This window comes from Streptomyces sp. NPDC024555, from assembly GCF_055559335.1.
Window position 1 is genome coordinate 1 of the sequence record NZ_JBVHKV010000034.1, and the last position, 57,671, is coordinate 57,671.

45 protein-coding genes and 1 pseudogene (1 of these 46 running past the window's edge) are annotated in these 57,671 nt (G+C 73.3%); 28 read left to right on the plus strand and 18 right to left on the minus strand.

Annotation, left to right across the window (positions count from 1 at the left end; genetic code table 11):
- Positions 1-113 precede the first annotated feature (113 nt).
- From ACZ4FH_RS35625 to ACZ4FH_RS35650, 6 genes and pseudogenes are all read right to left on the minus strand, one after another.
- Positions 114-1,046: a barstar family protein gene (locus tag ACZ4FH_RS35625; protein ID WP_467310112.1), complete on the minus strand. Its 933-nt coding sequence runs from the start codon at positions 1,044-1,046 to the stop codon at positions 114-116.
- 605 nt (positions 1,047-1,651) lie between these two features.
- A pseudogene (locus ACZ4FH_RS35630) lies at positions 1,652-3,958 on the minus strand (ATP-binding protein); the annotation flags it as partial.
- The gene (locus ACZ4FH_RS35635; RefSeq protein WP_467310114.1) at positions 3,955-4,668 is read right to left on the minus strand and encodes a Pvc16 family protein; all 714 of its coding nucleotides are present in this window, start codon (positions 4,666-4,668) and stop codon (positions 3,955-3,957) included. The gene ACZ4FH_RS35635 and the pseudogene ACZ4FH_RS35630, both read right to left, overlap by 4 nt.
- 79 nt (positions 4,669-4,747) lie before the next feature.
- The gene (locus tag ACZ4FH_RS35640; RefSeq protein ID WP_467310201.1) at positions 4,748-7,885 is read right to left on the minus strand and encodes a hypothetical protein; all 3,138 of its coding nucleotides are present in this window, start codon (positions 7,883-7,885) and stop codon (positions 4,748-4,750) included.
- A gap of 189 nt (positions 7,886-8,074) precedes the next feature.
- Positions 8,075-9,634 carry a hypothetical protein gene (locus tag ACZ4FH_RS35645; protein WP_467310116.1) on the minus strand — a complete coding sequence of 520 codons (1,560 nt, stop codon included), beginning with the start codon at positions 9,632-9,634 and terminating at the stop codon, positions 8,075-8,077.
- Positions 9,635-9,816: 182 nt separating this feature from the next.
- The gene (locus ACZ4FH_RS35650) at positions 9,817-10,476 is read right to left on the minus strand and encodes a helix-turn-helix transcriptional regulator (protein WP_467310118.1); all 660 of its coding nucleotides are present in this window, start codon (positions 10,474-10,476) and stop codon (positions 9,817-9,819) included.
- Positions 10,477-10,912: 436 nt separating this feature from the next.
- Here ACZ4FH_RS35650 and ACZ4FH_RS35655 point away from each other — a divergent pair, with 436 nt between their 5' ends.
- The 5 genes from ACZ4FH_RS35655 (at position 10,913) to ACZ4FH_RS35675 (ending at position 15,405) form a co-directional block, all read left to right on the plus strand.
- Positions 10,913-12,265, plus strand: coding sequence for a COG1470 family protein (locus tag ACZ4FH_RS35655; protein ID WP_467310202.1), 1,353 nt, complete (start codon positions 10,913-10,915; stop codon positions 12,263-12,265).
- 470 nt (positions 12,266-12,735) lie between these two features.
- Positions 12,736-14,262: a phage tail sheath family protein gene (locus ACZ4FH_RS35660; RefSeq protein ID WP_467310120.1), complete on the plus strand. Its 1,527-nt coding sequence runs from the start codon at positions 12,736-12,738 to the stop codon at positions 14,260-14,262.
- Between the two features lie 62 nt (positions 14,263-14,324).
- Positions 14,325-14,765: a phage tail protein gene (locus tag ACZ4FH_RS35665; protein WP_018101393.1), complete on the plus strand. Its 441-nt coding sequence runs from the start codon at positions 14,325-14,327 to the stop codon at positions 14,763-14,765.
- On the plus strand, positions 14,762-15,250 hold the full coding sequence (locus ACZ4FH_RS35670) for a hypothetical protein (RefSeq protein WP_467310123.1): 489 nt from the start codon (positions 14,762-14,764) through the stop codon (positions 15,248-15,250). The genes ACZ4FH_RS35665 and ACZ4FH_RS35670 overlap by 4 nt, the downstream gene beginning before the upstream one ends.
- Positions 15,247-15,405, plus strand: coding sequence for a DUF6760 family protein (locus ACZ4FH_RS35675; protein WP_383651168.1), 159 nt, complete (start codon positions 15,247-15,249; stop codon positions 15,403-15,405). The genes ACZ4FH_RS35670 and ACZ4FH_RS35675 overlap by 4 nt, the downstream gene beginning before the upstream one ends.
- 1,584 nt (positions 15,406-16,989) lie before the next feature.
- Here the strand turns inward: ACZ4FH_RS35675 and ACZ4FH_RS35680 are convergent.
- On the minus strand, positions 16,990-17,196 hold the full coding sequence (locus ACZ4FH_RS35680; protein WP_467310126.1) for a hypothetical protein: 207 nt from the start codon (positions 17,194-17,196) through the stop codon (positions 16,990-16,992).
- A gap of 505 nt (positions 17,197-17,701) precedes the next feature.
- On the opposite strand from ACZ4FH_RS35680, the gene ACZ4FH_RS35685 reads away from it, so the two are divergent.
- The 11 genes from ACZ4FH_RS35685 to ACZ4FH_RS35735 all read left to right on the plus strand — a co-directional run bounded on the left by ACZ4FH_RS35685 (position 17,702) and on the right by ACZ4FH_RS35735 (position 27,950).
- A complete protein-coding gene (locus tag ACZ4FH_RS35685) occupies positions 17,702-18,358 on the plus strand; it encodes a hypothetical protein (RefSeq protein ID WP_467310128.1) in 657 nt (218 codons plus the stop codon).
- A gap of 15 nt (positions 18,359-18,373) precedes the next feature.
- Positions 18,374-18,799 carry a phage tail protein gene (locus ACZ4FH_RS35690; RefSeq protein ID WP_467310129.1) on the plus strand — a complete coding sequence of 142 codons (426 nt, stop codon included), beginning with the start codon at positions 18,374-18,376 and terminating at the stop codon, positions 18,797-18,799.
- Positions 18,800-18,884: 85 nt separating this feature from the next.
- Complete coding sequence (locus tag ACZ4FH_RS35695) at positions 18,885-19,574, plus strand: CIS tube protein (protein ID WP_467310204.1); 690 nt, start codon at positions 18,885-18,887, stop codon at positions 19,572-19,574.
- Positions 19,571-21,340: a VgrG-related protein gene (locus ACZ4FH_RS35700; RefSeq protein WP_467310131.1), complete on the plus strand. Its 1,770-nt coding sequence runs from the start codon at positions 19,571-19,573 to the stop codon at positions 21,338-21,340. Before ACZ4FH_RS35695 ends, ACZ4FH_RS35700 begins: the two co-directional genes overlap by 4 nt.
- A 37-nt stretch (positions 21,341-21,377) precedes the next feature.
- Positions 21,378-21,695, plus strand: a complete 318-nt coding sequence (locus tag ACZ4FH_RS35705) for a PAAR domain-containing protein (RefSeq protein ID WP_467310133.1) — start codon at positions 21,378-21,380, stop codon at positions 21,693-21,695.
- 28 nt (positions 21,696-21,723) lie between these two features.
- Positions 21,724-22,131, plus strand: a complete 408-nt coding sequence (locus tag ACZ4FH_RS35710; RefSeq protein WP_018101386.1) for a GPW/gp25 family protein — start codon at positions 21,724-21,726, stop codon at positions 22,129-22,131.
- The gene (locus ACZ4FH_RS35715; RefSeq protein ID WP_467310136.1) at positions 22,131-24,086 is read left to right on the plus strand and encodes a putative baseplate assembly protein; all 1,956 of its coding nucleotides are present in this window, start codon (positions 22,131-22,133) and stop codon (positions 24,084-24,086) included. Before ACZ4FH_RS35710 ends, ACZ4FH_RS35715 begins: the two co-directional genes overlap by 1 nt.
- Positions 24,083-24,658 carry a phage tail protein gene (locus tag ACZ4FH_RS35720; protein ID WP_467310138.1) on the plus strand — a complete coding sequence of 192 codons (576 nt, stop codon included), beginning with the start codon at positions 24,083-24,085 and terminating at the stop codon, positions 24,656-24,658. Before ACZ4FH_RS35715 ends, ACZ4FH_RS35720 begins: the two co-directional genes overlap by 4 nt.
- Entirely contained in the window at positions 24,655-25,977 is a 1,323-nt protein-coding gene (locus ACZ4FH_RS35725) for an NADase-type glycan-binding domain-containing protein (protein WP_467310140.1), read from the plus strand. The genes ACZ4FH_RS35720 and ACZ4FH_RS35725 overlap by 4 nt, the downstream gene beginning before the upstream one ends.
- A gap of 156 nt (positions 25,978-26,133) precedes the next feature.
- Positions 26,134-27,324 carry an eCIS core domain-containing protein gene (locus ACZ4FH_RS35730; protein WP_467310142.1) on the plus strand — a complete coding sequence of 397 codons (1,191 nt, stop codon included), beginning with the start codon at positions 26,134-26,136 and terminating at the stop codon, positions 27,322-27,324.
- Between the two features lie 8 nt (positions 27,325-27,332).
- Positions 27,333-27,950 (plus strand): hypothetical protein, encoded by a 618-nt coding sequence (locus ACZ4FH_RS35735; protein WP_467310144.1) that lies wholly within the window; start codon positions 27,333-27,335, stop codon positions 27,948-27,950.
- A gap of 69 nt (positions 27,951-28,019) precedes the next feature.
- On the opposite strand, the gene ACZ4FH_RS35740 is transcribed toward ACZ4FH_RS35735, so the two are convergent.
- A complete protein-coding gene (locus ACZ4FH_RS35740; RefSeq protein ID WP_467310146.1) occupies positions 28,020-28,397 on the minus strand; it encodes a nuclear transport factor 2 family protein in 378 nt (125 codons plus the stop codon).
- 587 nt (positions 28,398-28,984) lie between these two features.
- Between ACZ4FH_RS35740 and ACZ4FH_RS35745 the strand changes: the two genes are divergently transcribed.
- The gene (locus tag ACZ4FH_RS35745) at positions 28,985-29,731 is read left to right on the plus strand and encodes an SAM-dependent methyltransferase (protein ID WP_467310148.1); all 747 of its coding nucleotides are present in this window, start codon (positions 28,985-28,987) and stop codon (positions 29,729-29,731) included.
- Between the two features lie 115 nt (positions 29,732-29,846).
- Here the strand turns inward: ACZ4FH_RS35745 and ACZ4FH_RS35750 are convergent, their stop codons facing one another.
- Both ACZ4FH_RS35750 and ACZ4FH_RS35755 read right to left on the minus strand, forming a co-directional pair.
- Complete coding sequence (locus ACZ4FH_RS35750) at positions 29,847-30,440, minus strand: hypothetical protein (protein ID WP_467310150.1); 594 nt, start codon at positions 30,438-30,440, stop codon at positions 29,847-29,849.
- 166 nt (positions 30,441-30,606) lie between these two features.
- Positions 30,607-30,957, minus strand: a complete 351-nt coding sequence (locus ACZ4FH_RS35755) for a hypothetical protein (RefSeq protein WP_467310152.1) — start codon at positions 30,955-30,957, stop codon at positions 30,607-30,609.
- A 301-nt stretch (positions 30,958-31,258) separates the two neighbouring features.
- On the opposite strand from ACZ4FH_RS35755, the gene ACZ4FH_RS35760 reads away from it, so the two are divergent.
- The 4 genes from ACZ4FH_RS35760 (at position 31,259) to ACZ4FH_RS35775 (ending at position 34,209) form a co-directional block, all read left to right on the plus strand.
- Complete coding sequence (locus ACZ4FH_RS35760) at positions 31,259-31,603, plus strand: inner-membrane translocator (protein ID WP_467310154.1); 345 nt, start codon at positions 31,259-31,261, stop codon at positions 31,601-31,603.
- Positions 31,604-31,865: 262 nt separating this feature from the next.
- Entirely contained in the window at positions 31,866-32,585 is a 720-nt protein-coding gene (locus ACZ4FH_RS35765) for an LmeA family phospholipid-binding protein (RefSeq protein ID WP_467310155.1), read from the plus strand.
- A gap of 365 nt (positions 32,586-32,950) precedes the next feature.
- The gene (locus ACZ4FH_RS35770; RefSeq protein WP_467310157.1) at positions 32,951-33,496 is read left to right on the plus strand and encodes a hypothetical protein; all 546 of its coding nucleotides are present in this window, start codon (positions 32,951-32,953) and stop codon (positions 33,494-33,496) included.
- On the plus strand, positions 33,493-34,209 hold the full coding sequence (locus tag ACZ4FH_RS35775; protein WP_467310159.1) for a hypothetical protein: 717 nt from the start codon (positions 33,493-33,495) through the stop codon (positions 34,207-34,209). The genes ACZ4FH_RS35770 and ACZ4FH_RS35775 overlap by 4 nt, the downstream gene beginning before the upstream one ends.
- Before the next feature lie 92 nt (positions 34,210-34,301).
- Here ACZ4FH_RS35775 and ACZ4FH_RS35780 read toward each other — a convergent pair whose 3' ends face one another.
- From ACZ4FH_RS35780 to ACZ4FH_RS35795, 4 genes are all read right to left on the minus strand, one after another.
- Positions 34,302-35,027 (minus strand): response regulator transcription factor, encoded by a 726-nt coding sequence (locus tag ACZ4FH_RS35780; protein ID WP_467310161.1) that lies wholly within the window; start codon positions 35,025-35,027, stop codon positions 34,302-34,304.
- Complete coding sequence (locus ACZ4FH_RS35785) at positions 35,024-36,214, minus strand: sensor histidine kinase (RefSeq protein ID WP_467310163.1); 1,191 nt, start codon at positions 36,212-36,214, stop codon at positions 35,024-35,026. Before ACZ4FH_RS35785 ends, ACZ4FH_RS35780 begins: the two co-directional genes overlap by 4 nt.
- 7 nt (positions 36,215-36,221) lie before the next feature.
- Entirely contained in the window at positions 36,222-36,884 is a 663-nt protein-coding gene (locus ACZ4FH_RS35790) for a DUF998 domain-containing protein (RefSeq protein ID WP_467310165.1), read from the minus strand.
- Positions 36,885-37,114: 230 nt separating this feature from the next.
- Positions 37,115-38,392, minus strand: coding sequence for a serine/threonine-protein kinase (locus ACZ4FH_RS35795; protein WP_467310167.1), 1,278 nt, complete (start codon positions 38,390-38,392; stop codon positions 37,115-37,117).
- Positions 38,393-38,747: 355 nt separating this feature from the next.
- Between ACZ4FH_RS35795 and ACZ4FH_RS35800 the strand changes: the two genes are divergently transcribed.
- The gene (locus ACZ4FH_RS35800; protein WP_385107215.1) at positions 38,748-38,876 is read left to right on the plus strand and encodes a hypothetical protein; all 129 of its coding nucleotides are present in this window, start codon (positions 38,748-38,750) and stop codon (positions 38,874-38,876) included.
- A 43-nt stretch (positions 38,877-38,919) separates the two neighbouring features.
- Here the strand turns inward: ACZ4FH_RS35800 and ACZ4FH_RS35805 are convergent, their stop codons facing one another.
- Positions 38,920-39,978 (minus strand): alpha/beta hydrolase, encoded by a 1,059-nt coding sequence (locus tag ACZ4FH_RS35805; protein WP_467310169.1) that lies wholly within the window; start codon positions 39,976-39,978, stop codon positions 38,920-38,922.
- Between the two features lie 177 nt (positions 39,979-40,155).
- On the opposite strand from ACZ4FH_RS35805, the gene ACZ4FH_RS35810 reads away from it, so the two are divergent.
- Positions 40,156-41,118: an ACP S-malonyltransferase gene (locus ACZ4FH_RS35810; RefSeq protein ID WP_467310171.1), complete on the plus strand. Its 963-nt coding sequence runs from the start codon at positions 40,156-40,158 to the stop codon at positions 41,116-41,118.
- 34 nt (positions 41,119-41,152) lie between these two features.
- Here the strand turns inward: ACZ4FH_RS35810 and ACZ4FH_RS35815 are convergent, their stop codons facing one another.
- Both ACZ4FH_RS35815 and ACZ4FH_RS35820 read right to left on the minus strand, forming a co-directional pair.
- Complete coding sequence (locus tag ACZ4FH_RS35815; protein ID WP_467310173.1) at positions 41,153-49,297, minus strand: type I polyketide synthase; 8,145 nt, start codon at positions 49,295-49,297, stop codon at positions 41,153-41,155.
- 45 nt (positions 49,298-49,342) lie between these two features.
- Entirely contained in the window at positions 49,343-50,428 is a 1,086-nt protein-coding gene (locus tag ACZ4FH_RS35820; protein ID WP_467310175.1) for an arylcarboxylate reductase, read from the minus strand.
- Between the two features lie 130 nt (positions 50,429-50,558).
- On the opposite strand from ACZ4FH_RS35820, the gene ACZ4FH_RS35825 reads away from it, so the two are divergent.
- The 4 genes from ACZ4FH_RS35825 (at position 50,559) to ACZ4FH_RS35840 (ending at position 55,930) form a co-directional block, all read left to right on the plus strand.
- Entirely contained in the window at positions 50,559-52,142 is a 1,584-nt protein-coding gene (locus ACZ4FH_RS35825) for an FAD-dependent monooxygenase (protein WP_467310177.1), read from the plus strand.
- A 94-nt stretch (positions 52,143-52,236) separates the two neighbouring features.
- The gene (locus tag ACZ4FH_RS35830; RefSeq protein ID WP_467310179.1) at positions 52,237-53,178 is read left to right on the plus strand and encodes a hypothetical protein; all 942 of its coding nucleotides are present in this window, start codon (positions 52,237-52,239) and stop codon (positions 53,176-53,178) included.
- A 200-nt stretch (positions 53,179-53,378) separates the two neighbouring features.
- A complete protein-coding gene (gene mhpA, locus ACZ4FH_RS35835; protein WP_467310181.1) occupies positions 53,379-54,947 on the plus strand; it encodes a bifunctional 3-(3-hydroxy-phenyl)propionate/3-hydroxycinnamic acid hydroxylase MhpA in 1,569 nt (522 codons plus the stop codon).
- Between the two features lie 164 nt (positions 54,948-55,111).
- The gene (locus ACZ4FH_RS35840) at positions 55,112-55,930 is read left to right on the plus strand and encodes a helix-turn-helix transcriptional regulator (RefSeq protein ID WP_467310183.1); all 819 of its coding nucleotides are present in this window, start codon (positions 55,112-55,114) and stop codon (positions 55,928-55,930) included.
- Between the two features lie 54 nt (positions 55,931-55,984).
- On the opposite strand, the gene ACZ4FH_RS35845 is transcribed toward ACZ4FH_RS35840, so the two are convergent.
- On the minus strand, positions 55,985-57,193 hold the full coding sequence (locus ACZ4FH_RS35845) for a macrolide family glycosyltransferase (protein ID WP_467310185.1): 1,209 nt from the start codon (positions 57,191-57,193) through the stop codon (positions 55,985-55,987).
- Between the two features lie 196 nt (positions 57,194-57,389).
- On the opposite strand from ACZ4FH_RS35845, the gene ACZ4FH_RS35850 reads away from it, so the two are divergent.
- On the plus strand, positions 57,390-57,671 hold the beginning of the coding sequence (locus ACZ4FH_RS35850; RefSeq protein WP_383641611.1) for a class I SAM-dependent methyltransferase. 369 nt of this gene lie beyond the right edge of the window; the window shows 282 of its 651 coding nt (coding positions 1-282); the start codon lies at positions 57,390-57,392; the stop codon falls past the right edge of the window.

The window sequence follows — 57,671 nt, forward strand, 5'->3', positions numbered from 1 at the left end:
GCGAACGTCCCAGAAGCCAGGAAAAGAACAACAGGCACAGAACATACTGCCCAGCAGACACAGCCAGTCGGACACCGGCCTGGGTCCCGGTGACCCCAGGGGCTGTCGGTTTTTTACTGGAGTACGACGGTGACGCCGCGTTCGCGGAGGATGTTCACGGTCTCCTCGAAGTAGGACTGGGTGCCGAGGTGGTGCAGGATGTGTCCGGCGAGGGCGTGGCGGGTGGTGTCGGCGTGGTGCCAGACGAGGGTGAACGGGGGGACGGCACGGGGTCCGCCGCTCAGGGAGTCGGCGATCGAGTCCAGGCATGTCCCGTAGTTGGTGCCGGGGCCGAGCAGGGCTTCGCCGAGTGCCAGGAGCAGGCCGTTGCTGTCGGTGGCGTGCTGTCCGTCCAGGTGGTACGTCCCGCCGGAGAGGCCCACCGGCCTGTTCGGGCCGGTGGTGGTGAGGCTCAGCCACTCGGAGCGGCCCGCGGTATCGAACTGTGCCCATTGGTTGGGCCGTGTGGGGACGCCGTCGTACCAGATCTCCCAGACGGGGCGGGCGGCCGGGGTGGGGCGGTCGTCGCCGGGGTCGGTGAGGGTGATGTCGATCAGGGTTCCTTCGAGGACGGACGGGCGTGCCTGGACGGTGTGCGGGTCGAGGCGGTAGCTGGTCATCGCTCGGCCGTGGCGGTCGAGGGGCAGGAGCGTGATCGGGGTGCCCTTCTGAGGGAGCGGGCGGCGCAGCAGGGCCAGGAGTGGTGCGGCGGGTTCGCAGCCGATCAGGTGCACGGGCTGGGTGGGGCGCTGCGGGTGCGGGGGGTGCAGGCCGTCGACGCGGTGGCAGCTGTCCGGTGGGCTGTTTCCGTGGAGCGAGGGGAACCACAGGTCGAACCTCGGGTTCGAGGGCAGGAGTTTCCTGCCCCGGTGGCCGTCCTGTCTTCCGACGCCGGTGCCTATGACGATGTCCACGCGCCGGGCGTCGTCTGGTGTGGGCCGCTGGGCCAGGACGATGGTGTCCTCCAGGTCCCAGAAGCGGGCCGGGCCGTCGGTTGTGGGGTTCACGGGCTCGATCGAGAGGAGTCCCTGTCCCAGTAGCCGTCGGGGTTCGGTGCTGTTCGTCACGGCTTGGGCCAGCAGGCTCTCGCGTGGGCAGCCGCGCAGCGTGAGGACTTCTCGTGGCAGTGGAGGCGTGTCCGTGAACAGGCCCTCGGTCTGTGCGCACCGCCCCCACAGCACGCCTTCCTCATCGCCCTCGGTGTCCTCCCCCGCCAGGAGGTACCGGACCGGGAAGTCGCGCTCCCACCTCGTGTGTTCCTCGGGCCGCACGCTTCTCCCCTTGCTGTTGGGTCGTCTTGGCGCGCCCACCCTAGGGCTCGCTGCCGCCGGAGCCCTCCGGATCCCGCGGGCGTGGCGTCCGTGTTTCCCGGGTGGCCGGTGCCTCGTGCCGGTGGCTTTGGAGATGTTCACCGGTGGTTGTGGCCGGTGCTGTCGCTTCGTGGCGAGGGCTGGGTGGGGCTGTGCGGGTGCGGGTGCGGGTGCGGGTCGGCGGGCGGGGGTCTTCAGGTGTTCGTGCTGTTCCCCCTTCCGGCCGCGGTCACGGGGGCGACGACGGCACGGGTGGGAGGGAGGGGTGGGTGGGTGGGGTGGGTGGTCTGCTGGTCGTGTTGTCTCGTCCGTTCCAGCCAGGGGCCGAACTCGCTCTCCAGGACGAGCCGTCCGAGTTTGCGGTACTCCGCGAGGACGGCTTGGACCAGTTGCCCGGTGTCCAGCGGGCGGCCGGACTCCGCTGCCTGGTAGGCGGCCGTGACCGCGCAGGCCCGGATCGAGCCGCCGGTCAGCTCGAACCGTTCCGCGCATGTGCGCAGGTCCAGGTCCGTGGTGCGCGGGATGTGCGGGCCCAGGCAGCGCTCCCACAGGGCCAGGCGCTGCGGGGCGTCGGGGACGGGGAAGTCGGCGACGACGTCGAGGCGGCGGGTGAATGCCTCGTCGAGGTTGGCCCGCAGGTTGGTGGTGAGTACGGCGATGCCGTCGAAGGACTCGACGCGCTGGAGCAGGTAGGCGGACTCGACGTTCGCGTGCCGGTCCTGGGCGTCCTTGACCTGCGAGCGTTTCCCGAACACGGCGTCCGCCTCGTCGAAGAGGAGTACCGCGTTGACCTCGGATGCCTCGACGAAGATCCGTTCCAGGTTCTTCTCGGTCTCGCCGACGTATTTGTCGACCACGGACGACAGGTCGACGACGTACAGTTCCATGCCCAGGTCCGCCGCGACGGCCTCGGCGGACATGGTCTTGCCGGTTCCGGATTCCCCGGCGAACAGTGCGACGATGCCCCGGCCCCGGCCGCCGCCCGGGCGCATCCGCCACTGTCCCAGGACCTGGTCGCGGTGGCGGGCGCGCAGAGCGAGGTCGGACAGCTGGCGGTGGGTCGCCGGGGGCAGCACGAGGTCGTCCCAGCCCACGGCGGGCTCGATACGCCGGGCGAGGCGGGCGAGCCCGGCACCGTTCTGCGCCCGGACGGCTGTCCGCAGATCGGCGGGCTCCACGGGGCGGCCTTCCAGGGCGGCCAGCCGGACGGCCACGCCGGCTGCCCGGCTGATCTGTCCGGAGTCCAGCCGGTAGGCCCGGGTGACGTCCGCGAGGCGGGTGTTTGTCTCTTCCGTCCCGGCGGCCAGCCCGGCGCCGGCGCCGGCACCGGTGGGTGGGGCAGGGGTATCGGTGGGTGGAGCAGCTGCACCGGTGGGTGGGGCAGCTGCACTGGCCGTAGTGAGCCCGGCAGCAGCACCGGTGGGCGTGGCAGCGGCACCGGCCAGCACAGTGGCGGCGCCGGCCGTAGTGAGCCCGATGGTGGCGCCGGCCCCGGCCAGCACGGTGGCAGCGCCTGCACCGGTGGCGCCGGTGAGCCCGGCAGTGGCCGTGGTGAGTGCGGTGCGCCACTGCCGGAGTGTGTCCGCCGGGTCCGGCGGCGGGACCGGGACCGTCACCGGGCTCGCGCCGGCCCACAACGGGTCCCAGTGCTTCCGCCCGTACACGAGCAGTGGCGGTCCGCCGTCCATGGCCGTACACAGTGCCCCGACGAGGGCGGCGCCCTTGGGCTGCTGGGGGTTCAGTGTCTCCAGCGGGCCCAGGACGAGCCCGGCGCCGTTCAGCCGTGCCTCGGTCGCCAGTATCCGTACGGTCCGCTCCGGTTCGGGGGCTGCCGCCAGTGCGGCCGCGTCCACCAGGAGCGGGCGCAGCCCGGACGCGGTGAGCGCGCCGGTGGCGACGCGGGCCGGGTCGCCGCCCCGGTCCAGCAGGTGGGTGAACCCGCTCCCGGTGCGGGCGGCGGCCGCGACCCGCCGGACCAGGGGGCAGCCGTCCGGTTCCGTGTCGGGGCGGGCCGCCCTGGCCAGGCCGTGCAGCCGGGCGTCCGGCTCGTCGTCGCCGAGCAGGTGCGCGGTGATCCGGTCCGGGACGCGCAGCAGCCGCGACAGCAACGGCCCTTCGGGCTCCAGTACCTCCACCAGGCCGCCCGCGACGAGCGGCGCGGACGGTGCGAACCGGAACCTGGCCGGGCCCGCGCCGGGCAGCCCGGACAGTTCGAGGGCCAGACCGATCGTGGCGCGGCGCCGGGTCAGGTCGTCGTTGAGATAGCCGTAGAGCCGCTCGAACCGTGCGTCGATGTCCGGTGCCATCGCGACGAGCAGGAGATCGACGTCCGGGCCGGCCAGCGCGAACCGCTCGGCCAGCCCCGCGATCCGCCCCCGCTCGGGTGGTGCGCCGGGACCGAGGTCCGGTACGGGCAGGAACGCGTCGCGTGTGTCCAGGACCCGTTCGACGGCGGCGGGCGTGAGGTACTGCCCGCGCAGCGGGTCGTCCGGTGCCGGATCGTTCTCGTGTCGCAGGGCTACGGCGTGCCGGACGCGCCGCTCGATATGACCGAGGCGTTCCCAGAGCTCGGTAACGGCCGTATCGGGCCGTTGTTGTGTGACGGTCACCGGGCGGCCCCGCGCCCGCGTCTGCGCCGGCCCGGTGGCAGCCGGCGTTCACGTTCGGCAGCGAAGCCCTCACCCGCCGGGTCCGTCGCGCCGTCCCCGTAACGCAGACGGCGGCCCGGCTCCGCCGCCTCGCCGTCGACGGCGGGAGACGTGCGGACGAGCAGCCCCTCCGTGACCGGGGGTCCGGCGGGCTCCACCTCACCCGACAGCGGCGCCCACACCCGTACATCGATCGCGGCCTTCAACTCACCACCGAGCGCGGACCACACATCGACCATGGACGGGCGGTCACCCGAACCCGCCGAAGCGGCCTCCAGCCCGACCGCGAGACCCAGCTCCGCAAGACTGCCCGTGAGCATACGGGCGGGCAGCACCCGCGTACGGATCAGACAACGCAACACCTCGGAGAGCAGGCGGTGTTCGTCCTGCGGACGGTTGGTCCACACCGTCACCAAATAAGTCAGCTCGAACCAGCGCGGGGGCGTGCGGCGGCCGGTGACCAGGCCCTCGGCGTCGTACTCCTCGGACGTGCCGCTGCTGCGGCGCGTCGCGTCCTCGCGGATGCCGTAGAGGAAGATGCTCACCGTGGGCGCGTTGCGGCGGGCGGACCAGTCCTTCGTCGGGGCGTCGAAGACGAGGTCGACACCGCTGTCCTCAAGGCCTGCGTCCACCAGCAGCAGCCGCAGTCCCTCGTCCACCTCATGGATCACCGCTGCCCCCTCCCGCCCGGCCCGACCCGATCACGGATCGTCGGCGCACCCGCCTCGCACGACGGCACCGGTTCGTGGGTCATCGGCGTCCCATCTCGTCCGGCGGAGCCAGGTTGCCCGTCACCACGAGGAAGTCCGTCTTCACCGGGGAGAAGCCGGGGCCGGAGGCGGTGATGGTGCGTGGTCCGGTCCGGTCCTTGACCAGGATCAGGAGCTGGGCGATGAAGGTGCCGTCGTGGCCGGGCCGGGTCGGGGCGGCGGCTGCGGTGATCCCGGGGTTCCAGGTGAGTTCCACGGGTGCGCCGGGTGGGAAGTCCTTGCCGCGTACGGAGGTGACGAAGCCGGGTTTGCCGATTTCGGGTACGGAGACGATCCGGGGCTGGAGGATGCGCAGCGGGGTGCGGGAGACGTTGTCGTTCCGGTTCGCGTCGGTGCCGGTGGTCGTCAGGGTGGCGGTGATACGGGTGGTGGCGGGGTGGTCGGGGGCGAGGACGATACGCAGGACCGTGGAGGCGCCCGGTGCGAGGTCGGGCAGGACACAGGCCTGGTTGGTGCAGCCTGCCGGGAGCGTGGACACGGGGATCCGGGCGGGGAGCCCGAGTTGTAGGCGCAGGCCGGTGGCCAGGGCGTTCTCGCCGTTGCGGACAGTGTAGGTGACCACGATCCGGCCGCCGACGTAGCCGGGGGCCGGCTGGGCGCGGACGACGACGCCGGGGCCGGCCTCGGGTGCGGGCGGCAGAGCCGGCGGCCGGCCGGCGGGGGGCTGGGCGGCGGGGGGTGGCAGCTTGGGCGGGGTGGGCGGGTGCGTCCCGGTCGGCGGGCCGGGCAGCTCGGGCGGGACACTGACCCGCAGGAAGGTGCGGGTCGCGTTGTCCGTGGGGTTGGGGTCCACGACCGCGCCGTTGACCGACCAGCCGATCTCCCAGGGACCGTTGACGACGCCCGTCAGCCGCACGGTGACCGGCACCGTGGCACCGGGCGCCAGCAGGCCCACGGCACAGACCGGCGAACCGGTGGTACAGGGGCCCGTGGGGGTGCTCATGCCGTCCAGGCGGACGCCCGGCGGGAGGTCGGCGATCAGGGTCGTGCCGGGGGAAGGGGCCGGGCCGTTGTTGGTGACGGTGACCGTGACGGACACCGTGGAGCCGGTCTCCACGGTCGGTGCGGTGGGCGGTGCGGTGACGGCCAGGTCCACCTTCTGCTGGAAGGCGGGCTCCTTCTGACGGCCGGGCAGTTGCGCGGTGAGCGGAGTCAGGGTCCCGGTAGCGAGGACCAGCTCGGACAGTTCCTCGGGAGAGTTCGGGGCCCGGCCCCGGCGGTGGCTGAGGACCAGCCGGGAAGCGTCCGGGGACCAGGCCACATCACGCGGCTGGTAGGGGCCGGTCGCCTCGACGTCCGGGATCTGCGCACCACAGGCGGCAGGGTCGTTACTGCGGCCGGTGGGCAGCACGACCCGGCAGTCCTCACCGTCCAGGGAAGTGACGACCACGCTGGCGCGCTGGTTGATCTGGTCCGCGCGGTCCTTGCGGTTGAACGCGACGGACCTGCCGTCCGGTGAGAACGCGGGGCTGTCGTCGATGACCTTGCACTCACCCGGGCACCCGCCCATACGGCTGAGGTCCTGCTGCTGTTCCAGCGCCTTCACCGGGGCGGTCCAGACGTGCTTGATACCGCCCAGACCCCGGATGACCTCGGCCCGGGTGAAAGCCAGCACGGTACCGTCCGGCGACCAGGCCGGCTGCGCGTCAACACCGGAGACCTCACCGGCCGGCGGCACGACCTCGCCGGTGATCCGCCCGGAAGCCACGTCCGCGACGAGGACCCGGCTCGACCAGACACCGTCCGCACCGGGCGTCGACCGGGTGAAAGCAATCCTCGTGCCGTCCGGGGAGAACGAGGGGTCGGTGTCACGGTCCCCCGCACCGCGCCCGTCCAGCTCCATCACCGCAGGGTGCGTCCCGTCCGTATCGGCGAGCCAGATCCGCTGGACCCGCCGCCCGTCGACCGTCTCGAACCGGGTCAGAGCGATACGACGCCCGTCGGGCGTGTAGGTCTGACGCTCCGTCCACGGGTCGTAGCCGTCGGCCGGGTGGAACAACGGATCCACGGCCGGGTCGTCACTGGTGTTCGTCAGAGCCCTCGGGTCCTCACGCAGCACGTCCAGGCGCAGATCGCGCGGGTCGGAACCGTCCTGCCGCATGTCCTGGAGCGTGACCAGGACCGGATCCTTCGTAGTCCTGCGGGTCACGACCGCGGTCCACGAGTCCCGGGAGCCGAGCACCGCCGGGGTCTCCACCTGACGGTCCTCGGTGAGCACCATGAGCGGCGCCGGATCACCGAGCGACACGATCCGGTAGACGTGGTCGTAGACGGAACACCCGCAGTCCGTGTTCGGGCTGAGGAAGAGCAGGCCCTCGCCGTCGGGCAGCCAGGCCGGTGACCGGGTGCCCCAGTCGTCACCGAGCCCGGTCAGTACGGGCCGGGCGGTCCCGGGCCCGTCGGTGACCCGCAGCCGGTGGCCGGTGTCCGTGTCGGAGGCCGGTTCGACGTGCACGGTGTAGGCGACGCGGGAGGCGTGCGCGGTGTCGCCCACCGGGTTCCACTCGGGCTCGTCCGCGTCGCCCTCCGCGCTGTTGCTCAGGCAGGTGACCGGGCCTCCGTCCACGTCACGTGCGTAGATCTGCGTGCCCCGTTCCGGGCCGCCGTCGCTCGCGTACGCGATCCGGGTGCCGTCCGGGGAGAGCGTCGGGGACGTCTCGTCGGCGGGGGTGTCCGTCAGCTGCTTCAACGTTTCGGGGTCCTCGACGTCCACCGACCACAGGTCCCGGTGGCCGCTGTTGCCCGGCGAGTCGAAGACCACGGTCCGTCCGTCGTCGGAGAGTTCGGGGTGCGCGGCGTCCATGCCCGTGGTCAGCCGCCGTACGGTGCCGTCCGCACTGCGCAGGTAGACCTGCGGGCGCGCCTCGTCCCGGAGGCTGGTGAACACCAGCGCCCCACCGCGCCCGTAGGCGTCCTGGTCGTAGTGGGCCGGGACACCGGCCCCGAACAGGTCCGCGGTCGCGGTCTCCGAGGTGACCCGGCCCAGGCTGCGGTGCCCGGTACCGGCGAAGGCGATCCGCCCGGTGTCGTCCGCCGCCCCCGGCGCGGCCGCGGCGGCCGGCTGGGCGCCGTGCGGGGCGGACACGGACCCCGCGACCAGCAAGGGCGTCAGCAGCACCACCGCACCGCACAGCCGGCGCAACCGGGCACCCCTCGCCGGGCCACCAGGACCGCCCACGGTCCACCTCACAGTCTGGATCTGGATCGATGGTTCTCCACATCGAGCATCGCGGGCAAGAGGGCGTGGGAACAGGGCCCGGAGTACCCCGGGGGCGGGCAACCACGGGTGCCCTTTGCGTGCGGCCGGTCATGTCGTGGGGTGGCGCTCCGCGAGGCGGTTTCGCTGGCTGACCCGGACTTCGTCCCGGACCCCTTCGAGCATGCGGCCGATGAACGTGAGGTCCGCCATGAGCTGGTCGTAGCCGGACTGGGCCTGGATGTCCCGGAACTCGACGCGCCGCGCGCCGGTGTCGGCGGCGGCCATGTGTTCCAGATTGACGGCCTGGTAGTGCAGCCGGTCCTCCGGGTCGGCGTCGACCTTCTCCCGGACGTTGTCCCCCGCCCGTGCGTGCAGGGGGAAATCGACCATCAGCCGCTGGAGCCTGCCGATCGCCCCCGGCAGGTCCACACCACCGTTCTCCGCGTCGCTCAGGACGGAATCGAGACAGCGGGTGACCTGGTCGAGATAGCTCGGGTCCTGCGTGGGCAGATCACCGGTCCACGGTGCCTGCGACACGTCCTTCTCCCGCGGCCCCTGGCCGAAGTGCTCGACCCAGGACACCCAGCCGGTCTCCCACTGCCGCATCGACTCGACGAAGAGCTCGACGCTGCCGCCGAACGTCGTCCCACTGTCCAGGGAGAGGTGACCGCCGCCGCCGGACGCGCTCTGTTCCACGCGCAGACCGCTCTGCTGGGCCAGATCGAAGATGTGCCTGCGGATGATGAACTCCACGTGCGACTGCTCCAGGTCCGCGACGGACGTCGGGGCGGTCAGCGTCTCCAGACACGAGTTGTCCATGCTGATCTTCCACCACCACTTCCCGCCCGACTCACTGACGTACGTGAACTTCGTGGCGAACTGCCCCTTGACCCTCTCGCCGTCGCCGCCGTCCCGGCTCACGGTGAACCCGGCGGGTGCCGGGGCAGCCATCACCCGGTCGGCCCACTCGTTGATCTTCCGCTCGGCGTACGTGATCGCCGCCTTGGCCCCGTTGTCCTTCGCGCCCTTCTTCTTGCGGTTCTCGACGTCCACGGCCAGGGCAGTCTTGCCCTCCGCCGTTCCGTCGAGCGTGCTGTCCGTGAACGTGAACTCGGTACCGGCCCTGCTCGTCGGCAGCGGAAGGCCCGAGTTCACCGTCTCGCCCACGACGGCCGAGGTCAGCTGCTCCTGCTCCATGATGTTCAGCTGCCGCAGGACGGCGGTCAGGGGCGTGTCCACCTCGTCTCCCGCCACCGCCGGGTTCTTCGACGCCTGCCACACGACCGGCCACGCGTCCTTGATGCCCATGTCCGCGGGCACCTTGCCCACATTCCTCTTCGTCAGCGCCGCGTAGGCCATCAGGATGTCCTTCGCCCTGGCCTGCACGTGCGTCAGGGCCTCGCGCCGCCAGGCGGCCGCGTCGTCACCCGCGACCGGCTCCATGAATCGCTGAACCGCCGCACCGCCCGAGCCCCCCGCACCCCCGTGCGCGCGGGACTCCTCCCCCGCGTACGGGTGGCCCGCCCGCCGCAGCAGGTGCAGGGCTGCCCCGTTGCCCAGGGTGCGCTGGATACCGAGGAGCCCGGCCCGCTCCACGGGGGCCGGGCCACGCGAAGACGCGGGCCGGGTCTCGACGGTCCGGTCGGCGCGCTGCTCACGCTGGGACAACGGTCTGCCTTTCCACGAACGGTCACCACCACGACACCCGTCCGGGACACACCCGGGCAAGAGACCCCGGGGCAGACCCCGGCACACCGGCCCCGGCCGCACGGCCGCGTCCGGGCACCGAGAAGGCAACGACCGCTGCCCTCCCGGTGCCCGGCCGTGCGTCACCGGTGCCCGGCCGTGCGTCAGATGAGCCCGTGCCGCATCGCGTACCCGACCGCATGGGCCCGGTTACGCAGGTTGAGCCGGGTCGCGACCTCGTGCAGCACGTTCTTGACGGTGCGTTCGGAGTACGAGGTCTTCTGCGCGATCTCCGCCGTGCCGTACCCCTCCGAGACCAGCCGGATCATCTCCGCCTCACGCGTCGTGAGGGTCGACAGCGAGAGGCCCCTCGGGTCCAGAACCGAACGGTGCAGGCTGCTGACGTGATCGATGAGCCTGCCGAGGAGATCACCGGGAAGGACCCCCTCACCCTTCGCGACGGCTGTGACGAGGTGGACCAGCCGGTCCTGGTCGGCCTCCCCGCGCCGCAGCACGGCGGCCACTCCGTACTCGATCAGGGTCTGGAGGGCACCCGCCTCGAAGTACCCGACGACGAGCCCGGTCCGGGTCGCGGTATTGCGCTGGAGACGGTGCAGGAGCTGGACGGCCGGCTCGTTCACCATGTCCACCACCACCAGGGAGACCTGGGCCCGGTCCGCCTCCTCCTCCGGGACCAGCTCGATCTCCGGGCGCCGGCGCAGCTGGTGCACCACCCCGGTCCTGAGGATCAGGTCCTCGGCATACACCGCCACCGAGACCCGGCCGGACCCCGGAGCAGGTATGCCGGACGCCGCAGCGGGCATGCCGGACGCCTGAACGGGTATGCCGGACGCCGGGGCGGGTATGCCGGACGCGGGCTGCTCGGGCGGGACGGGAGTACGCGGACCTGACATCCCCCTCGTCCCCACCGCCCCCGCCGCCCCCGTCGTCGTGTCTGTCGTGATCGTGGTCATGTGCTCGTCCTTCTGGGCCGCTTCCGCCGGATTCCGTCAATTGCCCCGTGCCGTACGCGTACGTCACACGTCCGCAAGGCGACCTGGCCCGCGGCACCAGCACCCGCACCGACAACCGGCCATGCCCGGCCCCGGAGAACCCCGGCCGGCCCACGCCACCGCCACGCCCCGGGGGCGGGTGTGCCCCCGGGGCACCCACAGTGCCCGCGCGTTGCCCTCGCGCCCCTGCTGCCGGAGGTGCGGCGCGGCCTAGCGTCGCAGGGTGACCACATCTGCCGAACTCGCAATGCCCACGGTGACGGTGACGCCCGGCACCGAAGCGACGACCACCCTGACCGTGCGCAACGACGGCGACATCGTCGAGGCGTACACCCTGGACGTGGTCGGCGACTGTGCGGCGTGGACGACGGTGGAACCGGCCCGGGTCTCCCTCTACCCCGGCACCTCCGAAGTCGTCACGGTCCGGTTCGCGCCGCCCCGGTCCCACGAGGTTCCGGCCGGTGAGAAGCCCCTGGGGATACGGGTGCTGCCCGCCGAGCACCCCGAGTCGGTGGCCGTTCCCGAGATGACGGTGGTGGTCGAGCCCTTCCGGGAGCTGCGGGCACGGCTGGAACCGGGGCGTCGCCGGGGCTGGCTGCGGGCCCGTTTCCGTACCGCCGTACAGAACCGTGGGAACGCTCCCATGGAAGCGCTGCTCACCGCCCGGCAGCCCGGTGAGGAGCTGCGCCTGGCGTTCACGCCGGAGCGCCGGACGCTGGAGCCGGGCGAGTCGGCGGAGGTGGCGCTGCGGGTCCGGGCCCGGAAGCTGATCTGGTTCGGCGCGCCGGCCACCTGGCCGTTCGAGGTCGAGGCCGTGGCCGGGGAGCCGGCGGCGGCCGGTACGCCGGCCGAGGACGCCCGGGACACCAAGGATGCCCGAGACGTCCGGGACGTCCGGCCGGAGCCTCTGCCGGGCGAGTTCGCCCAACTCCCGCTGCTGCCGAAGTGGTTGCTGATCCTGCTCGCGGCGGTGCTCGCGCTGCTGCTCGCCTGGTTCGCGCTGGTGCGCCCCGCCGTCCGCAGCACCGCCAAGGAGGCGGGTGCCAAGGCCGCCCAGGAGGAGAACCGGCAGCCCCGGCAGGGCGGCGCGGCGTCCGGCGGCACCGGCGGCGGCCAGGGGCAGCCCGAGGGGCAGGGGGCAACGGCCGGCGCCGACGGTTCCGGCGGCTCCACGGGCGGCTCCGGCTCGACCGGCGGCAGCGGCGGCAATGGTGGCGGTGGTGGCGGGAACGGCCGGCAGAGCTCGGAGACGATCGACGTCCAGACCGGCGCCGGGGGCGAGGAGACCGGCACCTATGTGGTCCCGGAAGGCAAGACTTTCGGTGTCACGGACATCGTCGTGGCCAATTTCCAGGGCGACGAAGGGCTGCTGACGATCTCTTTCGGCCAACGGAAGATCACCACCATTGCCCTGGAGACGTTCAGGAACCAGGACTATCACTGGGTCACCCCCATTCAGATACCGGAGAAGGCGGCGGTCACCGTTTCCGTGACCTGTTCCAAGCCTGGGACTCCGGCCACCGGCAAGCAGGCTTCCGGGTGTCACCAAGTACTCAATGTCAGTGGCGTGCTGAGCGATGTTTCGCGAGAGGAACGATAGCGCCGGACTCCTGGAGCTCTGTTCCGGTTGTGTGAACAGACGGGTTTCCCACCTGCGAGGATGCGCCATTGCGCGTTCATCCGGGTGTGTCCCTTCACACAGCCGGACACACCCGGAACGGCTGGACGCCCGCATTCGCGCAGCACGGGCGGAAGGCTGATTCGGGCGTTTCCCGGGTGATTCCCCGTCATTTCCCTGTGCGGAGAATGGACTGGACCACGGGGTCTCGCGCTCGGCGGAGCGGATCCGGTCTCATTCGGTTCCCGGGAACGACCGGGAAAATCCAGCCGATCTCGCCGACCGGCTCGATAATTTCTGGCTGAAACTAATCCCACGCGCCCGGTGTCCGGACGCACCGTCCCGGAAAGGCAGCCCCACTGCCCCCCGCCCGGGACTTTGAGGCCTACTGCCCGCGCGCGCCCCCTGGCAAGACTGGGCGGGCGAACGTCTGACCAGCCGAAGGAGCGAGCATGCCGTCGTACCTCACCCCAGGTGTATACGTGGAGGAGGTGCAGTCCGGAGCACGGCCCATCGAGGGCGTCGGCACCGCGGTCGCCGCCTTCGTCGGCTTCGCGGAGACCGGCCCCTTCCACCGGCCGACGCTGGTGACCAGCTGGGACCAGTACGTTTCGACGTTCGGCACCTTCACCCCGGACACGTATCTGACGCTCGCCGTCCACGGGTTCTTCAGCAACGGCGGCGGCGCCGCGTACATCGTCCGGATCGGCGGCCCCGCCGAGGACGCCCCGGGGGACGGCACGCCCGCGGCGGCCCCCTCCGTGGCCGTCGGCGGCTTCCTGGTCTCGGCCCGGCCGGGCGCCGGCGACGGGATCTCCATCGAGGTCGCCGACGCCGAGGGCGAGAACCCGCCGGAGGACCGCTTCCGCCTGCTGGTCCGTCAGGGCGGCAAGGTGGTGGAGACCTTCGACACCTCCGTACGCAAGAACGTCAAGGGCTACCTGGTCACCCAGGCCCGTCAGTCCAAGCTCATCGAGGTCACCGAGCAGCCCGGTACGGCGCAGTCCCGCCCCGAGAAGCAGAGCCTCACCCTCGCGCCCGCCGCCCCGGACACGAGCGCCACCGGCCGGAGCGGCCCCACCGAGTACGTGGGCGACGCCTCGGCCCGTACGGGCATCGCGGCCCTTGAGGCGATCGACGAGATCACCATGGTCGCCGTCCCCGACCTGATGAGCGCCCACCAGCGCGGCGACATCGACGACGAGGGGGTCAGGGCCGTCCAGCTCGCGCTCATCGCGCACTGCGAGCAGATGGGCGACCGGGTCGCCGTCCTGGACACCCCGCCCGGGATGAACGCCCAGCGCGTCCGCACCTGGCGCAACGACGAGGCCGGTTACGACTCGCGCTACGCGACCGTGTACTACCCCTGGCTGAAGGTCCTCGACCCGGCCACCGGCCGCCAGACCCTGATGCCGCCCAGCGGCCACGTCGCCGGGGTCTGGGCCCGCAGCGACGGCGAGCGCGGTGTGCACAAGGCCCCCGCCAACGAGGTCGTCCGGGGCGCGCTCGACCTGGAACTGCGCCTGAGCCGGGGCGAGCAGGACCTCCTCAACCCGATCGGCGTCAACTGCGTGCGCGCGTTCCCCGGCCGGGGCATCCGGATCTGGGGCGCCCGCACCCTCTCCTCCGACCCGGCCTGGCGCTACCTCAACGTCCGCCGGCTCTTCAACTACCTGGAGGAGTCCATCCTCCTGGGCACCCAGTGGGTCGTCTTCGAGCCGAACGACGACCGCCTCTGGTCGAGCATCCGGCGCAACGTCACCGCGTTCCTCTCCGAGGAATGGCGCCGGGGCGCGCTCTTCGGCCGTACGGCGGAGGAGGCGTTCTACGTCAAGTGCGACCGGGACAACAACCCGCAGGAGTCCATCGACCTGGGCCAGGTCGTCTGTGAGATCGGCGTCGCGCCGGTGAAGCCGGCGGAGTTCGTCGTCTTCCGGCTCTCGCAGTTCTCGGACAGCACGAGCCTCGTGGACGAGTGACGGCCGTCCCCCTACGCGGTGACCCAGCAGGCGACAACGAACGGAACAGGTGACACAGAGTCATGGCAGAGGGCGACGCTCTTTCCACTCACGTCTTCGGCGTGCAGCTCGGCGGCTATCTCGTGGAGTCGATCCAGGAGATCAGCGGTCTGACCGTCGAGGAGGAGGTGGTGGAGGTCCGGCAGGTGACCTCCACCGGCAAGCAGATCATCCGCAAGCAGCCCGGCGCCCGCCAGGCCGGCGAGGTGACGATCACGCGCGGGCTCGACAAGAGCAGCGAGTTCACCAAGTGGATCAAGGAGACGCTGAACAACGGCGCCGTCGACACCGCGCGGCAGAACCTCACCATCGAGATCAAGGACTCCAAGGGCGACACCGTCCGCCGCATCCAGCTGATGCAGGGCTGGGCCAGCCGCTGGGAGGGTCCCTCGCTGAAGGCCGGCGAGTCCAGCGCGGCGACCGAGACGGTCACCATCACCTTCGAGGAGATCGTCGTCGAATGAGGCGCAGGACCGTTTCCGGCGGCGGCCTCGACGAGGTCCTGGACAGTCTCGCCGCCGCCTCGCCCGCCCCGGCCGAGGCTCCGGCCGCCGCGCCGGCGCCGCCCCCGGCCGCCCGCAGACCGGACGAGTTCGACTTCGAGCTGCCGCGCGGTTACGTGGACGACGAGGGCCGGACGCACCGGACCGGGACGATGCGGCTCGCCACCGCCCGCGACGAGCTCCGCCCGCAGATCGACCTCCGGGTCAAGGAGAACCCCGCGTACCTGAGCGTGGTGCTCCTCAGCCAGGTCATCACCCGGCTCGGCACGATCACCGACGTGCACGTGGGGGTGGTCGAGCGGATGTACGCGACCGACGTGGCGTTCCTCCAGGACTTCTACCGCCGCATCAACAGCGAGGGGCACACCCACGCGGCGGTCACCTGCCCGCTGTGCCAGGGCTCGTTCGAGGTGGACCTGTCGGGTGAGCGCCTGGGGGAATCGTGACGTACGCGCCTTCCCGGCTGCGGGAGGAGATCGCGTACATCGCCTACCACTTCCACTGGCAGCGCGAGGAGATCCTCGACCTCACGCACGGTGAGCGGCAGGAATGGGTGAGGGAGATAGCGCGGATCAACACCCGCGTGAACGAGAACGGGTGAGGGCGTGGAGTTGAAGGGCTGGTTCCGGAGGCGTCCGGCGGCGGGCGTCCCCGACGCGGGCCGGGCTTCCGAGCCCGGTACCGGGGACGCCCCGGCACCGGGCCCCGCCTCCCCGCTTCCCGGCGCGGACTGGGACGGCGGCTGGCGCCGGGTCGCGCCCCAGGCGGTGACCGTCGCCCGGTCCTCGATCGGCGTCAGCGACGGTCTGCGTTTCCGGTCCGGCCTGGCGTCCTGGCAGAACGTGGCCTACAGCGACGGCGACCTCGGCCACGCCGTGCTCCCGTCCGCCCCGGTGGGGCGGATTCACGGCGTGACCCGGCCCCCGGGCACGCCGCGGGTGGCGCCCCCGGGGGCGCCGTTGGTACTGCGGGCGGTCGCACCCCCGCCACCGGACGGGGAGACGCCCGCGACGCCGGTGAGCGGCGGTACGGGTACGGAGCGGGGCCCGGCGTCCACCGGCCGCCCCGGTGCGGGTACGGCCCCGGGCCCGATGTCCGGCAGCCGCCCCCGTACGGCTACGGCCCCGGGACCGGCGTCCAGCGGCCGCCCCGGCACGGAGCCCCGGACCGGGCACAGGCGCGTCGTCCGTGCCGTGCCCGGGTCGGCGACCGGCGCCCCTGTCCCGGTCTCGCGTCAGCAGGAGAACCCCGCCCCGGTTCGCGCCCGGCGCACCGCGCCCCCGCTGGTCGTCGCCCGGCGCCCGGCGGCGGCCACCCCGCGCGACGTGGCCGCCGTCCCGTCGTCCGGGGTGCCCGCGCCCGTCGCGGCGGCGAAGGCGCCTCCGGTACGTGCGGGTCTGGGCGAGCCCCTGAGCGCGCTGCCGCCCGGCTCGGTCCCGTCCGCGCCGGAGTCGCCGGTGGTCCGGCGGCGGGTCGACGCGTCCGCCGAGCCTGCGGTACACCCTGGACCGGGCGGACCGCCCTCCGGCGCGGGGGCGGTGCTGCCGGTGGTCCAGCGGCGGGCGGACACGCCCTCGTCGGTCGTTCCCGTCGTACGTCCCCGGCTGGGCGAGGCCCCGGGTGAACTGCCGTCCGGGGCGGGCCTGTCGGCGCCGGGGGCGGAGGCAGCCCCGTCCGCTTTCTCCGTCCCGTCCGTTCCGTCCGCTTCCTCTGCCCCTTCCGCCCCTTCCGCTCCCGAGCTGCCGGTGGTGCAGCGGCAGGTGGACGCGTCCGCGTCCGTTGGGCCTGCGGTACGTCGTGGGCCGGGCGACGGGTCGAGGGCGGGAGTCCCTTCCTCGCCGGAGGCGAACGCCGGGGCACAGCGGCGGTCCGCCGCGCCTCCGGTACGTCCTGCCCTGGGTGAACCGCTGGGTGGACGGCACTCCGTGGGCAGCCCGGCACACCCGTCCGCCTCCGCCGGACCGACGGCCGGCCCCTCCGTACACCCCACCTCGGGCGGGGAGCCGTCCTCCACCACGCCACCGGGCGGGCCCGAACTGCCCGTCGTCCAGCGCCACGCGGACGCGCCCGCGTCCCCCGGTCCGGCGGCGGATTCCTCCGTACGCCCGACCTTGGGCGGGCAGCCGCCCGTAACGGTTCCCGCCGGGGAGGCGGGCGCCCCGGCCGGGCCCGCCCTGCCGGTGGTTCAGCGCGAGGCGGACGCGTCCGCCACCGCCGTGCCCGTGGTCCACCGCCCGGCGGACGCGCCCGCCGGGTCCTCCGTACACCCCACTCCGGGCGGGCAGCCGTCGATGGCGATACCGGAGAGGCCTGAACTGCCGGTCGTCCAGCGCCAGACGGACACGTCCGTCCCCGCCGTGCCCCCGGCATCCCCCGCACCGATGCCCGCCATGCGCCCCGCCCTGGGCAAGCCCCTTCGTGAAATGCCCGCAGGGGCGGCCCCGTTCGTCCCGCGCACCCGCGACGGGGCCGCCGACCCGGTGGCCCCCGCGCTGCCCGTGGTCCAACGGCAGATGCCCGACAGCTCCGCCACGCGCCCGGCACCGGAGCCCGATGCCACGATCCGTCCGGCAGCGGGCCCCGCGCACCCGGCCCCGGGCGCCCCGCCCACCGGGCCCGGCTCCCGGGCCCGCACCCGGGGCGGTCTCGGTGCGCCCCTGTCGGCCCTCCCGCCGACTGCGGGTGCCGCGGGCGCTGCCCCGCGCGGGACGCCTGGCGGGCTCGCCCTCCCGCGCGCCGGGGAACCCGGTCCGCCCACAATGCCGCTCAGGGCCGCACCCACCGCACCCACCGCACAACGTGCCGCCGTTCGGGTCCGCCCGGTCCCCGGCCGGGGCGTTTTCCGAAGTGCCCCGGTCCAGCGTGCCCGTGCGCTCCTCGTGGCGCGGACGCTCGCTGTGCGTACCGGCGCCGCCGAGGGGTTCACGGCGCCTGCGTCAGCAGGAGCGAACCGGCCCGTCGTACCGGCCGTCTGGCGGCGCGACACCCCGCGCCCGCACGAGACCGGGGAGGCGCGGCCCGTCGTCCAGCGCGTCGCCGCCGCCCCGGTCGCGCCGCCGCGCGCGCACGCCCCGCTCCCGGCCCGGTCCGTCGCGCCGTGGGAACCGCCCGTCCCGGCCGGCCTCGCGCCGGAATCCGCCCCCCGGGCCCCGGTGGTCCGCCCGCATCCGGCCGGCACCCCGCGCCCCGTCGGTTCCGTCGCGCCCGTGCAGCGCCTCGCGATGCCGGTCGTGGCGGAGGCCGAGCCGGAGGGGGGTGCCCCCTCCGCCGTACGGCCGACGGCCCCCCGGACCGCCCAGCCGGCGCCCGCGCGGGCCCACTCGCAGGCGGTGCAGCGCGCCGTCGCGCAAGCCGGTCTGAGCGGTGTCCCGGTGACCGTCGTGCAGCGGCAGCCCGCCCCGCGTCCGGCGCCCGAGCGGCCCGCCGAGCCCGCCCCGGACGTGGACGTGGAAGACCTCGCCCGGCGCCTCATCGACCCCGTCGCCCGGCTGCTCAGGGCCGACCTGCGGCGGGGCCGCGAACGTTCCGGACGTCCGTACGACGGCCGCCGCTGACAAGGAAGACCACGGATGACCGACAACATCTTCGCGACGAGCGTGTTCTTCAAGCTCACCATCGGCGGGAGCGATCTCGGCGCGTTCCACACCTGTTCGGGGCTGGGCGCCGAGGTGGAGATCGAGAGTTACGCGGAGGGCGGCAACAACGGGTACACCTGGCAGCTGCCGGGGCGGATCACCTGGACCAACATCACACTGACCCGCCCGGTCACCGCCGACACCCTCAAGATCGCGCGCTGGCTGAACGAGACGACGCAGCGCGTCGAGCGCAAGGACGGCGAGATCGTCGCCCTGCGCCCCGACCTCAGCCGGATCGTCAGCTGGCAGGTCCAGGGGATCGTGCCGGTCCGCTGGCAGGGGCCGTCCTTCGACCCGGCCAGCTCGCAGGCCGCGGTCGAGACGCTGGAGATCGCGCACGAGGGGCTGGTGCCCTCCTGATGCGTCGCCAAGAAACGATCCCGGAAGGAGGGACCCCGTGCCAGCCGCTGCCCGCACGAGCCGTGCCCGCGCCCAGCTGACCATCATGGAGCCGCCGTCGGACGTCGGGGCCAAGCCCGGCGGGACGCTCGCCCGGCTCACGCTCCAGTTCAACCCGGCGACGCTCTCGCTGCGCAAGTCCACCGAGTGGCGCCGCACCCCGTCCCGCACGGCGGGCGAGTCCGCGCTGCCCGAATTCGTGGGCAGCGGGCCGCGCTCGCTGTCCCTGGACGTGTTCCTGGACGCGACCGCCACGCACGACAACTCCGTGGAGCGGGCGGTCGAGCAGCTGATGACGGCCTGTGTGCCGACGCCGAGCAGTCTGGGCCGGAAGAAGCCGTCGAGCCCGTGGGTGCGGTTCGACTGGGGGACGTCCAGGACGACGTCGTTCGACGGGGTGCTCTCCAGCCTCTCCGTCTCGTACACGCTGTTCGACGTCGACGGGAAGCCGCTGCGCGCCACCTGCTCGCTGTCGATCGAGGAGGCGAGCGTCGACCCGGCCGGGCAGAACCCGACGTCCGGGTCGCGGGAGGCACGGCGTACGCACACGGTCGTCGCGGGGGACAGTCTGCCGCTGCTGGCCTGGCGGGAGTACGGCGATGCCACGGCCTGGCGCACCATCGCGGAGGCGAACGGCATCGACGACCCCATGCACCTGCCCCCGGGCAGCGAACTCCTGGTGCCCGCGCTGGAGGACCCCGCGGCCGGGGACGGCGCGCCGGAGGCCGCCCGATGACCGGCCCCGCCCGCTCCTTCGCCGCGGACCCCATCGTGGAGGCGCCCGCCGAGCTGCCCCAGGCGTGGGCCGCCCAGCTGGTGAGCTGCGCGGTGGACGAGAACATCGGACTGCCCGACAGTGCCGTGCTGACGTACCGCGATCCGTACCACACGCTGCTCACCGCCACCGGGATCACCATCGGCACCGAGGTGAGGATCTCCGTGGTCACCGTCCAGGAGCGGGCGCGCGAGCGGCTGTTCACGGGGGAGGTGACCGCGCTGGAGCTGGACAGCGACACCACCGGATCGTTCACCGTCGTCCGCGCGTTCTCCAAGGCGCACCGGCTGCGGCGCGGCCGCAAGGTGGTCGCGTACCGGAACATGAAGGCCGCCGACATCGTCCGCAAGGTCGCCGCCGGGGCCGGGCTGCCGTGCGGGAAGGTCGAGGCGGCCCCGGTGACGTACAAGCAGCTGACCCAGCCGAACGTCTCGGACTGGGACTTCCTCCAGTACCTCGCGGGGGAATGCGGCGCGCACGTCCGGGTGGACGAGAAGGGCGTGCTCCAGTTCGTGAGGCCGAAGCCGGCCTCCTCGGCGCCCGCGCCGTCCACCTCCGCGGCCAAGCATCCGATGGTGCTGGAGTACGGCCGCAATCTGCTGGCGCTGCGGGCCGTGCTGACCGGGTCGGACGGGGCGGACAGTGTGGAGGTGCGCGGCTGGGACGTGGAGAACAAGGTCCGGCTGGTCGCCCGTGAGCAGGCCGTCCGCTCCGACACCGTGGTTCCGGGTGCGAGCCCGTCGTCGGCCGCCGCCCTGTTCGGGAAGAACGCCCGGATGACCGTCGCGGACACCCCGTACCGCACCCAGGCCGAGGCCCGCGCGGTCGCCGGTGCCGTGGCCGGACGGGTCGCCTCGGGCTTCGGCGAGATCGAGGCGGTCGCGGAGGGCAATCCGAAGCTGCGGGCCGGCGAACCGGTCGCGCTCGGGAACGTCGGCCCCGCGTTCGCCGGGCGCTACACCGCGACCGCCGCCCACCACACCCTGGACCCGCACGGCGGCTACCGTACGACCGTCCTGGTCAGCACCGACCCGGACCGCTCGCTGACCGGGCTCACCGCCGGGCCGGGCGCGCCCCCGCCCGGCCCCCGGATGCCGGGGCTCGCGATCGGCGTCGTCACGGACATCCGCGAGGGCCGGGGCAGGGAACGCGGTTCGGTGCGGCTGAAGTTCCCCTGGCTGGACGACACCTACGTCACGGACTGGGTGCGTACGGTGCAGTGGGGCGGGCAGGGCGGTGGCGGGGTGTTCAGCCCCGAGGTCAACGACGAGGTGCTGGTGGGCTTCGAGCAGGGCCTGATCGACAGCCCGTATGTGCTCGGCGGGCTCTACAACGGCGTCGACAAGCCGTCCCCCCACGATGTCCCGCTCGTGGACCCGACGAGCGGCAAGGTCAACCGGCGCTCCCTGGTGTCCCGTTCGGGCAACCGGATCGAGCTGCTGGACACCCCGCGCGGCCCGTCCGGTGTGCGGCTGGCCACGGGGGACGAGCAGCTGGAGGTCGTGCTGGACGAGCGGCGCGGCGAGATCGCGCTGAAGGTGTACGCGCGCGGTACCTCCCGGGTCCTCAGCTCCCTGTCGCTCGGCCGCACCGGGATCACGCTCGACGCGGGCGCCGGAGACGTCCAGGTGAAGGGCCGGTCGGTGACCGTCGCCGGGAAGACCGGCGTCACCGTCGACGGCGGTCTTCTCGCCGTCCTGAAGGCCGCTCTCATCCGCATCAACTGACGCCCCGCCCCCCGCCTTATCGAGGAGATCACCAGCCATGCCCCAGGCAGCCCGTACGGGCGACCCCACCGTCCACGGGGGCGTCATCGGCACCCCGCCCCCCGGCGCGGTCGCCGTCGCCACCGTGCTCATCGGCGGCAGGCCGGCCGCCGTGACCGGAAGTCTGCACGTGTGCGTCGTGCCCCCGCACGCCCTGCTCGGGCCGGGGAACGTCGTCATGCCGAACCCGGCGGCGGCCGTCGGCGGCGCGGTCCTGATCGGCGGGCTGCCCGCCGCCCGCATGGGCGACACCACCACCTGCGGCGCGAAGATCATCGCGGGGGCGCCCAACGTCCTGATCGGGGGCCCGATATGAGCGAGCACGATTTCGTCGGGGGCGCGGTATGAGCGAGCACGGCTTCATAGGGCGCGGCTGGGGCTTCCCGCTGCGCGTCGGCGCCACGGGCGGGATCGGCATGGTCGAGCGCGAGCAGGAGATCGAGGAGGCCATCGGCCTGATCCTCGGCACCGCGCCCGGCGAGCGGCCCATGCGGCCCGAATTCGGCTGCGGCATCCACGAGTACGTCTTCGCGCCCGGTGACGGCGCAACGGCGGGGCGGATCGCCCACGAGGTGCGGACGTCCCTGGAGCGCTGGGAGCCGCGCATCGAGGTGCGGGACGTGGTCGTGGCGTACGACACCGTCGAGGAAGGCACGCTCTACATCGACGTGCACTACACCGTCCGGTCCACCAACGACCTGCGCAATCTCGTCTTCCCCTTCTACACGATCCCCGAGGCGGGAGCCCGCTGATGTCCCTGACCCCGCCCAATCTGGACGACCGCCGCTTCCAGCAGCTCGTGGACGAGGCCAAGCGGTACGTCCAGCAGCGCTCGCCCGAGTGGACCGACCACAATGTGTCGGACCCCGGGGTCACGCTGATCGAGACGTTCGCGTACATGGTCGACCAGCTCCTGTACCGGTTGAACCGGGTGCCGGACCGGAACTACTTCGCCTTCCTGGACCTGCTCGGCGTGCGGCTGTTCCCGCCGGCGGCCGCGCGGGCCGATGTCGACTTCTGGCTGTCCGCGCCGCAGCCGGACACCGTGCGCCTCCCGGCGGGTACGGAGGTGGCGACCGCGCGCGGCGAGACGGAGGAGGCGGTCGTCTTCTCGACCGGCGAGGAGCTGGCGATCGTGCCGAGTGCTCTCGTCCGCCTGGTCACGGTCCCGGCGTCCGGCGAGCAGACCGACCGCACCGGGCCGCTGGCCGAGGGCCGGGACATCCCCTGTTTCCAGGCCCGGCCGCAGCCCGGCGACGCCCTTCTGTTCGGGCTGCCCACCGCCGTGCCCCGGTGCATCGTCGCCGTACGTCTGGACAGCCGGGTCGAGGGCGTCGGCGTCGATCCCCGGCAGCCGCCGCTGGCCTGGGAGGCGTGGGACGGCGCCCGCTGGCTGCCCTGTGCGACCGGCACCGACTCCACCGGCGGGCTCAACAGGCCCGGGGAGGTCACGGTGTTCGTGCCCGCCGGGCACACCGAGTCCGTCACCGCGGGCATCCGGGCGGGCTGGCTGCGCTGCCGGGTCACCGAGGCCGCCCCCGGCCAGCCCTTCTACTCCGAGTCCCCGACGATCCGCGAGGCGGAGGTCTTCACGGTCGGCGGCACGGCCGGCGTCGAGCACGCGGAGACCGTGTACGACGTGCCGCTCGGCACGTCCGAGGGGGTCGCGGGCCAGACGTTCGCCGCGCCCAGGACGCCCGTCCTGCTCGACGGCGAACCGCCGCTCGTGGAGGTGTCGTCGGCCGACGGCTGGCAGGCCTGGACCCCGGTCGAGCACTTCGGCGCGTCCGGTCCGGGCGACCGGCATGTGCGGATCGACGCCGTCGCGGGCCTGTTCGCCTTCCCGCCCGAGGTGCGCGAGGCGGACGGCACCATGCGGGCGTACGGGGCGGTGCCCCCGAAGGGCGCGCACCTCCGCCTGGCCCGCTACCGCACGGGCGGCGGTGCCGCCGGCAATGTGGCGCGCGGCGCGATCCGTGTTCTGCGCAGCTCCGTCCCGTACGTCGCCGGGGTCGACAACCGGGAGGCGGCGCGCGGTGGCGTGGACGGCGAGACCGTCGAGAACGCGAAGGTCCGCGCGCCGCAGATCCTCCGCGTCCAGGAGCGTGCCGTCACCGCCGAGGACCACGAGGCGATCGCCTGCGAGGCCGCGCCCTCGCTGCGCCGGGTCCGCTGCCTGCCCGCCGCTCCGGGCGAGGGCGGCGCGGTCCGGGTCCTGGTCGTTCCGGACGCCGTCCCCGACGAGGGCGGCCGGCTCCGCTTCGAGCAGCTGATCCCGCCGGACGCCGTGCTCGCGGCCGTGGCCGGGCGGCTGGACGAACGGCGGCTCGTCGGCACCCGTCTGGTGGTCGAGCCCCCCGCCTACCAGGGCGTGACCGTCGTCGCCGGACTGGTCGCGGACGAGGGCGACACGGACCGCGTCCGGACCGCCGCGCTCGACGCGCTGTTCCGCCACATCGACCCGCTGAGGGGCGGCGCGGACGGCACCGGCTGGGCGTTCGGCAGGCCCGTGCAGTACGGGGAGGTGTTCGCCGTCCTCCAGGCCGTGCCCGGTGTCCGTCTCGTCGAGGAGGTACGCCTGTTCCCGGCCGACCCGCTCACCGGGCGGCGCGGCGGGGCGGTGGACCGCATCGACGTCGCCCCGAACGCCCTGGTCTTCTCCCACCAGCACCAGATCGCGGTCACCGCCGCCGGGGAGCGCCCATGACACGGGCCGCCGTCCCCGGCCTCCCCAGCCGCTACCCGATCGGCGCGCTGCTGCCCGCCCTGTACGCGGACGACGACCTCGCCCAGCGCTTCACTGCGGGCCTGGACACGGTTCTCGCCCCGGTCCTGTCCACGCTCGACAACCTCCCCGCCTACTTCGATCCCGCGCTGGCCCCGGACGACTTCCTGCCCTGGCTCTCCTCCTGGGTCGGCGCGGGCATCGATCCGGCCTGGCCGGAGGACCGCCGCCGCGCCGCGATCGCCCGCGCCGTGGAACTCCACCGCCGGCGTGGCACCCGCCAGGGCCTGGCGGACCAGCTGCGCCTCTGCTTCGGCGTGGAGGCGGACATCCGGGACGGCGGCGGCGTCACCTGGTCGTCCGCGCCCGGCTCCGCGCTGCCGCCCGCCCCGACGGGCGAACTGCTGGTGCGGGTCCGGCCCCTGACCGGCCGCGTGCCGGACGAGGCCCGCCTCCTGGCGGTGGTCCGTGCCTCCTGCCCGGCGCACCTGACGTGCCGGGTCGAGATCCTGCCGGGCACCCCGGCCGCCGACGAGACCGGGAGCCCGACATGACCCGCCCCTGCCCGACCTGCGGCGCCGCGAACGCGGAGAACGAGGACTTCTGCGGGAGTTGCGGTGCGTATCTGGGGTGGTCGACGCGGACACGGCCCGGGGGGCCGCCTCCGGGACCGGACCCGGACCCAGACCCGGGGGCGGATTCGGGGGCGGATTCGGGGACGGCTGCGGATTCGAACCCGGCCCCGGCAGCGCTCCCCGCGTCGGAGCCGTGCCCGGACCGGGCCGCGGATTCGGGGGCCGCGGCGGGGGCGGCTTCGCCTTCGGGGACGGGTACGGGTACAGGTCCGGGTACGGCTTCGCCTTCGGGTACGGCTCCGGGTACGGACCCGGCCCCCGCGTCGGACGACGAGCCGGAGCGGCGTACAGCCCCAAGCTCCGCCGCACCCGCGGTGCCTGCCCCATCCGCCGCACCCGAACGGGAACCGGCCCCCGCCCCGCGGCCGCCCGCGCCCGCCCCCGTACAGCCGGCGCGACCGCAACCGCCAGGGTCGGCGTCGGGGTCCGCGTCGGGGCCGGGACCGGAACCGGCCGAGGAGCCCGTGGGCGCGGTCCGGCCCGGCGTACCCGTCGTCGCCCGTCCCACCGTCAGGACGGCCGCGGTGGACGACGAACCGGACGGCGAGCCCTGCCCCAACTGCGGGACGAACAACCGTCCGGGCCGCACGTTCTGCCGCGCCTGCGCGCAGCCCCTGAAGCCGCGTGCCCAGGCGGCTCCGCTGCCGTGGTGGCGGACCAGGTGGCCGTTCAACCGCCGGGTGAGGGCGGGCTCGGGCCGGCTGCTGCGGGGCAGCCTGATCGCCCTGGTGGTGGCGGGCCTCCTGGTCGCGGGCTTCCTGCTGGTCCCGGCCGGGCGTTACGTCGTGGAGGACGTACGGGACAAGCTCGGCGGCGCGGGCGAGATCAGCCCGGTCGGGGTCTTCGCGAACGCGGCCGCCCCCGGGCACCCGGCGAAGGCGGCGGTGGACGGCGTGACGAACACGTACTGGGGTGCGCCGAAGACGGGGGACGCGCTGACGGCGGAGTTCGAGGACCCGTTCCGGCTGGTCGGGGTCACGGTCCACACGGGCGTCTCGACGAAGCCGGAGGTCTTCCAGAAGGGGGCCAGGCCGACCCGGGCGGACCTGAGCATCACGACGAAGGACGGGAAGGTCCACGAGAAGACGATGACCCTGGCCGACAAGCCGGGCGAGCAGACCCTGCGGATGGGCATCAGCGACGTCGTGTCGATCCGCTTCACGGTCCGCGAGGCCGCCGGCCGGGGCAGCGGACGCCCGATCGCCCTGGGCGAGATCGAGTACTTCAAGCGCACCTGAGAGCCGGGCTCCCGCCCTCACCGTGGGCACGGCCGACGGAACGTCCCCCAACGGCTGCGCTCCCGGGCCACTCAACTGTGCCCCGCCGGACCTGGAACCGCCCCCGCGGCCCGGGATATGCAGGGAGGGACACGCTCCCCCCAGGAAGAGGTCCCCATGCGCAGCCAGGACGGTGCCGAGAAGGCAGGTGCGGCGCGCGGGCCCGGAGGGGCCCGCAAGTCGGGGGCGCCGGCCGCCGCGCCCGCCACCGAGTGGCTCGCGCTGCAGGGCCGCGTCGGCAACGCGGCGGTCGTCCAGATGCTGCGGGCCGCCGGCCATCCGCACTGCGGCCACGAGGACGCGGAGCAGCCGGTGCAGCGTTCGGCCGTCGACGCCGTGCTGCGCTCCGCCGGTCGGCCGCTCGACGGCGCGGTCCGGTCCGAGATGGAGTCGCGGCTCGGGGCCGACTTCTCGGACGTCCGCGTCCACAGCGACGCCGCCGCACGAGCCTCGGCCGCCGAGGTCGGTGCGCGGGCCTACACCTCGGGGCACCACGTGGTCATCGGCGAGGGCGGGGCCGACAAGCACACGCTGGCCCATGAGCTGACCCATGTCATCCAGCAACGGCACGGGCCGGTCGCGGGCACCGACAACGGCTCCGGGCTGCGCGTGTCCGATCCGTCGGACCGGTTCGAGCGGGCGGCGGAGGCCAATGCGACGCGGGTGATGCGGGGCCCCGCCCCCGTACAGCGTGAGGAGGCCGGGGCCCCGGCCGCCACGCGTACCCGTCCCTCGGTCGTCCAGCGCGCTCCGCTCTCCGGCTACAACCAGCGGGTCGACTATCCGCAGGGGGCCCGCAGCGTGACGGTCAACGGTCAGGCGGGCGATGTGGGGATCGAGATGAAGGGTGACCTCTTCCCCGGCCACCTCGGTACGGGAGAGGCGCCCAAGGTGCAGCCCGCGTGGTGGCCGCCGAGCGGGACGCCGATCGGGGACTGGTTCAGGAACTACATGGTCCAGGGGCACCTCCTGAACCACAATCTGGGCGGTTCGGGCAAGCACCTGGAGAACCTGACCCCGCTGGTCAAGCAGGCCAACAGCCAGCACCACGCGAAGGTGGAGAAGGGCCTCAAGGCGGCCATTCTCCAGAACGGCTACACCGCCCGGTACCACGTGACGGCGGACTTCAGTTCCCACCCCACATCGGCCGATATGAAGATGACGCCGGGATCTCCGGAGGCGGTCGCCTTCGACACCGTCTACCGATTCGGCCTTCCCGGGAAGATCAGGGCGGAATACACCTTGTACGACGCCAAGGGCAAGGAAGTGGGTGGGGACGCGTGGGAGATCGAGAACAACAACATGTAGGACGTCACGTGAGCGACACACGGCAACGGCTCGACGCGCTGGTCGCCTCTCTCCGCGAGAACCCTCGCGTCGAGCTGCTGAACCACGCGCTGACCGATCCCCTGCCCGCCGCCCGGCTGTCCCGGGTCATCGAGGAGTCGGGCGCCCGGCTCCCCGCCGGAGTGGAGGACTTCTACCGGCAGGTCGGGTCCTTCACGCTCGACTGGCGGTCCGCCGCGGGCGACGGGCAGGGCCGCGGCGCGATCGACGTGCTGCCCCTCGACCGCGTGCTCGGGGACTGGAGCGGGGTGACCTGGTTCCCCCGGGGCGACCAGGAATTCCGCCCCGTCGTCCCCTTCGACTTCTTCACCCCGGAAGCGTGCGTGGCATTCGAGCGGGGCGAGGACGGCGTCTTCTCCGAGCAGGTCAGCTACCACTACTTCGGTGAGGAACTGGCGTCCACCGGCCGCACCTTCGCCGAGTACGTCGATCTCCTGATCGCCTCACGCGGATACTGGTACTGGCCCACGGCCCTGTGCGCCGGATACGAGGACAGCGCGGAGGTCGCGGACTTCCGCCGCACCATGCCGCTGCTCTTCCCGGACCACGACGACGCGCTGTTCCACCCTGTGCCGCAGGAGCGCTAGTGCTCTGACCAGGAGGGTTCGCCGGGTCGGTGGTCGCGACGGGGAGAGGAACAGCGGCAGAAGGACGACTCAGGAGACGGACGGCTCGATCTCCCCCGCGAAGACGATGACCTGGTCGATGAGGCTCCGCCGCAGATGGACGACGTCCGTTCCCGCCAGGCGGGGTCCTCCCTCGGGCGTGGCGAAAACCCACTGGTACCGGGCCCATTCGTCAGGCATGTCCACCGCTGAGCAGCGCACCATCGTCCCGGTCCCCGCCGGGTGGCGCCGGATGTCCAGCACGAACCGCTCGACCGCCGCGATTCCCTCGCTGCGGCCCAAGGGTCCCCAGAAGACCACGTCCGAGGTCAGGGCCTGGGAGAGCAGGGCAGTCACATAGCTGTCGTCCGAGGCGTTGAACGCGGAGATGAACGTGTCGATCGCGGAGCGTGCGGTCTCTTCCTGCATGCCCCAGTAATACCAGCCGCTTCGCGTGCGCTCGTCCCACGAGCCGCCTTTCGATCGCGCTGGACCAGCCCGTCCGATTCATCCGGCAGACCGTCGGCTGTACGGCCCGGACGGCCGGTCCTCGCCGGCCCCGGCCGGCCCCCGCCGGCCCCGGCCGTCCGGTGAGGGTGTTACCTTGGGTGCCAGAGCGATGATCAGTTCGCTCACGGAGACATGAGGAGGTGTGTTGATGACTGTCATGGAGACCACTGCCGTGTGCGGTGCTCGGATCATCCTCACCTCCCGGGCCTCGTCCTGACCTTGGGCTGTCCTGCTCCTTCGTAGGAGCGTTTTCGGCACGCCTTCGTCCGACGGGGTCCCCGTTCAAGGGTCTCCCTCGTGTTTTTTCATCACTCTCTTCTCCCTCCCTCCGCTCTCTCTTCCCATGAGCGCGTTCTGACGTCGGCTGGCTACGGCTGGGACGCCGGCCGTGAGCGCGCCTTCGCCCTGTCGCGGGCCGAACGCGCCCACAGTGGCGTCGTCACCGAGACGGGTCCCGTCCGCCGAGCAGTCCCCCACTTCAAGGCCTGACGGAAAGGAATCTGGTCATGGACCTTCCCCGTATCTTCACCATCCGCGAGAGCGGCCACCGCATCCACAACCCGCTGACCGCCGAGAAATTCGCCACCCTGGGCGCGTCCCTCCGTCTCCCCGCCGGGACCCGGGTCCTCGATCTGGCCAGCGGCTCCGGCGAAATGCTGTGCACCTGGGCACGCGACCTGGGCTTCACCGGCACGGGCGTCGACATCAGCACACTCTTCACCCAGCAGGCGCAGGCGCGCGCCGTCGAACTCGGGGTCGCCGACCGGGTCGAGTTCGTCCACGGCGACGCAGCCGGGCACGTCGCGGGCCGGCCCGTCGACCTCGCCGCGTGCGTCGGCGCCACCTGGATCGGAGGCGGCGTCGCCGGAACGGTCGAACTGCTCCAGCGCAGCCTGCGCCCCGGAGGCCTGATGCTGATCGGCGAGCCCTTCTGGCGGCAGACCCCTCCGGACGAGGACACCGCCAGGGCCTGCCACGCCACCTCGCTCGCCGACTTCCTCGAACTCCACGCACTGATCGGACAGTTCCAGGACCTCGGCTACGACGTCGTGGAAATGACGCTGGCCGACCAGGACAGCTGGGACCGCTACGCCGCGGCCCAATGGCTCACCATGCGCCGCTGGCTCGACGAGAACCCGGACGACGAACTGGCCCCCGACGTGAGGAAAGAACTCACCACCGAGCCCGCCCAGTACGCGCGCTACGGGCGTGAGTACCTCGGCTGGGGAGTCTTCGCCCTCATGAAGCGCTGACCCCGTCGCTCCGCGCGGGCCCGGACGGGATGCCGTCCGGGCCCGCCGCGATGGGCGAGGGAGCGGGGTACGGCTTCGCGGACGCCGACGGCGGGACAGGCCGGGGCAGCAGGTCCTACGGGGTGGGCGCGGCCGTAGGCCCCTGGACTTCCAGGACGACGGCCGTGCCGCCGACGGTCCGGTCCTCGTGCATGGTGATCGTGTGGCCGGGCCGGAGGTGTCGCCACTGCGAGGGGTCGAGGGGTGCGAGCCGTACGGAGGAACGCTCGCCCGGCCCCAGGGTGGGAGTGAAATCGACCCACAGGGCGGCGATATTGAGCGCTTCCTCACCGGTCGGTGCGCGGTTTCCGATGCTCCACATCGGCCGGAGCACTCCGGCTCCGGAGAACGGCGTCCGCCGTGTGCTCTCACCGGCCGGCCGAAGCGTGAGATCGGCCCGGATGATCCCGTTCCGGGTCTCGTAGCACCGCCAGCGGCACCAGGCCGCGCTCCTCTCCAGCCGCATCTGCTCCGCGGCCGTGGCGAGGTCTTCCCAGAAGCCGAGTGGAAGGGGGCGGACGTCGCCGAGTTCCTCCAGCAGGCCAAGGGCCACCTCCCATTCGTCGTGGACGAGGTAGTCCCAGACATCGTCGATCGTGATGTCGTTCCCGGTGGCGATCCCCGCGGGAACCAGCAGGGAGGCGGCTTCCAGCAGTTCGGGGACGTCCATGCGGTGATTGTGGACCATCCGGCCGGCGGCCCCTGAACCGCTTCACACACAGCGGGCGCGGCAGCCCGTGCGGTCATCGCCGCGTGCCGCCGGGCCGGTGCCGTTGGGTCAGAAGGTGGCGGGTCGGGGGGCGGTGGGTCCGGGGGCGGTGGCCCGGAGGCGGTGGTCAGCAGTTGCGGATGGACCAGACGGGCGACCAGTCCGTGCGGTGCTTCGAGGAGTCGCCGGCGTAGAAGGCGACGAGTTCATCGCCGTCCTCGTCGTAGAAGACCGAGCGGGTGGACCGGCCTCCTGTCTGCTCGTTCCAGTAGGGGCCCCAGTCCTCCCAGTTGGAGAGGTAGTAGCGGGCGCATGTTCCGAGGCGGAAGATCTCCCAGTTGTCCGTCGTCAGGTCCCAGACCGCGGTGCAGAGGTTCCCACTGCCGCAGGTCCAGGAGCCGCCGGGCTCGACGTGGATGCTGGGATGACGACCCGTACGGACCGCGTGGAACGCCCCCCGCCCGACCGGATCCAACACCGTCGGAGCACGGCCCGGACCCGTCGGCGACGGTTGAGCCAGCATCCTGACGGCCGCACTCACGGGGAACCTCTGACGTCCGAGGCCGCGTCGCCTTGACCTGGCCGTTGTCGAGTTTCTCCGCCACGGCGTCGTCGTCGTACGGGAGCAACCCACCGCCTCCGGGCCCTCCGGCAGGCTCGAACTGCGTGTCCGTGGAGGATCTCCGAGGCCGGACCGGCCGGTGAAGGAGGGAGTACGTCTGGGTTGCGAGTCGGCGACGGACCGTTCGGAAGGATGTCTTTCGGGCGATCGTGGGGGCATGCCCGATCATGACGACGAACGGTCTTCGACGCCCGGCGCGGAGGGCGCGTTCTCCGGGGGGTGTGTGCTGCTGCTCGTTCTGGTGGCGGATGTGGCGGCCGCGCTGTTGGTCGCCATCGTGCTCGCCGTTCGAGGCCTGCACCGGATGGACGGTGGCTCCGGGCAGACGGCTGATGGCGGGGCGTCGCAGGACTGGGCTCCGGTGCTGGGTTTCGGTGTGCTGTCCCTGGTGGTCGGCGTAACGGCCGTCGTACTGCTGCGGATCGAGCACCGCGTGACCGGGGTGGTGCAGATGATGCTCTGCTTCCTTGTGGCGCTCTTCGCGCTGGCGTCCTGGCCGTGACGGCCGCGGCTCCCGTGCGGTCGGGGCAGCCGGCGCGGTGAAGACCCGGGCAGGACGGTGGTGCTGGAGCAGGCGTGCGGGAGATGTCGACACGGCGGGGGGTCGGTCCCAGGCCGGTTTACGGGGGGGGCCGCGCCGGGCCCCTCAAGGTCACAGGTCGCGTTCGCGCAGGCCATGCCTTCGTAAAGCCACTCTGCGCCGGTCGCGACCGGACTCATGATCACGAAGCCGAATTCGAATGTCTGATCGTGGGGAGTGTGTCGTGAGCCGTAGATGGGTGAAGATCCTGGGGATCACGCTGGCCGTACTCGCGGTCCTCTTCACTGCTGCCGACCGGCTCGCGGTCCACTTCGCGAACAAGGAGATCACTCAGCTCGCGAAGGGAAACTACGGATACGGCAACACGACCGACAGCTATGTCGACCTGTCGATCAAAGGCTTTCCCTTCCTCACCCAGGCGGCCGGCGGCTCCTTCGATCACGTGACGCTGGACGCCGGAAAGTTCTTCGTCAGCAGTACGACCGACGCGAGGGGCGGCTACCTCCACATCGACCGGCTCCACCTCGATCTCAACGACGTGCACGTGGCCTCCCTGTCGGGCCGCAGCGCCGAGGCGAACCTCGTCACGGGCACGCTGACGCTCTCCTACAAGGAGCTGTCCGAGGCGTTGTCGCGGCTGGTGGGAGGCGGTGCCCCGGGAGGCACCCGGCTGACGGTCTCGCCGGACTCCGGGTCGAACGGCCAGGAGGCACACGTCAAGGTGTCGGGGACGGTCGCGGGCAAGCCGGTCGACAGCGCGGGCACGGTCCTGGCCCAGGGCGACGAAGTGGGCTTCCACGTCCCCGGGCTGGACGAGAGCGATGTCGCCTGGTCGGTCTCCCTTCCGGTCAACACCGGGTTCGCCGAGGCCCGTGCGGCCGAGAACGGGCTGGAGGTCGGCATCGTCGGGCATCAGGTCCGTCTCGGGTCGACGCGTATGTGAGGGTGGGATCCGCTCAGCGGGCGGAGCGCGTACGTTGCCTTGGATCGCATGTCTTCGAGGGGGCGTCGTTCTGCTCCCGGAGGCTCCTGGCGGGAAGGGGGTATGGCCGTCGGCAGTGCGGGCCGCGTGATCACCGCCTGGACCAAAATGATCATCCCCGAAGCGGCTCATCCACGCATTTCCCGCGACCAGCAACCTGGCGTCGAACGGCATCTGCCGCACGGTCGGCTTCACCTTCGTCGGAGAGCGGAGCCTGGAGTTCGCCGGTCGCGTTCTGGAGACCCGTCACTGGGTGATCGACCCGAGCACCACGGTGCCCTCGAAACCGTTGGACCGCTGATCAGGCGACCTGCCAGGCTTCGTTCGTGGAGATTCTCGATGTGCTGGCCGGCATGGCGAAGACGGCCCGGCTGGGTCCGGTGTTCGCCGGGGCCGACTGGAACGATGTGACCGGGGCGCTCGGCGAGCCGTGGGACATCGGGACGATGAGCCGGAAGAGGAAGTGGCCGCGGCTCTTCGCCTACGGGGACCTTGAGCTGAGCGTCTGCCACTGCCGCAGGGTCTCCCTCATCTGTGTGCAGACCTGGCGTGACGTCGTGGAGCTCCCTGCGTCGGTTGCCGGTGGGACGGGCGTCTTTCCGGCGGGGCTGACGTACGCGGACGTCGTTTCCGGGCTGGACGCGGCCGGCTGTGCCTGGGAGCCGTACGACGCGCTGACCTTCGGCGGCCAGTGCTCGCTCACGGCGACCGGGTCGGGAGCGAACTTCGTCTTCGAGATCCCCGAGGGCGGGGAACCCGTGCTGAACGTCATGGGGCTGCCCGACGACGGACACGCCTGCGTGGGGCGGAGCACCGGCAGCGCCACCGCCGACGTCTCGGCGGGCGCACCGGACCGGGGGCGCGCGGAGTGAGCAGTTTTCTGACCCATCGGGGGCGCGTGCACGACGTCCGGTTGCCGCTCCATCGGCGGCACAGCGCGCTGCGCACGTGCCTCACCGTTTTTGCTCCTTACGGCTTGCGGGCGACCTATCACCACCTCACGCTCAGCGCCGCGATCCCCCGACGGCTGGAGGCGGACCCGGGCGCGCTGGGGCGGGCGGTGGAGGAGTTGCACGAGGCGCGGGTGCTGTGGCTGGTCCGGGCGGAGGCGTATGACGCGCAGCGTCGGGCGGAGAAGCGGGCCGGGCGGCGGGCCGTGCCGAGCCCTCGGCCGTGGTGGCTGCGGAGCTGGTGGGACGGGCCGGAGCGGGCGTGGTTCGACGACCCGTTCCGCCATCCTTCGCTGCGCCTGCCGGAGTACGTCCGGCGGCAGAACTCGTTGTTGGACGGTGCCGATCCGGCCGGCTGTCCGGCGTGCGGGGACGAGGGGCCGCGCGTGCTGAGCTCGACCGGGCACGGCTGGGTCGAGTGGTGCCGTGGCTGCGCGTGGGTGCTGACGCCGTGCCCGTGCGGCCGGCGGCACCCGGTCGTACCGGAGACCCCGTTCCGCTGGAACAGCATCTGGCGGCGGGCGCACATGAGCGATGACGGCATGCCGAATCCGCACTGGCCTGCCGGCCGGACAGACAGTCGGATGCGGCACGGCGAACGCTCGGGGAACGGAGACGCGGCGCACCGCGCGTGACCGGCCCCCGGCCGCGCGTGACCGGCCCCCGGCCGTGCGGGCCCGGCGTACCACCACGGTTCCGGGGACGGGCGAACGGACGGCTGGTGTCCTTACGCCGGAAGGCGTCTCGGTCCCGTGCGGGTGTCCGGTGCTGACTGCTCCGGTGGGTGCGGGGAGCCGGTGAGGACGAGGCCCGTCTCGTAGGCGAGGATGACCAGTTGGGCGCGGTCGCGGACGCCGAGTTTGGCGATGGCGCGGGTGACGTGGGTCTTGGCGGTGAGCGGGCTGATGACGAGCTGTGAGGCGATCTGGTCGTTGGACAGGCCGGTGGCGATGAGGCGGGTGACCTCGCGTTCCCGCGCGGTGAGGACGGCGAGTTGTCCGGCGGTGTCGGTGGGGGTGGTGGGGCGGTGCGCGAACTGTTCGATCACGCGTCGGGTCGCGCCCGGTGAGAGGAGGGCGTCGCCGGCCGCCACCGCGCGGACGGCCTGGCGCAGGTCGTCCGGTTCGGTCTCCTTGGTGAGGAAGCCGCTCGCGCCCGCGCGCAGGGCCGCGAAGACGTAGTCGTCGGTCTCGAAGGTGGTGAGGACGATGACGCGGCAGTCCGCCAGTTCGGGGTCGCCGACGATCGTCCGGGTGGCGGTGAGACCGTCCGTTCCGGGCATGCGGATGTCCATGAGGACGACGTCGGGGCGGAGGGCGCGGGCCGCGCGGACCGCCTCGTCACCGGTGCCCGCCTCGCCGACGACCCGGATGTCCTCGGCGCGGGCGAGGAGGCTGCCGAATCCCGCGCGTACCAGGGCCTGGTCGTCGGCGAGGAGCACCTTGATCGTCATGGGCGGAAGCCTGGCACAGGGATGGCGGCGCGCACGAGCCACCCGTCGCCCTTTGTGCGCGGTCCGGCGGAGAAGTCCCCGCCGAGCGCGCGGACCCGTTCGTCCATTCCTCGGATCCCGTGCCCGGCCGGTGCGGCTGGGTGCACGGGGGTGCGGCCGTCGTCGGTGACCTGTATCTCCACCCTGCCGTCGCCGCACCGGATGGCGACCTCGGCGCGTGAGGCCTCCGCGTGGCGGGCGGTATTGGTGAGGGCTTCCTGGGCGATGCGGTGGACGGCTAGGGAGACCGGTGCGGGGACGGTGGCGAGGTCGCCCGTCGTGTCCAGGCGGATGTCCAGGTCCGTCGAGCGCATGCGGTCGACGAGCGCGGTGATCTCGGCGACGCCGGCCGTGGGTTCCGCCGGGCGGCCCTCTCCCGGCGCGCGCAGCACATGGACGAGGGCGCGGAGGTCCCGGAGGGCCTCGGTGCGGACCTGTTGCGCGGTGGAGAGGGCGTCGCGTGCCTCGTCCGGGGAGTCGTCCAGGGCCTCGGCCGCGACCCTGAGCTGGAGCCCGACGACGGTGAGGGTGTGTCCGACGACGTCGTGGAGTTCCCGGGCGATGTCCAGGCGGGCCTCCGCGATCCGCCGGCCGGCCTCCAGGTCCCGTTCCCGAGCGGCCCGCAGCAGGCGCTCGTCGAGTTCGGCGCACCAGCGGAGGCGGTTGCGGTGGGCGGCGGCGGCGGCGAGAAGCACCGCGAGCCAGAGAGCCTCGGGGCCCAGGGAGTCGAGGGCCTCGCGCGCGGTGGCGCCGCCGGCGCTCGTCTCCCAGGCTGCGGCGAAGGCCAGTTCGGCCAGGCCCACGCCGGCCGCCCAGGGCAGGCCGGGCCGGCCGGGCCGGTCGTCGGCGGCCAGGGTGGCGTACGCGGCGGAGGCCGGCCACACCCAGCCGGCATCGGTGAGGCCGCTGGTGCGGAACACCACGACGGCCTGGACGCCGAGCAGCAGCACGACGAGCGGACGGCGTCGGCGTACCAGGAGCAGAGCGCCCAGCCAGAGGGCGAGCGGCAGGGTTCCCGCGGCGTCCGTTCGGCCGCCGAGCCGGACGGTGACGGCCAGGACGGCGACGGCGGTCCCGGCGGCGAGGAGCCCGTCGACGAGCCGGGCCGTGCGGGGGGTGGCGGGAGTGCGGCCGGCTGGTCGGTCCATGCGCCGATCATGCACGACGGTCCCTCCCCCACTCGGGGCGGGCGCCCGCCACCGTCAGTGCGAGCGCCACCCATCCGAAGTCCACGACGAGGACGAGGCGTTCGGCGAGACCGACGAGCGTGGGGGCGCCGCCCAGTCCGAGCGACGGGCCGCCGTCCATCACGTCGACGAGGAAGACCGCGAGCGCCACCGTGGCAGCGGCCGAAGCGACGGTCAGCGTGTTCAGGGCCGTGCGCAGCCCGGGGCGCCGGGCCATGAGGGTCCGGCGGAGCAGCACGGCGGCGGCCGGCAGGGCCGCGAAGGCGAGGAAGGCGGCGTTTCCGTGGACGAGTTCGGAGAGGGAGGGCCGGCTCCATCTGCCGGGCGGGTCCGCCGGGAAGACGGCCGCGACCAGGATGCCCGCCGTCCACACCGCGAGCGCGGCCCGGCCCGCACGCCCGGTTCCGCCTCCCAGCCGTGCCACGAGGACGGCGGAGGCGGCTCCGACGGCCAGCAGCGCCGCCGGGACGAGCCAGCCCGCCGTGCCGTGCACGTACCGGCTGAGCGTCTCGCTCACCAGGTCGTACTCCGGGTTGAGTGTCTCCACCATGGCCATGGCCAGGGCCCCGATGCCGATCAGGGCGAGCGGAGCCCGTGCCCCCGCGGCCGGAGCCGTGTGCGTCGCCGTCATGCGTCCTCCTGGGTGTCGTTCCGGTGATCCAGAACCTACGGAGGGGGCGGGGGCGGCCGCGTCGTCCCGATGCTGACACCGTGCTGTACACCGGTCGGTGCTGTTGTCCGGTCGGGCTGCACCGTTCGGTGTACGTACGGGGGCGGCGCGGCGGCCGGCACGGTGCTGCGGCTTCCCGCGCGACGATCACCTCGTGCGGCAGCGGAGCGGGATCCGCCGGACGCACGGCCCTAGACGGGGAACAGGGGAAACGCGAAGAGCCACGTACCGAGGTGGTAGAAGGCCCAGAGGCCGTTGACGGTGACGCAGGCGAGCGCCAGGGGGCGGTGGGGGTCGGGGGGTGTTGTGCGGGTGCGGCGTATGGCGGTCAGAAGGCCGAGCAGGATGGGGGCGTACATCACCGCGTAGGCCAGGGCGCCGCCGAGGCCGACGGTGCCGCTGGTGCCGCTTCTGTAGAGCGGGGTGAGCAGGTGGGAGAAGGTGAGCCATCCGGCGAGATGGCCGACGGGGGCGGCGGCGAGGGAGGCTCGGAGGGGCCAGTCCGGCGGGGGCGCGCTGCCCGGGGCCGATGCGGTGGGGGGAAAGGGCGGAGGAGCGGGGACGTGGGGGCGGGACGCGATGGCGGGGCCGAGGGGGCGGGGCGCTGTGGCGGGTCGGAGGGGGACGGTGGTCCGCGCGGCGGCGAGGACGAGGGAGCGCATCTGACGGGCGGTGGCGGGTCTTCTCGCGGGGTCCTTCTCCAGGGCGCGGGAGACGAGGTCCTGGACCGGCCCGGGGACCGTGATTCCCAGGTCGGACAGGAGCGGGGGCGGGGTGTGGACGTGGTGGTACAGCAGGGCCGCTTCGGCCCCGGCGTCGAAGGGGCGCCGTCCGCTGAGGAGTTCGAAGAGGAGGATCCCGGTCGAGTAGAGGTCGCTGCGGTGGTCGAGTTCTCTTCCCTGGGCCTGCTCGGGCGACATGTAGGGGGCGGTGCCCATGACGGTTCCGGTGCGGGTGACCGGGGCGGTGTCCGCGGCGGCGCTCCGGGCGATGCCGAAGTCCAGGACCTTCACCGTGCCGTCCCGGGCCACCATGACGTTGGCCGGTTTGATGTCCCGGTGGACGAGTCCGGCGTCGTGGCTGGCGGCCAGGCCGTCCAGGATGTCCGCGGCGATCCGTAACGCCTCGGGCACGGCCGTCGGACCGGTGGACACGACCTCGCTCAGCGGGCGGCCGTGGACGAACTCCATGACCAGGTACGGGGTGGGGTCGCCGCCGTGTACGGGTTCCTCGCCGATGTCGTGGATCGCGATCACATTGCGGTGGTTGAGCGCGGCGACGGCGCGTGCCTCGCGGCGGAACCTCCTGCGGAAGTCCTCGCCCGTGGCCGTGCGGTCCATGAGCTTCACCGCGACCTCGCGCCCCAGGGCGGTGTCCGTGGCCTGGTAGACCGCGGCCATCCCGCCCCGGCCGACGGACCGGACCAGGCGGTAGCGGCCCCGACCGACCGATTCCACTGTCTCGTCCACGCGTCCTCCGATCGGCTGCGGTGTGCGGCCATGACGATGGCAGGACACGGCCGACGCGAACAAGGTGCCGCCGGCGGAAGTCGGCAGGATGCGGACCGGTCGTGCGGGGCGTTTGCCCGGTGGGCGTTTCGTGGGGACGATGGGCGGCATGACGTATTGAAGAGCGCACGGCGGGCGGGACCGCTGGCTCAAGACCGGACACTGGGAGGCGATTCCGGGCGGCGGGTGGGTCTGTGCGGAGTGCGGGGCGGGGGTCCGCTCGTATCAGTACCGGCTGTATCCGCCGGGGTCGGCCCTGTTCGAGCGGTGCGTGGGGTTCGTGTGGTGCTCCGGGTGCCGGGTCTACTCCGGATCGATGGTGCGGGTGCCGGGGGAACGGGTCCTGGTGGACGCGTTGGCGTCGCTGGCGCCCGAGCGGCGGGAGCGGCTGGAGCGCAGTGAGTACCGGCTGATCGCCTATCTGGACGGGTGGGTCTCCCCCTGAGCCGGGCCCGGGGGGAGACCTCGCCGGCGGCGCGGGCCGTGGGTCAGGGGGCCAGGGTGCGGGCGGTGAAGGCGTCCACGCCGTCGACGACGGCTTCGCAGCGGGGGGAGCGGAAGAGGTCGAAGTTGTGCTGGGCGCCGGGGAGTTCGGCGTAGACGACGGGGTTGCGGGAGGTGCGGCGCAGCTCGGCGGCGAAGTGCCGGGCGCCTTCCACGGTGCCCAGGGCGTCGTTGGTGCCGTGGGCGATGAAGAAGGGGGGTGCGTCGGGGTTGATGTAGCCCTGGGGCTGCATGGGTGGGGCGGGTTCGTCGGGCGGGGTGCCGAAGTAGTGGCCGTAGAAGCCGTAGAAGCAGATGGCCCCGGTGACGGTGGTGTCGGACGATTCGAAGCCGGGCTGGAACCTCGGGTCGTTCGGGGTGAGGGCGCAGAGGCCGGCCATGTTGGCTCCGGCGGAGCTGCCCGCGACGAAGAGCCGGGCCGGGTCGGCGCCGTACTGCGAGCCCTGTTCGCGCATCCAGGCGATGACCTTCTTGGCGTCGATCTGGTGGCCGGGGAACGTCGTCTCGGGGCGCAGGCGGTAGTTGGCGCTGACGCAGACCCAGCCCTGGGAGGCGAGGCGCTGGAGCAGGGGGCGTGCCTCGCGGCTCTTGGCTCCGCGGGAGTACTGGCCGCCGTGGAAGTAGACCAGGACCGGGGCGTTCTGCGGGGTGTCGCGGCGGTGGTAGAGGTCCAGGAGGTTGCGGCGGCCGGCGTCGCCGTAGCTGAGGTTGCGGACGACGCGTACGTCGCGCTGCGCCATGTACGCCGGGAGCAGCAGGATGCGGGTCCAGGGGCGGTGGCGGCGCAGGGGGGTGTTGACGTGGTCGCGCCAGTCGGCGCCCAGGCCCTCGTCGAGGGCCTGGGTGACGGGGCGGTCCGAGCGGGTCCCCAGCCAGAAGGAGTACGCGAGGGCGAGGGCGGTGAGGGCGGCGACGGCGACGGTCACCCGGGCGCCGGTGGATCCCAGGTCTCCCTGGCCCGCGGCCAGGGCCGTGGACGCCGCCAGGAAGTAGATGCCGAAGTGGGGCACCTCGTTGATGATCATGCCGAACAAGAAGCTCATTCCCGCGAGTCGGCGGGGCCGGCGCGGTGCGACGACGGCGAAGAACGCGCACCACGCGATGAGCACAGTCGTCGCTAAGTATCCCAGAGGCATGGTGATCACCGTACCCGCGTCAACTCTGGGAAACTCCCTGGCCCTTCCTCCCTTAGCGTGGCCCGGTCATGGAGGTGACAACACATGGCTCTGGCGTCCATCTTTGGTACGAATCTGTTCCGGTACGAGCCGGGCGGGGTGATTGATTTCTACGACCAGTACGCGGCGGTGCGCGAGTCGTTCGCGCAGGCCTCGGCGTGGACCGGGCTCGACGTCGAGGCCCTGGTGCGGCAGAACGGGGACTACGACGACGAGGTCCGGCGGCGGGCGGTGTCGATCGGGCTGGCGGCCGCGCAGCTGGGCATCCAGGACGTGCTCGCCGAGAAGGGGCTGCGCCCGCACATGGCCGGCGGGATGAGCCTGGGCGGCATGGTGAGTGCGTGCGTGACGGGGGCGTGCGAGCGGCAGGAGCTGATGGGGCTGCTGATCCGCGGCGAGCTGCGTCCGCCGCAGGAGGAGCCCGCGGCCGGGGAGACGGTGCGGGCGGAAGGCATCGCCTCGGCGTATCTCGGCGCGGACGACGACCCGGAGGAGGTGTGCGCGCGGCACGAGGGCGTCTTCGTGGCCTGCGACTTCGGATGGGACGCGGAGCGCAGACTGCGGATCGTGATGCTGAGCGGATACCGGGACGCGCTGGAGAAGCTGAGCGCGGACTCGGGCGGGATGATCACGGTCACCGAGGGCGCGGACGTGGCGGAGCACTGTCCGTTGCGTGCCCCGGCCCAGGCGGTGACCCGGGACTACATCGCGACGATGCCGTTCACCGATCCCGTCCTGCCGCTGTGCTCGGCTCTGGAGCAGCGCACGCTGACCGGGGCCGGTGAGGTGCGGGACATGTTCACGGACAATGTCGTCGCGCCGATCAGCGTGGTGCACCTGGTGCGGGAGATGGAGCACCATGGGGCGCGGCTGGGGCTGGTCGTGGGGCCGTCGCCGATTCTGAGCGCGCTGCACTACCCGTTCCCGGTGGTCTTCGTGGACACCCCGGAGGCGGTGCCGAAGGCCGTCGCGGCGGTGTTCGAGCACGGGGTGCCGCTGCGGCGCTGAGAACCGGGGGCGGGGCGTACGGGCGCGGTGGCGGTCAGTCGGCCACCGCGCCCAGCCATTCCCGCACGGCCTGGGCGGTGGTCGCGGCGTGCTTCTCCATCAGGGTGAAGTGGTTGCCGGGGACGTCGAGGGTGGTGTGCGCGGTCTTCCACTCGGTGCGCCAGTCGCCGGCGGCGAGTGCGGGCGCGAGGGGTTCGGTGGCGCGTACGAGCAGGACGGGGGTCTCCAGCGGTTCGGGGTCCGCCTGGGCGAAGAGGTCGCCGTACCAGCTCATGGCGGTGAGCCGGGTGAAGTCCAGCCGGGCGAAGGGGCTCTGGCGGGCGTGGAGTCCTTCGACGAGTGCCTCGCGGAACGCGGGCGCGGTGGGTGAGGACTCCAGGGCGGCCGGGGGGTAGGTGTCGAGGAGGACGACGGCGGCCGGGGGTGTGCCGGCGGCTTCGAGGAGTCCGGCGGCGGTGTGGGCGATGACGCCGCCGGAGGAGGAGCCGACGAGGACGAACGGGGCTCCGCCGGCGCAGCGCAGGGCCTGTTCGGCCTGGGCCTCGGCGAGTTCGCGCCGGGTGGGCGGGAGCGGTGCGTCCGGCTCGAATCCGGGGTTGGGCAGGGCCCATACGGGGTGGTGGCCGCGCAGGGGCGCGGCGAAGCGGGTGTATTCGTGGGGGCCGCCGAGGGCCACGTGCGAGCTGACGCAGATCAGTGCGGGTGCGGTGCCGCTGGTGGCGAGCGCGACGGGTGCGACGGGGGCGGTGCCGCGGGGGCGGAGGCGGGCCGCGCTGCGCAGCAGGGCGAAGCCCTCGTCGGTGCGGCCGTCCGCGCAGGCCCGGCGGAAGAGGTCGGCGACGGGGTCGGGGCGGGCGTCCGGGTCCTCGGGGGCGGTCGCGTCCGGGGCGGTTCCGTCGGCGGTGTCGTCGAGGCGTTCGGCGAGGTGGCCGGCGAGCGCGTCGGCGGTGGGGTGCTCGAAGACGAGGGCGGTGGGCAGGCGCAGGGCGGTGGCCCCGGCGAGCCGGTTGCGCAGTTCCACGGCGGTCAGGGAGTCGAATCCGGCTTCGGTCAGGGTCTGGGTGGGGGTGACGGATTCGGGCCCGGGGAAGCCGAGGACGGCGGCGACCTCCTGGCGGACCAGGTCGACGAGGGCGCGGTGGCGTTCGTCCGGGGTGAGGCCGGCGAGGCGGTTGCGCAAGGTCGCCCCGTCGGTGGCGGGGGTGGTGGTGCGGCGGGCCGGGCCGCGTACCAGTCCGCGCAGCAGGGGCGTACGGGTGGAGCGCAGCCGGGTGGTGTCGAAGCGGGCGGCGATCAGCAGGCCGTCGTCGTGGGTGCCGGACAGGGCGAGCGCGGCGTCGAACAGGGCGGCGCCCTGTTCGGGGGTGAGCGGGCGTCCGGCGCCGGAGGCGAGCCGGGCGCGGTCGGCGGCGGCCAGATCGGCGGCGAGTCCCGGTCCGTCGTCGGGCTGTTCCCACAGGCCCCAGGCGATCGAGAGTCCGGGCAGGCCCTGGGCGCGGCGCTGCCGCATGATGGCGTCGAGGAAGGCGTTGGCGGCGGCGTAGTTGGCCTGGCCGGCTCCGCCGAGGACGCCCGCGAGGGAGGAGAAGGTGAGGAAGGGGGTCGCCTCGTCGCCCCGGGCGCGCAGGAGTTCGGTGAGGTGGACCAGGGCGTCGGCCTTGGGCCGCAGTGCCGCGGTCAGCTGCTCGGGGGTGAGCGAGGTGATCACGCCGTCGTCGAGGACGCCTGCGGCGTGGATCACGGCGGCGAGGGGCCGGTCGATGCGGTCCAGGAGCGCGGCGAGGGCGGCGCGGTCGGAGACGTCGCAGGCGACGGCCGTCACCTCGGCGCCGTGGGGCGCGAGTTCGTCCGGCAGTCCGCCCGCCGCTCCCCCGCGGGCGGCCAGGACGATGTGCCGGACGCCGTGCGCGTGGACGAGGTGGCGGGTGATGACCTGGCCGATCATGCCGGTGCCGCCGGTGATCAGGACGGTGCCCTCGGGGTCGAGTACGAGTGGCTGCGCGGTGGGGGCACCTGGCGCCGCCCGGGTCAGGAGCGGGGTGAGAACGGTGCCGTCGCGCAGGGCGAACTGCTCCTCGGCGGGTCCGGCGGCGGTCATGGCGGCGGCCAGGAGCCGCAGTTCGGCCGTCGTGTCGCCTGCGGGGTCGGTGTCGAGGTCGGCCAGGACGATGCGGCCGGGATGCTCGGACTGGGCGGAGCGGACGAGTCCCCATACGGCGGCGTGCACCGGGTCGGTGACCTCGCCCGCGCCGCTGCCGACGGCCGCGCCCCGGGTGGTGAGGACGAGGCGGGCGGGGGCGAGGGCGTCCTCGGCCAGCCACTGCCGGACGAGACGCAGCGCCCGCGCGGTGGCCTGGTGCACCGCGTCGGCCCCGGCGGTGTGCGGGGCGGGCGGGCACGGCAGGAGTACGTAGTCCGGTACGGGTGCGCCCTCGGCCACGGCGGCGGCGAGGGCGGCCGGGTCGGCGTGGGTGTGCGGGGGCGTAGCGGCCACGGGGGCCGGGTCGGCGTGGGTGGGCCGCGACGTACCGGCCACGGCGGCCGGGTCGGCGTGGGTGGGCCGCGACGCACCGGCCACGGCTGCGGCGAAGGTGGCTGGATCAACGTAGTTACGCCGGGACGCACCGGCCGGATCCGCAGAGGTGCCTTCCGACGTACCGGGGTCCAGCACCGCCCAGTGGGCCGCCCCGGCGGGGGCGGGGGCCGGGAGGGGCAGGGGGTTCCAGGTCACGCGCAGGAGGGCGTCGCGGACGAGGGCGGCGTGGGCGGTGTGCGGTGCGGCGGGGCGGGTTTCGAGCGCGCCGATCGTCACCACGGGGGCGCCGGAGGGGTCGGTGGCGTGGAGGGCGACCTCGCCGCCGGGGCCGTGCCGCAGGGTGACCCGTACGGTGGTGGCGCCGTTGCCGTACAGGCGTACCCCGCTCCAGGCGAACGGCAGGCGCAGCGGTCCGTCGGCCGCGTCCACGACATCGGGGTGGAGGCAGGCGTCGAGCAGGGCCGGGTGGATACCGAATCCGCGGTCGCGGCCCGCCTCCTCGGGCAGGGTGATCTCGGCGAAGGTCTCGGATCCGCGCCGCCAGGCGGCGCGCAGTCCCTGGAAGGCGGGGCCGTAGCCGAGGCCGCCGTCCGCGAGGTGGTCGTACACCCCGTCCAGGTCGACGGGTTCGGCGCCCGGGGGCGGCCAGGCCTCCGGGGTGGTGGCGGGGGCGCCGGCCGGGGCCGTGGTGAGGTGGCCGGTGGCGTGCCGGGTCCAGACGGGGTCGTCGTCGGGGGTGCCGGGGACGGTCTCGCAGGCGTGGACGGTGACGGGGCGGCGGCCGGTGGCGTCGGGTTCGGCGACCCGGACCTGGACGCGGACCTCGGCGGTGCCGGTCTCGGGCAGCACGAGGGGGGTCTCGATGGCGAGGTCGTCGAGGACGTCGGTGCCGGTCTCGGCGCCCGCGCGCAGGGCGAGTTCGACGAAGCCGGTGCCGGGGAAGAGGACGGAGCCGCCCACGACGTGGTCGGCCAGCCAGGGCTGGGTGCGGGGCGAGAGGACTCCGGTGAGGACGGTGGCGTCGCCGTCGGCGAGGCTGAGGACGGCGCCGAGCAGCGGGTGGTCCGCCGGGTGCTGTCCCCAGGCGGCGGGGTCGGCGGTGAGCGGTCCGGCGTCCAACCAGTAGCGCCCGCGCTGGAAGGGGTAGGTGGGCAGGTCGACGGGGCGGGGGCGGTGATCCCGGAACGCGGCGGTCCAGTCGGCGTCCACGCCCCGGACCCAGGCTTCGGCGAGGCTGGTCAGGAAGCGGCCGGGGCCGCCGTCGCGGCGGCGCAGCGAGCCGGTCACCACGGCCGTCCCGGGGGCGAGGTCGGTGACGGCGGCGGTGAGGACCGGGTGCGAGGAGACCTCGACGAACGCGGTGTGCCCCTGTTCGGCGAGGCGCCGGACGGCGTCGGCGAAGCGTACGGGGCTGCGCAGGTTGCGCAGCCAGTAGGAGCCGTCCATGGTCGGCGGGTCGGCCGGTTCGCCGGTGACCGTGGACATCATGGGGACGGTGCCCCGGCGGGGGGTGAGGCCGGCGAGGTCGGTGGTGAGGCGGTCGGCGAGGGCGTCCATGGCCGGGGAGTGCGAGGCGTAGTCGACGGCGATGCGCCGGGCGCGTACGCCCTGTTCGTCGCACCGGGTCACCAGGGCGTCGACGGCGGCCGGGGTGCCGGAGACGACGACCTGGGCGGGGCCGTTGACGGCGGCGACGGACACGCCGTCGGTGAGGAGTTCCTCGACGCGGTCGGCGGGCAGGGTCACCGAGGCCATGGCGCCGGGGCCGGCGAGTTCGGCGATGGCGCGGCTGCGGAGGCAGACGATCCGGGCGGCGTCGCGCAGCGAGAGGACTCCGGCGACGCAGGCGGCGGCGATCTCGCCCTGGGAGTGGCCGACGACGGCGGCCGGTTCCACGCCGAAGGTGCTCCAGAGCCGGGCGAGCGCGACCATGACGGCGAAGGACGCGGGCTGGACGACGTCGACGCGGTCCAGCGGTGGTGCGCCGGGCGTTTCGCGCAGGACGTCGGTGAGCGACCAGTCGACGAACTCCGACAGGGCGCTTTCGCATTCGGCGAGGCGGGCGGCGAACTCCGGTGAGGCGTCGGCCAGTTCGGTGCCCATGCCGGCCCATTGCGCGCCCTGGCCGGGGAAGACGAACACGGGCCGGGTGCTGCCGGCCGGGTCCGCGACGCCCTCCACGAGCTGGTCGGCGCTCTCGCCCGCGGCCAGCCGGCGCAGGGTGGTGGTGTGGTCGCCGAGGACGACGGCGCGGTGGTCGAAGCGGGCCCGGCCGGTGGCCAGCGCGCGGCCCACATCGGCGGGGGCGGCGCCGTCGGCGGCGGGCGCGGCCGCGAGGGCGGCGGCCTGGGTGCGCAGGGCGGGGCCGGTGCGCGCCGACAGGGTCCAGGGGGCGGGGCCGTGGGCGGTGGGCGGCTCGGGTACGGGGTCGTCGGGTGCCTGTTCCAGGATCAGGTGCGCGTTGGTGCCGCTGGCGCCGAATCCGGAGACGCCGGCGCGGCGCGGGCGGTCGCCGGGGACGGTCCAGGGCCGGGCGGCGGTGAGCAGTTCGACCGTGCCGGCGGACCAGTCGACGAGGGGGGACGGTTCGTCGATGTGCAGCGTTCCGGGGAGCGTCCCGTGGTGCAGGGCCATCACCATTTTGATGACGCCGGCGACTCCGGCGGCGGCCTGGGCGTGCCCGATGTTGGATTTGACGGTGCCCAGCCACAGCGGGTGGCCTTCGGGGCGGTCCTGGCCGTACGTGGCGATGAGGGCCTGGGCCTCGATGGGGTCGCCGAGCCGGGTGGCGGTGCCGTGGGCCTCGACGGCGTCGACGTCCTGCGGGGTGAGGGCGGCGTCGGCCAGGGCCTGGCGGATGACGCGCTGCTGGGCGGGGCCGGAGGGGGCGGTCAGTCCGTTGGACGCGCCGTCCTGGTTGACGGCGGAGCCCTTGATGACGGCCCGGACGCGGTGGCCGTGGCGGCGGGCGTCCGAGAGCCGTTCCAGCAGGAGCAGTCCGACGCCTTCGCCGAAGGTCGTGCCGTCGGCGGCGGCGGAGAAGGGGCTGCACCGGCCGCTGACGGACAGGGCCTGCTGGCGGCCGAACTCGATGAACGGCGACGGCGTGGACATCACCGTCACCCCGCCGGCCAGCGCCATCGTGCATTCGCCGTCCCGGAGCGACCGGGTGGCCAGGTGCAGGGCCACGAGCGAGGAGGAGCAGGCGGTGTCCACGGTCATCGCGGGGCCTTCGAGCCCGAGGGTGTACGCGATGCGGCCGGCCGCGACGCTGCCCGCGCTGCCGTTGCCGAGATAGCCCTCAAGGCCCTCGGGGGCCGGGCGGCCGAGCAGCCGCGCCCCGTACTCCCCGGCCATGGCACCGGCGAAGACGCCGGTGCGGGTGCCCTTGAGGGAGGTCGGGGCGATGCCCGCGCGTTCGCAGGCCTCCCAGGCGCATTCCAGCAGCAGCCGCTGCTGGGGGTCCATGGCCAGGGCCTCGCGGGGGCTGATGCCGAAGAAGGCGGGGTCGAAGAGGTCGGCCCCGTCGAGGAATCCCCCGGTGCGGGCGTATCCGGCGTCCGCTTGCTGTCCTCCGGTGCCGGCCGGCGCCCAGCCCCGGTCCTCGGGGTAGGGGCCGACGGCGTCCGTGCCCTCGGTCACCAGCCGCCACAGCTCCTCGGGGGAGGTGACGCCGCCGGGGAAGCGGCAGGCGATGCCGACGATGGCGATGTCGTCCGCGGAGGAGCCGCCGTCCGGTTCCGTGCCGTCGGGCACGTCCGGTACGGGGGCGGTTCCGGCCAGTTCCGCGCCGAGGCGGGCGGCGACGGCCGCCGGGGTCGGGCAGTCGTAGACGAGGGTCGCGGGGAGCCGGAGTCCGGTGGCGGCGGCGAACCGGTCGCGCATGCGCACGGCCATCACCGAGTCGAAGCCCAGTTCGCGGAACGCTGCGTCGGCGAGGACGGCGGCGGGCTGTCCGAGCAGGGCGCCGACCTCGCGTCTGACCAGGTCGAGGAGCAGGTCCTCGCGGATCCCGGCCGGGGCGTCCGCCAGCCGTCTCGCCCAGGCCCCGGCGTCGTCCCCGGTCTCCTCCGGGGCGGGGCCGTCGTCCGGGCGCGAGAGCACCAGCCGTCCCGGGACGCCCGCCAGGGCCGGGCGCATGACCTTGCCCAGGGCGGTGCGCGGGAGCCGGTCCACCTCCCACACCTCGTGGGGGACCTTGTAGTACGACAGCCGGGCGCGGCAGGCGTCGATGAGTCCGGCGGCGTCGAAGCCCTCGGGGCCGGGCACGACGTAGGCGGCCGGGATCTCGCCGAGCAGCGGGTGCGGCCGTCCGGCGACGGCGACCTCCGCGATGCCGGGCAGCGGGGCGATGGCCGCCTCGACCTCGCCGGGGTGGATGTTCTCGCCGCCGCGGATGATGAGTTCCTTGACGCGGCCGGTGATGGTGAGGAAGCCGGCGTCGTCGACGCGGGCCAGGTCGCCGGTGCGGTAGCGGCCGTCGCGGAGGACGGCGGCGGTGGCCTCGGGGTGGTTGTGGTAGCCGAGCATGACGGCGGGGCTCTCGACCCAGACCTCGCCCTCGGCGCCGGGGGGCACGGGCCGGCCGGTGGTGGTGTCGAGCAGGTGGAGGGTGAGTCCGGGGACGGCCGGTCCGCAGGAGCCGGGGACGCGGGGTCCGGTGGGGGCGTTGGAGGCGATGGGGCCGCCGGTCTCGGTGGAACCGTAGCTGTCCAGCAGCCGGATGCCGAAGGTGTCCTCGAAGTCCTGGTGGAGTCCGGCGGGGCAGGCGGCGCCGGCGACCATGGCGACCCGGGGGCCGGGGGTGCCGAGCCCGTCGTCCGCGGCGGCCCGCAGGAGCTGCTGGTAGACGGTGGGGACGGCGCAGAAGAACGTGGTGGCGTCCTCGCGCAGGGCGGCGGCGATGTCGTCGGCGGACAGCCCGTCGACGATGTGGGCGGTGGCGCCGACGGCGACGACGCCGAGCACGCACAGGTTGTGCGCCACGGTGTGCGAGAGGGGCAGCGGCCACAGGACGCGGTCGCTCTCGTCCAGGCCGAGTACGGGGGCGTAGCAGGCGGCCACGCCCCACAGGGCCATCCGGTGGGTGGAGAGCACGCCCTTGGGTTTTCCGGTGGTGCCGGAGGTGTAGAGCATCCAGGCGGTGTCGTCGAGTGCGGCGTCGTCGCGGGCGGGCCGGGGCGGTTCGCTGTCGGCGAGGGTGTCGAACAGCACGGTGCCGGGGGGCGGCGGTCCGTCCCCGGTGACGACGACGCGGAGCCCCGGGTGCCGTCCGGCGAGGCGCTGGACCTGGTCCAGGTGGTGGGGGTCGGTGATGAGGACCACGGCACCGCTGTCGGAGAGCAGGTGTTCCAGTTCCTCGTCGGTGGCGTGCGGGTTGAGCGGGGCGCCGACGCCGGCGGCGCGGGCGATCGCGAGGTAGCTCTCCACGGCTTCGACGCGGTTGCCGAGCAGCAGCGCGGCGGTCTCGCCGCGGCCCAGGCCCAGGTGGGCGAGGTGGCCGGCGAGGCGGCGGGTGCGCAGGTCGAGTGCGTCGTAGCCGACGGACCGCCACGCGTCACGGAACGCGGTCTTCCCGCCGAGGCGTTCGGCGTGGGCCGGCAGCAGTTCGTGAAGGGGCCTGATGAGCTCGGTGCGCAGCATCCGCCGCCCCCGCCTTTCTTTCACTGTTCCATGGGTGGGGCGGGCTCAGTAGAGGCCTTCGGGCATCTCCGAACTGACGCGGAGCGGCTGGACGTTGGCGACGCCGTCGCACGGCCACGCCTCGGGGGTCCGGTAGCGGACGGCCTGGTCGCGTTCGAGGATGTTCGGCAGGAACAGGTCCTCGTGGAGGACGGTGAGCCGTACCCGCCCCACCTCGTCGTAGTCGACGACGCGGCCGGGGTCGGTCCGGTCGACGACGGTCATGGTGATGTGGGGGTAGTTGGGCACGTAGGGGAGGGTGTCGCCGCCGTCGGGCGTGGGCAGTCCGTTGGCGCAGCCGAGGGTGTTGCCGTACGTGGTGGCGATGATGCCGCCGGGCATGGCCTCGGCGAAGCGGCGGTAGGCGTCGGAGGTGAGCTGGGTGCCGCCGAGGTAGACGCCGGAGAGCCGTGCCATGAGTTCGGGGCGGCGGTTGATCAGGGCGTGCACGGTGGCGGGGGTGGAGCGCAGGTAGTCGACGGGCACGGTTTCGAGGATGTCGGTGATCTGCTCGATGACGTGGTCGACGTACTCCTCCATCTCCAGCAGCCGGCCGGAGCGGATGAGGGTCTTGATCCAGCGGGTGTCGAGGTCGACGGAGTAGACGGCGGCCCCGCACATGTCGGCGAGGTAGTCCGCCTCCTCGCCCACGATGTGGGGGCCGGAGGGGCAGGCGTCGATCCAGGTGGCGCCGGGGCGGAAGCCCGCCGTGCGGGAGCCGTGGAGGCGCCAGGCGGCCCAGTGGGTCTCCATGGCGTCGGTGTAGAGGATGCGCGAGGGCCGGCCGGTGGTGCCGCCGGACTCCCAGACGCGGCCGGCGAGCGGGCGGGCGACGGCTCCGGGGACGAGGTCGGCCGGGTCGATGTCCCGCAGGACGGCGAGGTCGAAGTGGCCGAAGGCGGCCAGGTCGTCGTATCCGGCGAGACCGAGGGGGTCGAAGTCCAGCTCCGTACGGCGCTTGAGCCAGTAGGGGGAGCCGTGTTCGGGGTCGAAGTGGCGGCGCAGCACGCGCCGCGTCCACTCGTCCAGGTCCTGTGCCAGCCAGCCATCGGTCAGCGACCGCGACTCCTGCGTACTCATCGTCACCGACATGACGGCAGTATCGGCGGGGACCTGATAGGGGATCCCCTAGTGCGGCCGCCCTGGGTGACCAGGGCTTTGGACGGCGTGCCTACTGTGCTTGTGTGCGTGCCCCGTGGAGCGCCCTTCGAGGAGATGAGTGATGGCCGTCGAGACTGAGACCGCCGATGTCGTCATCGTCGGCGGCGGCCCGGTGGGGCTGCTGCTCGCGTGCGAGCTGGGGATGGCGGGGGTGCGTCCGGTCGTTCTGGAGCGGCTGCCCGAGCCGAGTACGGAGATCAAGGCCAACGGTCTGATCGGCCAGGTGGTCCGGTTCCTCGACCACCGCGGGCTGTCCGAGCGGTTCGAGGGGGTGTCCGGGGCGCCCGGGACGGTGCCGGGGTATCTCTTCGGCGCGCTGCCGCTGGATCTCTCGGTGCTGGAGACCAATCCGCTGACGGTCCTGCCGGCGACGCAGCAGCGTATCGAGCAGGTGCTGCGGGGCCGTGCCGAGGAGCTGGGCGTGGAGATACGCCGGGGCCACGAGCTGACCGGTCTGCGCCAGGACGAGGAGCGGGTGACCGCCGAGGTGCGGGCGGCGGACGGCGCGTACGAGCTGTCGGCCCGGTATCTGGTCGGCTGCGACGGCGGGAAGAGCACCGTCCGCAAGGGGGCGGGGATCGTGTTCGCCGGGGAGCCGGGGCACGATCTGGTCTCGCGGGCCGCGTACGCCACCGTGCCCGCCTCGGTGCTGGTTCCGGGGACCGGTGAGCTGGAGGTGCCCGGAGTCGGCCGGATCAGTCCGGTGTTCACGTTCACCCGCACCCGGAACGGCATCTTCGCCTTCGCCGCGCTGCCGGACGGCAACCACCGGCTGCTGACCCTGGAGTGGGGTGCGCCGCCGGAGGGCGACGACGCCCCGATGACGCTGGGCGACATGCGGGACAGTGTGGCCCGGGTGCTGGGGACGGAGGTGCCGCTGGCCGAGCCGTCCGGGCCGGGGCCGCACATGCTGCGGCGGCTCGTGGGCCGCAACACGCGGCTGGCGGAGCGGTACCGCAGCGGGCGGGTGTTCGTCGCCGGGGACGCCGCGCACGTCCACTCCGCGGTGGGCGGCCCGGGGCTCAACCTCGGTCTCCAGGACGCCGCGAACCTGGGCTGGAAGCTGGCCGCCGAGGTCCGGGGCTGGGCGCCCGAAGGGCTGCTGGACAGCTACCACACCGAGCGGCACGCGGCCGGGCTGCGGGTCTTCATGCACACCCAGGCCCAGACGGCGCTGATGACGCCGGGGCCCGAAGTGACGGCGCTGCGCGAGCTGTTCGGCGAGCTGCTGCACTCCCCGGAGAACATCCGGCACCTCGCCTCCCTGCTCGCCGGGGACGACGTCCGCTACCCCGCGACCGGGGACCATCCGCTGGCCGGCCGCTTCGCGCCGGATCTGGCGCTGGGGACGGGGGCGGGTCCCGCGCGGCTCGCCGGCCTGATGCGGTCGGGGCGGCCGGTCCTGCTGGACCTGGGCGCGGAGCCGCGGCTGACGGAGGTGGCGGCGGGCTGGAAGGACCGGGTCGACGTCGTCGCCGCCCGGTGCACGCGGCCGCCGTCGCGGGCGCTGCTGGTGCGGCCCGACGGGTACGTCGCCTGGGCGGCGGCCGACGGTGAGCCGTGCGAGGAGGCCCGTGCGGGGCTGGGACGCGCCCTGGAGGCGTCGTTCGGCCGCCCCGGTGGTGACGACGGCGCGGCAGGATAGGCACCGGCGGCGCTCCGGCGCGGACGTCGGGTTCGATGGTGACGGCAGGGCCTGATCCGGCCTGATCCGAACGAAAGGCCCCGGGGGCATCGACGTGCGCGCACGCGGCATCAACTACGACACCGGGTTCCTTCCCGGGGACCAGTTCACCCGTAAGTCCTTCCGGCCGGACGTGGTCCGGCGCGAGATGGCGGTGATCGCGGACGAGCTGCACTGCGATGTGGTGCGGGTGTCGGGGCGGGAGCCGGAGCGGCTGGAGCTGGCGGCCCGGTGCGCGGCGGACGCGGGCCTGGAGGTGTGGTTCGCGCCGTTCCCCGTCGATCTGCCGGCCGCGGCCCTGCTGCCGTTCTTCGCGGACTGTGCGCGGCGGGCCGAGGGGGTGCGGAGCGCGGGCGCCGAGGTGGTGTTCGTGACGGGCTGTGAGATCAGTGTGTTCTGCGGCGGATTCTTCCCCGGGAACACCTTCGGCCACCGCATCCACACGATGGCGTCGGATCCGCAGTGGTGGTCGTCGCTGGGCCGGGTGTCCGAGCGGGTGAACACCGTCCTGGCCGAGGCGGCGGCGACCGTGCGGGCGCGTTTCGGCGGGCGGCTCACGTATGCCTCGGGTCCGTGGGAGGCGGTGGACTGGGAGCCGTTCGATCTGGTGGGCACGGACGCCTACCGCGCGGCGCACAACGCCGGTACGTTCCGTACGCACCTGCGGGAGTTGTTCCGCCACGGCAAGCCCGTCGCCGTCACCGAGTTCGGCACGTGCGCCTACCGGGGCGCGGGGGATCTCGGGGGGATGGCGTGGAACCTGCCGCCGGGCGGGGTGGTGCCGGACGAGGACGAGCAGGTCCGCTATCTCGACGAGCTGCTGACGGTCTTCGAGGAGGAGGGCGTGGACACCGCGCTCTGGTTCTCCTTCGCCGGCTACGACCGGCCCGGCGAGGCCGATCCGACGTCGTACGGTGTGGTCCGGATGCTCGACGCGGTCCGCTGGGAGCCGAAGCGGGTCTTCCACGCGATGGCGGAGCGGTACGGGCGCGGCTGACGGCCCGGCGGCGGGCCGGGCCGGCCACGGCACCGGTCCGGCGACGGCAACGGCCCGGGGCCGCGACGGTCCGGTGACCGGAACGGGCCGGGAGGGTGCGGGCCGGGTGCGTCAAGCGGGCGCCGGGCATGTCTGGTTCTTGTCCCGGTCCCCCGCTCCGCGCGGCCCACCGCGCGCCGCGCTGAAATACCGTCGGGCGCGTGACTGATGACGCGGCGGACACGGATGTCCTGGTAGTCGGGTACGGCCCTGTGGGGCAGGTTCTGTCGATCCTGCTCGCCCAGCGCGGCTGGCGGGTGACCGTGGTGGAGAAGTATCTGGAGCCCTACAACCTGCCCCGTGCGGTCTCCTTCGACCGTCACGTCGGCCGGATCCTCGGCACGATCGGTGTGGCGGACGCGCTCTTCCCGGTCAGCGAGCCGACCAAGGACTACGTGGTCGTCAACGGCGACGGCCAGACGCTGATGCACTTCGAGCTGAACCAGGACGACCGCTACCGCTGGCCGGAGGCGACCTCGTTCTACCAGCCGGGCCTGGAGTCCGCGCTGGTCGGGCGCGGCGACGAACTGCCGTCGCTCACGGTGCTGCGCGGCTACGAGGCCGTCGGGCTGACCGAGAAGGACGACTCCGTCCATCTGACGGTGCGGTCGGCGGACGGGGAGCGGACGCTGACGGCGCGGTGGCTGGTGGGCTGCGACGGCGCGAACAGCTTCGTGCGCGACCACGCGGGCTTCGCCGTCTCGGCGTCCGACTACGCGGCGGACTGGATGGCGTGCGACGTGATGCCGCACGACCCCGAGCAGTTCCCCTCGCAGAACGTCCAGGTCGCCGATCCGGCGCAGCCCCGGGTCGACCTGTCGGCCGGGCCCTCCCACAGCCGCTGGGAGTTCATCCGCATGCCCGGTCAGTCCTTCGAGGACTTCGACACGGTGGAGAACGCCTGGCGGCTGCTGACGCACTTCGGGATCGACCGGGGCAACGCGACGCTCCAGCGGTACGTCGCGTACACCTGTCTGGCCCGCAACACCGACCAGTGGCGCTCCGAGGGCCCCGGCCGGGTGTTCATCGCCGGTGACGCCGCCCATGTGATGCCGCCGCACGCGGGGCAGGGCATGTGCACGGGGATCCGGGACGTGGCGAACCTGGCGTGGAAGCTGGATCTGGTGCTGTCGGGGGCGGCCGGTGAGGACCTCCTGGACTCGTACGAGGCCGAGCGGCGGCCCGACGCGCAGCGGACCATCGACATGTCGGTGAACCTCGCGCAGCTGATCGGCATCGTCGATCCGGCGGTGGCGGGGTACCGCGACAGTGCCCTGCTGGCGGTGCGCGGTTCGGACGAGGCTCCGTCGCGCGATCCGGAGGCGTTCGCGCGCCCCGGTGAGGAGGCGCTGCGCGAGGGACTGTTCCGGGACGGTGCGGAGGCCGGGCTGTTCGCGGGCGCGGACAGCCGGATCGTTCCGCAGGCCCGGACGGGCGGGGGCGGCGGGGAGCTGTGCGGGGGCGCGTTCGTGCTGCTGTGCGCGCAGGACCCGGCGGCGCTGGTGGATCCGGTGCTGGCGGACCGGCTGGGGGCGCTGGGCGGTTCGGTCGTCCATCTGACGCCGGAGGTCGACGTCGACGGCACGTACGCGGACTGGCTGCGGGACGAGGTGGGCGCGCCGGTGGCGCTGGTCCGCCCGGACTTCCATGTGTACGGGGCGGCCCGGACCCGGGCCGGGACCGACGAGCTGCTGAACGGGCTGCTGGCGGAGCTGCCGGCCCGGAGGTGACGGCGCGTCACCCGTCCCGCTGTCCACGTCCCGCACGTCCGCCACGCTGATCACCGAGCGCCGCACGAGTCCCGCACTACCGGCACTGCATCAGTATCCAGCCACCGGCTCCTAGGCTGCTGAGCGCTCACCGATACACACAAATCGGGGAAGGTGTGGCGGACATGTTCCATGCGGAGACAAGCACCAGGAGCGATTTTCCCCAGACGGCCGGGGACGAGTCCGTCCCCGCGCGAAGACCGCTCCACGCCGTCGCCGACGTGCGGGAATCGACGCCGTCCCTGTTCACGTCGGAGATCCGGAGCGACGAGTACAGCGATGTGGTGCTCTCGCTCTACGAACGGTCGGGGGTGGGGCTCGCGATACTCGATCCGACGCTGCGGGTGCGGTCCGTCAACAGTGCGTTCAGCACGCAGTGCGGCCGCTATCCGGACGATATCCGCGAGCGGAGTTTCGCGGAGTTCCTGCATCCGAGCGTGCGCCAGCACGTGCTGCGCCAGTTCGGCCGGCTCGTCCAGGAGCACCACGCGCCCGTGATCAGCCGGTCCATCGCGATGTGGTTCCACGACACCGCGGTCTCCGGCAAGCTCGCGGCGTTCCCGGTGCGGGACGAGAGCGGCCGGGTCAAGATGATCATGGCGCAGTTCACTCCGGAGGAGCCGGCCGACGACCGGCAGGAGCTGGTCGGCTCGCAGCGCAAGCTGACGGCGCTCACCGCGAAGGTCCTGGAGGGGGTGGCGGCCGGCGATCCGACCGTACGGCTGGCGGCCAAGCTCTTCCTCAGCCGGCAGGGCGTCGAGTACCACGTGAGCATCCTGCTGCGGCAGTTCAAGGTGCCCAACCGCACCGCGCTGGCGGCGAAGGCCTACTCGATGGGCATGTTCAGCATCGGCTGCTGGCCGCCGAAGATCCTTCCCGAGTACATCCGCCCCGACCGCCAGGGCGCCGAACGCACCCGGGGCGCCCGCCAGGACGGCGGCTGACCCCCGGGGCTCCCGCCCCCGCGAGGCCCCGGGGGCGGCGGCCCACGACCCGGCTCAGCGGCGCGCGGCCACCTTCTCCACGTAGTCCGCCGCGAGCACCGGTCCGTCCACGGCGCGCATCGCCCGGCCCAGCGAGCCGACCCGGTCGCGGACGCCCGTATCGGCCGCGAGCCGGTCCACCTCGGCGCGGATCCGCTCCCCGCTCGCCTCGGCCCGCGGCACGTGGACACCGAGCCCCAGCTCCCGGATCCGGTCGGCGACGAGCCGCTGCTCGGGCATGTGGGGCACGGCGACGACCGGCGTCCCGAAGTACATGGACTCCATGACGCTGTTCATCCCGGCGTGCGACACGAACGCGTCGGCGTGCTCCAGGACGGCCAGCTGCGGCACCCAGCGGTGCAGCCGGACGTTGTCCGGGACCGGGGGCAGGTCGTCGCGATCGGCCAGGTCGCCCGCCGAGACGATGACGTTCCAGTCGCTGCCGGCGAAGGCCTCCGCCCAGGTGCGCAGCGTGTCCTGCTGGTGGTCGAAGCTGAAGCTGCCGAGGGAGACCAGGAGCAGCGGCCGGCCGTCGCCTGGAGGCTGCCAGGCGGGGTCCTCGCCGCGGTCGCCGAGGCAGGCCCCGACGAAGGCGAAGCTGTCGTCGAAGGTCTCCTCGGCGGGCTGGAAGCGCCGGGGCAGGAACACCAGGTTGGCGTCGTCGGCCGCCGCGTTGAACTCCTCCAGGGTGACGTCGCCGAGGCCGTGGTCGCCGAGCAGCTTGCCCTGTTTGACGAAGAAGTCGACGAGCGCGGGGTGTTCCCGGTCGATCTCGTCCGCGTAGAGCGCGCCGATCTGCTGGGTCAGCGAATAGTGCTCGTTGGAGGCGAAGGTCGCGAAGAGTTCGATCGCGGGGCGCCGCCATTTGCGGGCCAGGACCCGGCCGGCGGCGAAGGTGCTGACGTCGTAGAGCAGCACGTCGGGGATGTCGTCGCCGAAGCCGGCCTCGTAGAGCGGGACGGTCGCGATGGCCTCGTCGATCGAGCGGACCGGCTCGCGCACCATGTAGTCGGCGTCCACCCGGTCGGGCAGCTTGCGGGAGGCCAGCCACGACTCGTACTCCAGCACGGTCGCCCCGGCCGCGGCGGCCAGCGGCGCGAAGCGCGCGTTGGTCGCGAAGGTGACGCGGTGACCGCGGCGCACCAGCTCCGAGACGACGGGGAGCGTCGTGTTGATGTGTCCGAACGCGGGGAACGGCAGAAACGCCACATGGTACGAGGACATGCTCAGCAGCTTGCCAGCGGCGCCGGTCCCGGCTCCCCCGTGCCCGGCCAACACTGGGCCTTTCACCAGTCCGTTGCTGCAGTTCGCCGTGGAGTTCGGGAGAACACCTGGTGTCCTGCCGACGGTGTGGTTCCGTGCGCGCGCGCCGTGCTCCCGTGGGTCCGACGACCCGTTCGCGAGGAGAGAGCGAGATGCCGTGATCCACCCTGCAGATTACGCCGGTCCACGGGAATCCCACCGGCACGAGCGCAGCCCCGGACTGGAGGTCTTCTCACGCGGATGGCCCGACCAGGCCCCCGACACGGTCTGCGGCTGGGGCTCCAGCGAGCCGCACACCCAGCTGGTCCGCAAGGGACTGCGCACCATCATCGAGACGTACGGCGTGCGGACGCTCAACGACGCCGGCTGCGGCGACCTGGCGTGGATGAGCACGATGGACCTCGACGGCGTCGACTACATCGGCTACGACGTCCACGAG

Excerpts from the sequence above, each read along its gene's own strand:
- ACZ4FH_RS35815 (WP_467310173.1), bottom strand. The coding sequence starts at position 49,297 with ATGCTGCGCACCGAGCTCATCAGGCCCCTTCACGAACTGCTGCCGGCC.
- ACZ4FH_RS35670 (WP_467310123.1), top strand. The coding sequence starts at position 14,762 with ATGAGGCGCAGGACCGTTTCCGGCGGCGGCCTCGACGAGGTCCTGGAC.
- ACZ4FH_RS35760 (WP_467310154.1), top strand. The coding sequence starts at position 31,259 with ATGCCCGATCATGACGACGAACGGTCTTCGACGCCCGGCGCGGAGGGC.
- ACZ4FH_RS35665 (WP_018101393.1), top strand. The coding sequence starts at position 14,325 with ATGGCAGAGGGCGACGCTCTTTCCACTCACGTCTTCGGCGTGCAGCTC.
- ACZ4FH_RS35740 (WP_467310146.1), bottom strand. The coding sequence starts at position 28,397 with ATGCAGGAAGAGACCGCACGCTCCGCGATCGACACGTTCATCTCCGCG.
- ACZ4FH_RS35690 (WP_467310129.1), top strand. The coding sequence starts at position 18,374 with ATGACCGACAACATCTTCGCGACGAGCGTGTTCTTCAAGCTCACCATC.
- ACZ4FH_RS35800 (WP_385107215.1), top strand. The coding sequence starts at position 38,748 with ATGGTGCGGGTGCCGGGGGAACGGGTCCTGGTGGACGCGTTGGCGTCG.
- ACZ4FH_RS35695 (WP_467310204.1), top strand. The coding sequence starts at position 18,885 with ATGGAGCCGCCGTCGGACGTCGGGGCCAAGCCCGGCGGGACGCTCGCC.
- ACZ4FH_RS35660 (WP_467310120.1), top strand. The coding sequence starts at position 12,736 with ATGCCGTCGTACCTCACCCCAGGTGTATACGTGGAGGAGGTGCAGTCC.
- ACZ4FH_RS35700 (WP_467310131.1), top strand. The coding sequence starts at position 19,571 with ATGACCGGCCCCGCCCGCTCCTTCGCCGCGGACCCCATCGTGGAGGCG.
- ACZ4FH_RS35650 (WP_467310118.1), bottom strand. The coding sequence starts at position 10,476 with ATGCCCGCTGCGGCGTCCGGCATACCTGCTCCGGGGTCCGGCCGGGTC.
- ACZ4FH_RS35810 (WP_467310171.1), top strand. The coding sequence starts at position 40,156 with ATGGCTCTGGCGTCCATCTTTGGTACGAATCTGTTCCGGTACGAGCCG.
- ACZ4FH_RS35715 (WP_467310136.1), top strand. The coding sequence starts at position 22,131 with ATGTCCCTGACCCCGCCCAATCTGGACGACCGCCGCTTCCAGCAGCTC.
- ACZ4FH_RS35680 (WP_467310126.1), bottom strand. The coding sequence starts at position 17,196 with ATGGCGGGCATCGGTGCGGGGGATGCCGGGGGCACGGCGGGGACGGAC.
- ACZ4FH_RS35820 (WP_467310175.1), bottom strand. The coding sequence starts at position 50,428 with ATGTCGGTGACGATGAGTACGCAGGAGTCGCGGTCGCTGACCGATGGC.
- ACZ4FH_RS35840 (WP_467310183.1), top strand. The coding sequence starts at position 55,112 with ATGTTCCATGCGGAGACAAGCACCAGGAGCGATTTTCCCCAGACGGCC.
- ACZ4FH_RS35780 (WP_467310161.1), bottom strand. The coding sequence starts at position 35,027 with ATGACGATCAAGGTGCTCCTCGCCGACGACCAGGCCCTGGTACGCGCG.
- ACZ4FH_RS35730 (WP_467310142.1), top strand. The coding sequence starts at position 26,134 with ATGCGCAGCCAGGACGGTGCCGAGAAGGCAGGTGCGGCGCGCGGGCCC.
- ACZ4FH_RS35805 (WP_467310169.1), bottom strand. The coding sequence starts at position 39,978 with ATGAGCTTCTTGTTCGGCATGATCATCAACGAGGTGCCCCACTTCGGC.
- ACZ4FH_RS35745 (WP_467310148.1), top strand. The coding sequence starts at position 28,985 with ATGGACCTTCCCCGTATCTTCACCATCCGCGAGAGCGGCCACCGCATC.
- ACZ4FH_RS35750 (WP_467310150.1), bottom strand. The coding sequence starts at position 30,440 with ATGGACGTCCCCGAACTGCTGGAAGCCGCCTCCCTGCTGGTTCCCGCG.
- ACZ4FH_RS35720 (WP_467310138.1), top strand. The coding sequence starts at position 24,083 with ATGACACGGGCCGCCGTCCCCGGCCTCCCCAGCCGCTACCCGATCGGC.
- ACZ4FH_RS35785 (WP_467310163.1), bottom strand. The coding sequence starts at position 36,214 with ATGGACCGACCAGCCGGCCGCACTCCCGCCACCCCCCGCACGGCCCGG.
- ACZ4FH_RS35790 (WP_467310165.1), bottom strand. The coding sequence starts at position 36,884 with ATGACGGCGACGCACACGGCTCCGGCCGCGGGGGCACGGGCTCCGCTC.
- ACZ4FH_RS35705 (WP_467310133.1), top strand. The coding sequence starts at position 21,378 with ATGCCCCAGGCAGCCCGTACGGGCGACCCCACCGTCCACGGGGGCGTC.
- ACZ4FH_RS35725 (WP_467310140.1), top strand. The coding sequence starts at position 24,655 with ATGACCCGCCCCTGCCCGACCTGCGGCGCCGCGAACGCGGAGAACGAG.
- ACZ4FH_RS35655 (WP_467310202.1), top strand. The coding sequence starts at position 10,913 with ATGCCCACGGTGACGGTGACGCCCGGCACCGAAGCGACGACCACCCTG.
- ACZ4FH_RS35825 (WP_467310177.1), top strand. The coding sequence starts at position 50,559 with ATGGCCGTCGAGACTGAGACCGCCGATGTCGTCATCGTCGGCGGCGGC.
- ACZ4FH_RS35710 (WP_018101386.1), top strand. The coding sequence starts at position 21,724 with ATGAGCGAGCACGGCTTCATAGGGCGCGGCTGGGGCTTCCCGCTGCGC.
- ACZ4FH_RS35845 (WP_467310185.1), bottom strand. The coding sequence starts at position 57,193 with ATGTCCTCGTACCATGTGGCGTTTCTGCCGTTCCCCGCGTTCGGACAC.